This window comes from Streptomyces sp. ISL-100, from assembly GCF_018614615.1.
Classification (GTDB): domain Bacteria; phylum Actinomycetota; class Actinomycetes; order Streptomycetales; family Streptomycetaceae; genus Streptomyces.
This window is the reverse complement of record NZ_JAGGOK010000038.1, coordinates 1-57671: the sequence shown is the minus strand read 5'-3', so window position 1 is coordinate 57671 and position 57671 is coordinate 1. Positions and strand designations below refer to the sequence as shown.

The 57671-nt window shown below is 69.4% G+C and carries 47 protein-coding genes, 1 tRNA gene and 5 pseudogenes (1 of these 53 running past the window's edge); 27 read left to right on the top strand and 26 right to left on the bottom strand.

From position 1 onward, the window contains the following. Positions 1–269, top strand: partial view of a methylated-DNA--[protein]-cysteine S-methyltransferase gene (locus tag J7E89_RS17700; protein ID WP_214974570.1) — the 3' end only. The gene continues 286 nt to the left of window position 1, outside the view; only the last 269 of its 555 coding nucleotides appear in the window; its start codon lies beyond the left edge, outside the window; it ends in the stop codon at positions 267–269. Positions 270–311: 42 nt separating this feature from the next. Beyond that, entirely contained in the window at positions 312–1655 is a 1344-nt protein-coding gene (locus J7E89_RS17695) for an MFS transporter (RefSeq protein WP_214974568.1), read from the top strand. Here the strand turns inward: J7E89_RS17695 and J7E89_RS17690 are convergent. Together J7E89_RS17690 and J7E89_RS17685 are read right to left on the bottom strand one after the other, a co-directional pair. Beyond that, positions 1645–2007 carry a cupin domain-containing protein gene (locus J7E89_RS17690; RefSeq protein WP_214974566.1) on the bottom strand — a complete coding sequence of 121 codons (363 nt, stop codon included), beginning with the start codon at positions 2005–2007 and terminating at the stop codon, positions 1645–1647. The genes J7E89_RS17695 and J7E89_RS17690 overlap by 11 nt on opposite strands. A 91-nt stretch (positions 2008–2098) precedes the next feature. Beyond that, entirely contained in the window at positions 2099–2524 is a 426-nt protein-coding gene (locus J7E89_RS17685) for a VOC family protein (protein ID WP_214974564.1), read from the bottom strand. A gap of 87 nt (positions 2525–2611) precedes the next feature. Between J7E89_RS17685 and J7E89_RS17680 the strand changes: the two genes are divergently transcribed. Both J7E89_RS17680 and J7E89_RS17675 read left to right on the top strand, forming a co-directional pair. Continuing rightward, positions 2612–3529, top strand: coding sequence for a pseudouridine-5'-phosphate glycosidase (locus tag J7E89_RS17680; RefSeq protein WP_214974562.1), 918 nt, complete (start codon positions 2612–2614; stop codon positions 3527–3529). Between the two features lie 65 nt (positions 3530–3594). Then, positions 3595–4488: a carbohydrate kinase family protein gene (locus J7E89_RS17675; protein ID WP_214974677.1), complete on the top strand. Its 894-nt coding sequence runs from the start codon at positions 3595–3597 to the stop codon at positions 4486–4488. A gap of 69 nt (positions 4489–4557) precedes the next feature. Here J7E89_RS17675 and J7E89_RS17670 read toward each other — a convergent pair whose 3' ends face one another. Further along, complete coding sequence (locus J7E89_RS17670; RefSeq protein WP_214974560.1) at positions 4558–5202, bottom strand: uridine kinase; 645 nt, start codon at positions 5200–5202, stop codon at positions 4558–4560. Between the two features lie 121 nt (positions 5203–5323). After that, positions 5324–5536, bottom strand: coding sequence for a hypothetical protein (locus J7E89_RS17665; protein WP_214974558.1), 213 nt, complete (start codon positions 5534–5536; stop codon positions 5324–5326). A 117-nt stretch (positions 5537–5653) separates the two neighbouring features. On the opposite strand from J7E89_RS17665, the pseudogene J7E89_RS17660 reads away from it, so the two are divergent. After that, positions 5654–6334, top strand: a pseudogene (locus tag J7E89_RS17660) (SDR family NAD(P)-dependent oxidoreductase). Between the two features lie 33 nt (positions 6335–6367). Next, positions 6368–6751: pseudogene (locus tag J7E89_RS42400) on the top strand (MerR family transcriptional regulator); the annotation flags it as partial. Here J7E89_RS42400 and J7E89_RS17650 read toward each other — a convergent pair. Then, a complete protein-coding gene (locus tag J7E89_RS17650; RefSeq protein ID WP_251060686.1) occupies positions 6682–7173 on the bottom strand; it encodes a cupin domain-containing protein in 492 nt (163 codons plus the stop codon). The pseudogene J7E89_RS42400 and the gene J7E89_RS17650 sit on opposite strands and share 70 nt — an antisense overlap. Positions 7174–7442: 269 nt before the next feature. On the opposite strand from J7E89_RS17650, the gene J7E89_RS17645 reads away from it, so the two are divergent. Continuing rightward, positions 7443–8123, top strand: a complete 681-nt coding sequence (locus tag J7E89_RS17645; protein WP_308315508.1) for a peptidase — start codon at positions 7443–7445, stop codon at positions 8121–8123. A 324-nt stretch (positions 8124–8447) separates the two neighbouring features. Here the strand turns inward: J7E89_RS17645 and J7E89_RS17640 are convergent, their stop codons facing one another. Beyond that, the gene (locus J7E89_RS17640) at positions 8448–9179 is read right to left on the bottom strand and encodes a hypothetical protein (RefSeq protein WP_214974557.1); all 732 of its coding nucleotides are present in this window, start codon (positions 9177–9179) and stop codon (positions 8448–8450) included. A gap of 69 nt (positions 9180–9248) precedes the next feature. Here J7E89_RS17640 and J7E89_RS17635 point away from each other — a divergent pair, with 69 nt between their 5' ends. From J7E89_RS17635 to J7E89_RS17625, 3 genes and pseudogenes are all read left to right on the top strand, one after another. After that, positions 9249–9707 carry a hypothetical protein gene (locus J7E89_RS17635; protein ID WP_214974555.1) on the top strand — a complete coding sequence of 153 codons (459 nt, stop codon included), beginning with the start codon at positions 9249–9251 and terminating at the stop codon, positions 9705–9707. Positions 9708–9740: 33 nt separating this feature from the next. Then, positions 9741–10400: a DUF2293 domain-containing protein gene (locus tag J7E89_RS17630; protein ID WP_214974553.1), complete on the top strand. Its 660-nt coding sequence runs from the start codon at positions 9741–9743 to the stop codon at positions 10398–10400. A gap of 297 nt (positions 10401–10697) precedes the next feature. After that, a pseudogene (locus tag J7E89_RS17625) lies at positions 10698–12723 on the top strand (TerD family protein). A gap of 26 nt (positions 12724–12749) precedes the next feature. Here J7E89_RS17625 and J7E89_RS17620 read toward each other — a convergent pair. From J7E89_RS17620 to J7E89_RS17610, 3 genes are all read right to left on the bottom strand, one after another. After that, positions 12750–13127, bottom strand: a complete 378-nt coding sequence (locus J7E89_RS17620; protein WP_214974551.1) for a hypothetical protein — start codon at positions 13125–13127, stop codon at positions 12750–12752. Positions 13128–13309: 182 nt separating this feature from the next. Further along, entirely contained in the window at positions 13310–14521 is a 1212-nt protein-coding gene (locus tag J7E89_RS17615) for an SWIM zinc finger family protein (protein WP_214974549.1), read from the bottom strand. Next, positions 14518–17415 carry an SNF2-related protein gene (locus tag J7E89_RS17610; protein WP_214974547.1) on the bottom strand — a complete coding sequence of 966 codons (2898 nt, stop codon included), beginning with the start codon at positions 17413–17415 and terminating at the stop codon, positions 14518–14520. The genes J7E89_RS17615 and J7E89_RS17610 overlap by 4 nt, the downstream gene beginning before the upstream one ends. Positions 17416–17632: 217 nt before the next feature. Here J7E89_RS17610 and J7E89_RS17605 point away from each other — a divergent pair, with 217 nt between their 5' ends. After that, on the top strand, positions 17633–17824 hold the full coding sequence (locus J7E89_RS17605) for a hypothetical protein (RefSeq protein ID WP_214974545.1): 192 nt from the start codon (positions 17633–17635) through the stop codon (positions 17822–17824). Between the two features lie 28 nt (positions 17825–17852). Here the strand turns inward: J7E89_RS17605 and J7E89_RS17600 are convergent, their stop codons facing one another. Beyond that, positions 17853–18311, bottom strand: a complete 459-nt coding sequence (locus tag J7E89_RS17600; RefSeq protein WP_214974543.1) for a DoxX family protein — start codon at positions 18309–18311, stop codon at positions 17853–17855. Positions 18312–18378: 67 nt separating this feature from the next. After that, positions 18379–18591 carry a hypothetical protein gene (locus J7E89_RS17595; RefSeq protein WP_214974542.1) on the bottom strand — a complete coding sequence of 71 codons (213 nt, stop codon included), beginning with the start codon at positions 18589–18591 and terminating at the stop codon, positions 18379–18381. On the opposite strand from J7E89_RS17595, the gene J7E89_RS17590 reads away from it, so the two are divergent. Further along, a complete protein-coding gene (locus J7E89_RS17590; protein WP_214974671.1) occupies positions 18590–18871 on the top strand; it encodes a DUF6343 family protein in 282 nt (93 codons plus the stop codon). The genes J7E89_RS17595 and J7E89_RS17590 overlap by 2 nt on opposite strands. A 34-nt stretch (positions 18872–18905) precedes the next feature. Here J7E89_RS17590 and J7E89_RS17585 read toward each other — a convergent pair whose 3' ends face one another. From J7E89_RS17585 to rpsA, 5 genes and pseudogenes are all read right to left on the bottom strand, one after another. Continuing rightward, complete coding sequence (locus J7E89_RS17585) at positions 18906–19274, bottom strand: tetratricopeptide repeat protein (RefSeq protein ID WP_214974541.1); 369 nt, start codon at positions 19272–19274, stop codon at positions 18906–18908. Positions 19275–19365: 91 nt separating this feature from the next. Beyond that, the gene (gene coaE, locus J7E89_RS17580) at positions 19366–19974 is read right to left on the bottom strand and encodes a dephospho-CoA kinase (RefSeq protein WP_214974540.1); all 609 of its coding nucleotides are present in this window, start codon (positions 19972–19974) and stop codon (positions 19366–19368) included. 33 nt (positions 19975–20007) lie between these two features. Then, positions 20008–20889, bottom strand: a complete 882-nt coding sequence (locus J7E89_RS17575) for a PAC2 family protein (protein ID WP_251060698.1) — start codon at positions 20887–20889, stop codon at positions 20008–20010. Between the two features lie 229 nt (positions 20890–21118). Next, positions 21119–21631: pseudogene (locus J7E89_RS17570) on the bottom strand (FAD-dependent oxidoreductase); the annotation flags it as partial. Between the two features lie 117 nt (positions 21632–21748). Beyond that, on the bottom strand, positions 21749–23266 hold the full coding sequence (rpsA, locus tag J7E89_RS17565; RefSeq protein ID WP_214974538.1) for a 30S ribosomal protein S1: 1518 nt from the start codon (positions 23264–23266) through the stop codon (positions 21749–21751). A 362-nt stretch (positions 23267–23628) separates the two neighbouring features. On the opposite strand from rpsA, the gene J7E89_RS17560 reads away from it, so the two are divergent. Together J7E89_RS17560 and hrpB are read left to right on the top strand one after the other, a co-directional pair. Further along, the gene (locus J7E89_RS17560) at positions 23629–24486 is read left to right on the top strand and encodes a class I SAM-dependent methyltransferase (RefSeq protein WP_251060684.1); all 858 of its coding nucleotides are present in this window, start codon (positions 23629–23631) and stop codon (positions 24484–24486) included. Positions 24487–24490: 4 nt separating this feature from the next. Then, positions 24491–27010, top strand: coding sequence for an ATP-dependent helicase HrpB (gene hrpB, locus J7E89_RS17555; RefSeq protein WP_214974536.1), 2520 nt, complete (start codon positions 24491–24493; stop codon positions 27008–27010). A 50-nt stretch (positions 27011–27060) separates the two neighbouring features. Here the strand turns inward: hrpB and J7E89_RS17550 are convergent, their stop codons facing one another. From J7E89_RS17550 to J7E89_RS17540, 3 genes are all read right to left on the bottom strand, one after another. Continuing rightward, positions 27061–28065: a DUF3068 domain-containing protein gene (locus tag J7E89_RS17550; protein WP_214974534.1), complete on the bottom strand. Its 1005-nt coding sequence runs from the start codon at positions 28063–28065 to the stop codon at positions 27061–27063. 14 nt (positions 28066–28079) lie between these two features. After that, the gene (locus J7E89_RS17545; protein ID WP_214974532.1) at positions 28080–28217 is read right to left on the bottom strand and encodes an SPW_0924 family protein; all 138 of its coding nucleotides are present in this window, start codon (positions 28215–28217) and stop codon (positions 28080–28082) included. A gap of 170 nt (positions 28218–28387) precedes the next feature. After that, complete coding sequence (locus J7E89_RS17540; protein WP_214974530.1) at positions 28388–30175, bottom strand: lytic transglycosylase domain-containing protein; 1788 nt, start codon at positions 30173–30175, stop codon at positions 28388–28390. 188 nt (positions 30176–30363) lie between these two features. On the opposite strand from J7E89_RS17540, the gene J7E89_RS17535 reads away from it, so the two are divergent. Next, positions 30364–31236 (top strand): DUF4184 family protein, encoded by an 873-nt coding sequence (locus J7E89_RS17535; RefSeq protein WP_214974528.1) that lies wholly within the window; start codon positions 30364–30366, stop codon positions 31234–31236. A 102-nt stretch (positions 31237–31338) separates the two neighbouring features. Here J7E89_RS17535 and polA read toward each other — a convergent pair whose 3' ends face one another. Continuing rightward, the gene (gene polA / locus J7E89_RS17530; RefSeq protein ID WP_214974526.1) at positions 31339–34053 is read right to left on the bottom strand and encodes a DNA polymerase I; all 2715 of its coding nucleotides are present in this window, start codon (positions 34051–34053) and stop codon (positions 31339–31341) included. Positions 34054–34177: 124 nt separating this feature from the next. Between polA and J7E89_RS17525 the strand changes: the two genes are divergently transcribed. The 9 genes from J7E89_RS17525 to J7E89_RS17485 all read left to right on the top strand — a co-directional run bounded on the left by J7E89_RS17525 (position 34178) and on the right by J7E89_RS17485 (position 45412). Then, positions 34178–36457: an FdhF/YdeP family oxidoreductase gene (locus tag J7E89_RS17525; RefSeq protein ID WP_214974525.1), complete on the top strand. Its 2280-nt coding sequence runs from the start codon at positions 34178–34180 to the stop codon at positions 36455–36457. Between the two features lie 50 nt (positions 36458–36507). Then, positions 36508–36978, top strand: coding sequence for a PaaI family thioesterase (locus J7E89_RS17520; protein WP_214974524.1), 471 nt, complete (start codon positions 36508–36510; stop codon positions 36976–36978). 673 nt (positions 36979–37651) lie between these two features. Further along, positions 37652–38530, top strand: coding sequence for a trypsin-like serine protease (locus tag J7E89_RS17515; RefSeq protein WP_214974523.1), 879 nt, complete (start codon positions 37652–37654; stop codon positions 38528–38530). 52 nt (positions 38531–38582) lie between these two features. Beyond that, on the top strand, positions 38583–38984 hold the full coding sequence (locus J7E89_RS17510) for a hypothetical protein (RefSeq protein WP_214974522.1): 402 nt from the start codon (positions 38583–38585) through the stop codon (positions 38982–38984). Positions 38985–39566: 582 nt separating this feature from the next. Beyond that, positions 39567–40799, top strand: a complete 1233-nt coding sequence (locus tag J7E89_RS17505) for a branched-chain amino acid ABC transporter substrate-binding protein (RefSeq protein WP_214974520.1) — start codon at positions 39567–39569, stop codon at positions 40797–40799. Positions 40800–40942: 143 nt separating this feature from the next. Next, entirely contained in the window at positions 40943–41875 is a 933-nt protein-coding gene (locus J7E89_RS17500) for a branched-chain amino acid ABC transporter permease (protein WP_214974518.1), read from the top strand. A gap of 5 nt (positions 41876–41880) precedes the next feature. Beyond that, on the top strand, positions 41881–43617 hold the full coding sequence (locus J7E89_RS17495) for a branched-chain amino acid ABC transporter permease (protein ID WP_214974516.1): 1737 nt from the start codon (positions 41881–41883) through the stop codon (positions 43615–43617). 5 nt (positions 43618–43622) lie between these two features. Then, a complete protein-coding gene (locus tag J7E89_RS17490; RefSeq protein WP_214974666.1) occupies positions 43623–44699 on the top strand; it encodes an ABC transporter ATP-binding protein in 1077 nt (358 codons plus the stop codon). Then, entirely contained in the window at positions 44696–45412 is a 717-nt protein-coding gene (locus J7E89_RS17485; RefSeq protein ID WP_214974514.1) for an ABC transporter ATP-binding protein, read from the top strand. The genes J7E89_RS17490 and J7E89_RS17485 overlap by 4 nt, the downstream gene beginning before the upstream one ends. 68 nt (positions 45413–45480) lie before the next feature. Here the strand turns inward: J7E89_RS17485 and J7E89_RS17480 are convergent, their stop codons facing one another. Continuing rightward, on the bottom strand, positions 45481–46137 hold the full coding sequence (locus J7E89_RS17480; RefSeq protein ID WP_138895096.1) for an ANTAR domain-containing response regulator: 657 nt from the start codon (positions 46135–46137) through the stop codon (positions 45481–45483). A gap of 99 nt (positions 46138–46236) precedes the next feature. Between J7E89_RS17480 and J7E89_RS17475 the strand changes: the two genes are divergently transcribed. Together J7E89_RS17475 and J7E89_RS17470 are read left to right on the top strand one after the other, a co-directional pair. Continuing rightward, positions 46237–46309: transfer RNA gene (locus tag J7E89_RS17475), tRNA-Leu, on the top strand. A 109-nt stretch (positions 46310–46418) separates the two neighbouring features. Beyond that, positions 46419–47202 (top strand): annotated as a pseudogene (locus J7E89_RS17470) (transcriptional regulator). Between the two features lie 56 nt (positions 47203–47258). Here J7E89_RS17470 and pyk read toward each other — a convergent pair. Beyond that, positions 47259–48695 carry a pyruvate kinase gene (pyk, locus tag J7E89_RS17465; RefSeq protein ID WP_214974512.1) on the bottom strand — a complete coding sequence of 479 codons (1437 nt, stop codon included), beginning with the start codon at positions 48693–48695 and terminating at the stop codon, positions 47259–47261. Positions 48696–48815: 120 nt separating this feature from the next. After that, a complete protein-coding gene (locus J7E89_RS17460; RefSeq protein ID WP_374196832.1) occupies positions 48816–49541 on the bottom strand; it encodes an SIMPL domain-containing protein in 726 nt (241 codons plus the stop codon). A 141-nt stretch (positions 49542–49682) separates the two neighbouring features. On the opposite strand from J7E89_RS17460, the gene J7E89_RS17455 reads away from it, so the two are divergent. Further along, positions 49683–51500 (top strand): bifunctional UDP-sugar hydrolase/5'-nucleotidase, encoded by a 1818-nt coding sequence (locus tag J7E89_RS17455; RefSeq protein WP_214974509.1) that lies wholly within the window; start codon positions 49683–49685, stop codon positions 51498–51500. 12 nt (positions 51501–51512) lie between these two features. Here J7E89_RS17455 and J7E89_RS17450 read toward each other — a convergent pair whose 3' ends face one another. From J7E89_RS17450 to J7E89_RS17440, 3 genes are all read right to left on the bottom strand, one after another. Beyond that, positions 51513–52928, bottom strand: coding sequence for a lysine N(6)-hydroxylase/L-ornithine N(5)-oxygenase family protein (locus J7E89_RS17450; protein WP_214974508.1), 1416 nt, complete (start codon positions 52926–52928; stop codon positions 51513–51515). Continuing rightward, complete coding sequence (locus tag J7E89_RS17445; protein ID WP_214974663.1) at positions 52925–54322, bottom strand: aminotransferase class V-fold PLP-dependent enzyme; 1398 nt, start codon at positions 54320–54322, stop codon at positions 52925–52927. The genes J7E89_RS17450 and J7E89_RS17445 overlap by 4 nt, the downstream gene beginning before the upstream one ends. 918 nt (positions 54323–55240) lie before the next feature. Beyond that, positions 55241–57652 carry an excinuclease ABC subunit UvrA gene (locus J7E89_RS17440; protein ID WP_214974661.1) on the bottom strand — a complete coding sequence of 804 codons (2412 nt, stop codon included), beginning with the start codon at positions 57650–57652 and terminating at the stop codon, positions 55241–55243. Positions 57653–57671 lie beyond the last annotated feature (19 nt).

The following is a 57671-nucleotide window of genomic DNA, read 5'->3' as shown; positions in this document are numbered from 1 at the left end:
CCGGGTTCAACCGGCAGGTGCTGCGCGAGCTGGCGACCGGCGTTCCGTACGGCGCGGTCGTCGGGTACGGCGATCTGGCGGGGCGGGTCGGGCAACCCGGCGCGGCGCAGGCGGTCGGCGCGGCGATGGGCTCGAATCCGCTGCCCGTGGTGGTGCCCTGCCACCGGGTGGTGGAGAGCGACGGCGGGCTCGGCGGGTTCGGCGGCGGCCTGGAGACCAAGCGGGCACTGCTGGCGCTCGAAGGAGTGCTGCCCCAGCCGTTGTTCTGAACTCGGTTCCGCACACCGGGTAAGGGCTGGCACACTGCGGCGGTGACTACAACACAGGCCGGCAAGGCAACCGCGACAGCGGCGATACCCGGGCCCGACGCGCTGCGCGCCCTCCAGCGGCGTACCTCCGTCGTACTCGTCGTGAGCCAGATCCTGGGCGGGCTCGGCGTGCCCATCGGTATCGCCCTCGCGCCCGTCCTCGCGGTCGAGGTCAGCGGCACCGAGGCCCTGTCGGGACTGGCACCGACCGCGTCCGTCGCGGGCACGGCCCTGCTGTCGATCCCGCTGGCCTCCCTGATGACTTCGCGCGGCCGGCGCCCGGGACTCGTCCTCGCCTACCTGATCGGCGCCCTGGGCGCGGCGCTCGTAGTGCTCGCCGCCGTCATCGACAACTTCCCGCTGCTGTTGCTCGGCATGGCCGGATTCGGCGCCGCGTCCTCCGCCAACCTCCAGGCGCGTTTCGCCGCGGCCGACCTGGCCGAGCCGGACCGGCGCGCCCGGGCGATCTCGACGGTTGTCTGGGCCACGACCATCGGCGCGGTGTTCGGCCCCAACATCGCGGCACCGGCGGGCCGCGCCTTCACCGGCACGTCCATACCCGAGACGGCGGGCCCGTTCCTGTGGGCCGCCGGGATCTTTCTCGTCACGGGTCTGATCGTCGCCGTACTGCTGCGCCCCGATCCGCTCCTGACCGCCCGGGCCATGGCGCCGGCGGAATCGCAGTCCGCGCAGAGCCGCTCGCTGCGCGCCGGAGTCGCGGCGGTGGCCGCGTCGTCGCGGGCCAGGCTCGCTCTCGTAACAGTGGCCGTCAGTCACACCGTCATGGTGTCGATCATGGTGATGACCCCCGTCGACCTGGGCCACCACGGCGCCGATCTGGAACTCGTGGGTCTTGTCATCAGCGGTCACATCGCGGGCATGTACGCGTTCTCACCGGTCATGGGCTGGCTGTCCGACCGGGTCGGCCGTCTCGCGGTCATCGGCCTGGCGGCCGGTCTGCTCTGCCTCGCCGCCCTGCTGGCCGGCACGGCGGGTCCCAGCCACGCCCAGACGGCCGCCGGCCTCTTCGTGCTCGGCCTCGGCTGGTCCGCGGGCCTGGTCTCGGGCTCCGCCCTGCTCACCGACTCGGTGCCGCAGCCCGCCCGCGCCGCGGTCCAGGGACTGTCGGACCTGACCATGAACTCGGCGGCGGGGATCGGCGGCGCGGCGGCCGGCCTGATCGTCTCGCAGGCGGGCTACGGCTGGCTCAATGCCATCGGCGCCTGCCTGCTGCTGCCGATGGCCGCGCTCGCCCTGCTGGCCACCCGCAGCCGCCCTGGCGACTCGCCGGAACCGGCCGAAGCGGAAGACCCTGCGGAACCAGCTGAACCGGCCGCTAAAGGCTGATGTGGTACGCCTTCCGCAGCGTCTCGTGCACGGTCCAGGTCGTACGGTCCCCCTCGCGCAGCACACACGCGTCACCGGGACCGATCTCCAGGGTGTCGCCGCCCTCCACCGCGACCGTGGCGCGCCCACTGACCACCACGAACAGTTCGTTGGCCTCGGTGTCGGTGACCACGCCGGGCGTGATCTGCCAGATCCCGCGCAGCTGCTTGCCGTCGGGAGACTTCCACAGCAGCTTGCCCGTCACCACCGGCTCTCCGGACACGATCTGGTCCGGGTCGAGCGGCTCCGGCTCAAGATCGGCGTCCGGGATGTGCACGGCGAAAGAGGCAGGAACTTGATCAATTGTCGTCATGGCGCGTCACCTTAGCGGGGACCTCCGGTGAGCCTCACCGAGGGGCGTTGTCAGTGGTGACCTTTACCTTGGACCTTGGATCACGTGGAGATCACTCGTCGTAGTGGCGGGCCTCGATGATGTTCCCGTCGGGATCGCGGAAGTAGAAGGACCGAGGAGCGGCGCCGCGGGCCCCGAAGCTGTTGTGCGAATACGGCGAGACGGCCACGCCGCTTACTTCCAGCCGGCCGTGCAGGGCCTCGAAGGCCTGCTTGCCCATGGCGAGGCAGACATGGTTGACCGGGTGACCGGCCGTGCCCTCGGCGCCGGGGATGGCGTTCATGGACCCGGCCATCGTGAGGGGGGCGAGGTCGAGCAGCGATCCGGCGGCGACACGCACGGAGGGGAAGGCCGCTTTGCCCTCCGCGAACTCGGCGGCACGTACGCCGCTCAGACCGACGGTCTTCTCGTAGAACTCCACCGAGGCCAGCGGGTCGCTCACCCACAGGACGACGTGATCGAGATGTGTTTCTGTCATCCGCCCAGGCTGCGGTGCGATCGTCGCCGGGCGCAAGGGCGCGCCGCGCGACGTTTGAGGACCCGGCCGACGCGCCAGGAATGGGGCATGCCTGACACCGCACTGCTGATGTCCGGGGAGGTGCGGGAGGCGCTGGAGCGGCGCCGTCCCGTCGTAGCCCTCGAGTCGACGATCATCGCGCACGGTCTGCCGCGCCCGCGCAATCTGCGGGTCGCGGAGGAGCTGGAGGAGGTGGTACGTACCGTCGGAGCCGTTCCCGCCACCATCGCCGTCCTCGACGGCAGGGCGCATGTCGGCCTGGACAAGGCACAGTTGGAGCGGGTCGCGAACGACGACTCGGTGCGCAAGCTGGGTCATCGCGATCTCGCGCCGGCCCTGGCGGCGGGCGCGAGCGGGGCAACAACCGTGTCGGCGACGGCGTTACTGGCCGCCCGGGCCGGCCTGCGCGTCTTCGCCACCGGTGGGCTCGGCGGCGTACACCGCGAGTGGACCGAGACGCAGGACGAGTCGGCGGACTTGGGGCTGCTGGCGCGGACGCGGATCACGGTGGTGTGCGCGGGGGTCAAGTCGATCCTCGACGTTCCGGCGACGTTGCAGCGGCTGGAGACGCTCGGGGTCGGGGTCCTCGGGTACGGCACGGCGCACTTTCCCGGGTTCTACCTGAGCAGTTCGGGCGAGCCGGTCGACTGGACGGTGCGCACGCCCTCTGAGGTGGCGGCGGTGATGCGCGCCCAGGACGTGCTCGGCGGCCCGGAAGCGGCGCTGCTTGTCGCCAATCCCGTACCCGAGGCCGAGCAGCTCGACCCGGCGCTGCACGACCGGGTGCTGGCCGAGGCCCTGGAGGAGTGCAGGACGCGCGGGATCTCGGGCCAGGGCGTCACGCCGTTCCTGCTGGACTACCTGGCGCGGGGCACGCAAGGCGCTTCACTGGAGGCCAACTTGGCGGCGGTGCGCGGCAACGTACGACTGGCCGCGCGGATCGCGACCGCGTGGGCGCAGGCATGAGCGAGGACCCGCGAAGGGGTGAGGCAGGGGGCGCTGGTGAGGATGAGACCGACGGCTCGGGCGGCATGGGCGGTGCGTTGCTGGTGGTCGGCGATGTGGTCACCGACGTCGTGGCCCGCCATCGCACACCGCTGGCACCGGCGACAGACACCGCGGCGCAGATCAGGACGCTGCCGGGCGGGGCGGGGGCCAACGTGGCCTGCTGGGCGGCGTACTCGGGGCTGGCAGACGTTCGGCTTCTGGCGCGGGTCGGTACGGACGCGGGTGCGTGGCACGAGGAGCGGCTGCGGAGTGCGGGTGTGCGTCCGCAGGTGGTGCTCGACGGGGAGGCGGCAACCGCCACCGTGATCTCCCTCGTCGACGCGGCCGCCGAGCGTACGTTCCTCACCGACAGCGGCGCCGCCCTGCGCCTCTGTCCCGCCGACTGGTCCGCGTCCCTCCTGAACGGCGTCGCCCATCTCCATCTCTCCGGCTACCTCTTCTTCGCCGATACGAGCCGCGAGACGGCCCGCTTGGCGCTGCGAGCGGCCCAGGAGCGGGGGGTGACGGTGAGCGTGGATCCGGCGTCGGCGGGCTTCATCGCCGAGCTGGGCGTGGACCGTTTCCTGGAGGCCGTGGCGGGGGCGGATGTGCTGCTGCCCAACGCGGACGAGGCCCGGCTGCTCACCGGGTTGCCGGAAACTGCGGACGCCGCGGCCAAGTTGAGCCGCCACTTTCCGCTGGTCGCCGCCACCCTGGGCGCCGGGGGAGCGCTGGTCGCCGCGGCCGGCAGCGTGCAGGACCGCGTTCCTGCCGCCCCGGCGAAGGCGGTGGACTCGACGGGCGCGGGCGACGCCTTCGCGGGAGCGTTCCTCGCGGCACGCCTTGCCGGTGCGGATGCCGCGCGGGCTGCGGTGGAGGGGTGCGGCGCCGGGGCGCGGGCCGTCGCGCTGGTGGGCGGGCGACCACCTCTGGGGTGACGGTCGCTGGGGTTACGGTGGTGAAGGCGCGCCCTTGCCCTGCCCGCCCCTTACCGAAACGCCCTGCCGTCACTGCCCCCGGAGCCCCGTCCACGCCGGATGGCGCGGATCATCGGCCCGTACGAGCACATCCGCGGCCTCCCCCGGCCGCGCCTCCCGCTCGTACCGGGCAAAGGCAGGCAGCGTCCACTTCGCCCCGGCGTCCGTTCCGCGCTCCAACGCCCCTGCGGACAGCCGCACATGCACCGTCAGGTCGAACGGAAACCAGTGCCGCAGGAGCATCGGCCCGTGCACCAGCAGCACACCACCCGCAGGAAGCCGTACGTACGGACTGCGCGTCGCCCGGTCGGTGGCCGGGTTCCACAGGTCGGGCAGAACGCGCCCGGAGCCGCCGGGCTCCAGTGGCCCGAAGACCTCGCGCCACAGGGCGCGGATGTCGAACCAGCCGTCGTAGTACGAGTCGGGGTCCTCCTTGCCGAACTCGTACCGCAGCGACGCCGGCCGCAGAAACCCCTCCGTACCGACGGCCACGACCGTACGGCCGCGCAGTCGCAACGCATCGGCGAGGCGCCCGGCGACCTCGCGGGTACGGGCGGCGGGCGCACCGTCGACGGCGGCCTTGAGCCACGGCCCGCCATCGGCCGGAGTCAGGCCGCCGAGATGGTCGGCGAGGGCGTCGGTGAGCCGTTCCCAGGTGATCGCTTCGAACTGCACCCCCACATCATGCGGGGAACATCATGCAGGGGCCACGTCATGCAGGGAGCGCGGGACGAGCACGTCGGGTCCGTCCGACTCGTCGAAGCGGAACGGCACCGGAAGAGCGTTCGGCGAGCGTCTAGACATCGTGCGGCGGCGGAGGCTCGATCCGGTCGGCGAGCGCGACACCGCGCTCGGCGATCAGGTCCTGACAGGCACGCAGCCCGGGCCTTGGCGTGACGCCTGAGGAACGGATGGCGAAGACGGCCTGGACCGACCGCCCCTGGACGACGAGTTCGTCCACTTTGTCGCGTACGGCGGCGGGCAGCGCGTCCCAGAGATCCGAAGTCATGGGACCGACCCTAGCCGCACCCGCTCAACGGTCCGCCTGAACGCCTCGAAGCAGCAGAGCAACCAGCAGTACGCCGCCACCGGCGCCGGTACGGGCATCGGCCTCGCCACGGCCCGGATGTTCGCCTCCGCAGGTGCCCACGTCGTCGCGATGGGCCGCAGGCCGGCGCCGCTCGCCGAGACCGCGGAGGCACACCCGCGGATCCGCCCGCTGGTGGCGGACATCACGGCCGACGGCGCCGCCGAGGAGATCGTGCGTAGGCCGTCGAGGAGTGCGGGCGGCTCGACGTACTCGTCAACAACGCCGGCATCGTGAGCGCCGGACCGCTCGGCGCGCTCTCGCGCGAGAGCGCGCAGGCACAGCTCGCGACGAACCTCGTCGCCCCCGCGCTGCTGGCTCAGCTGCGCTGCCCGCGCTGGAGGCTTCGACGGGCGGCGGCGCGATCGTAAACGTCAGTACATCGGTCGGCCAGCGTGCCTGGCCCGGCAACTCCCTGTACGCCGCGTCGAAGGCCGCACTTGAACTCCTCATCCGCAGCTGGGGGTGGAGCTGGCACCGCGCGGCATCCGCGTCGTAGCGGTGGCGCCGGGAGCGGTCGACACCCCGATCGGCGAACACCAGGGCCTGGCCCCTGCGCGGCAGGCCGCCGTACGGGAATGGCAGGTGGCGCACACGCCGCTCGGGCGGATCGGCCGCCCGGAGGAGGTGGCGTGGGCGATCACGCAACTGGCGTCGCCGGGCGCGTCGTTCGTGACGGGGGTCGTGCTGCCGGTGGATGGTGGCGCGGTGGTGGCGTGATACGACTGGTCGCCGAAGTGTGCTCAATGAGGTCGGCGAGGCCAGCGGGAGGGCCTGATCTCCTCCCGCCGGGCCGCGAACGGCTACCGCGAGTACGACGAGGAGCTGACGGTCGTACGTGTCCGCAACATCCGCCACCTCCTCGAAGCCGGCCTCGCGCTGGAGGACGTCCGCGCCTTCCGGCCGTGCCTGGACGGCGATGTGGCCGCCGCGCCGCCGTCGGACGGCGGCCTGCGGACCGCGCTGGCGGCGGCGCTGCACAGGGCGACCGGCGGCGGCCCGCCACCCCACGACGCAACCGCCGCCAACTTGGCCTCGTACTCCCTTTCCTATTCCTATTCCTATTCCTACTCCCCCGCCGCGCACGCGGGCGCGTCGGCGTCGATGGAGAGCGGGCTGCCGGCGGGCAGCATGTAGGTCACGTACAGGACGACCGGCTCACTCCCGAGGTTGCGCCCTATGTGCCGGTGCTTCGCTCCGGAGGGCTCGATGAAGGACTGGCCCGCGGTCGTCGTCTCGACGGAGCAGTCGTCGAGCGTCCGGGACAGGGTTCCCTTCTGTACGACGGCTATGAGCTGGCCGGGGTGGTGGTGCCAGCCGGTCGATCCGCCCGGGGCGATGGTGATAGTGCGTACGACCACATCAGTGACGCCCTTGGCCTTCACCTTCATGGTCCCGGCGGAGGTTCCGGTCGCGAGCACCGTGCCGGTCACTCCGCTGCCGGGCGTCGCGAGCGCGGCGGACGGCACCATGCCGAGCGCCGCCACGCACCCGCCGAGGACCATTCCCTTGCGCCCCCACCCTTGGTTGCCGTTCCGCACGAAACCCAACAAGCCCATGAACCCTGTGAACCCCGTGAATCCTGTGAACCCCGTGAACCCCATCGGAACCCTCCAACTCCCGGGCGCTGACCGGGGATTCGATCGGAGTCCCCGCCGCCTCAATCGCCGAAATCGCCTCACCGTATCCGAGATCAACTCCGCGCCCCAGGGGTTGCGCACGACGGTTGCCCGGGAGATCGAGAACGGGTTTCAAACCCCCTCCCGTACGCTGATGATCTGGATGCGGCGATCGGCCGTATCGGCCGCTTCCGGAGTGGATACCGCCAGTGACCAGCCCTTCTCCAGCCAGCTGCTCCACGTGCCACGTCCCCATCCACACCCAGTTCGCGTCCCCGGACCTGATCGAACAGATCGTGTACGGCGGCCGGGATCCGGCAACAGATCCGGCGTGGGAGTCCTCGGGCGCGGCGACGGTGGAGGAGTACGCCCAGTGGTGCGGCCACCTGTGCGGCATGACATGCCTGCGCATGGCTCTCGGCCCCGGCGCCCCCTCCCTTTTCGCGCTCCGCGACGGGGCGCTGAAGTACGGGGCGTACACGCAGGACGCACAAAACCCGCAGGGAACGATCCGCGGCCTGATCTACGCCCCGCTGGCGACGTACGCCGAAGAGGCACACGCTCTCCCCACCACGGTCCACCGCCACCTCACCACGTTCGAAATCCTCGAACTCCTGGACGGGGGTCGGACCGTCATGGCATCGGTCCACTACGAGATCCGCAACCCGGACCGCGAGGCTCCGGGCAAAGGCGGCCACTTGGCCCTGATCACGGCCCGTACGCCCGACGGCAAGGGCATCCACTTCCACAACCCGTCCGGCACGACGGCGGCCACGCGGGCAGCGAACCTCCCCCTCACGACCTTCGAACGCTTCTTCGCGGGCCGCGGAATGTCGTTCGGAACGCAGAGGGAAAGGGAAAGGCAAATGGAAGCGGGCCCGGGGGCGTAGCCGGCCCCCGAGCCCTGTTCAATGCCGCCCATGTGGCACGCCGTCCAGTAATGGGACCAGGTCAGTCGTTATGTCGCCGCGTCATGCCTTTAGACCACCGCAGATCGAGCTCCGCGGGCCGGAATTGAACCGGCATCTCGACGTGCATGGGCCTGGGCCCGGTTGGAAACGGCGATCGGCGGCGAATGCTGAGTCTGGAGCAAGAGTCTGAGATTGATCGCGGTCCGTATCCGGTACCGCGGCAGTCACGACAAACTTCAGTTTCAGCTTACGCTCTTCGCGCACCCCGACCGCACGATGGCGCCCGGGGAGTCATTTGGGAGGCTACCCGAACAGGTAGCCGAAGACGGCGTCTCCCACCCGCTGGTCCGTGACCTCTGCGCCGTTCGCTTCTTCCCGCGCGAACTTCACAGCCTGCTGGAGCTTTTCCACCCGCTCAAGCAGCTCGTTCACGCGGCGGGCCGTCAGCGCCCCGGAGAACTTCACGGTTGTCCAGTACCCAACCGGAATGTCCTCGTAGTACACCTCGACCTGGGCCGGGTGCTTGTCGGTCGCCTCCGCCTTCACATGGTTGCGCGGCACCTTCTTCGTACGGAGTGTCCGTACCGCTTCCGTCTTCCAGTCGTCGGTCGACGGGTCCAGTGTCCACGCCTCAGAGGCGTCGAGCACCGGCAGCTTCCGCACAAAGGCATTGATGTCCGCCAACTGCTTCTCCAGGAAGAGGAGGTAGGACACAGGCGCCTCACTCACCAGCACTCGGCCGTCGACGGTCACGTCGGCGCGGGCGGTGCAGTTGGCCCAGTCCTTGGTGGCGGTCACGTCGAAAAGCCGGGTCAGCGTCTTCGCGGTGTCGCGCAGTACGTCCTCGGCCTTGACCTGAACGCGCGTGGACTCGGGCGGAAGCTGCTCACCCTCCTCGTCCTTGGCCTGGTACGTACGCGAGATGCCCGCGAGCAGAGCAGGCTTCTGCAGGGCATGCTGAGCCACGGTCAGGTCCTGCTGCGCCTTGGACTTGACGCCCTTCTCGACTGCGATGATCTGATTGAGTTTCGCCACGTCCATGACGCTAGCAACATCAACTTCCGTACTCGAATGATTATTCAAGCCCTCGGGGGAGTACGCACCATGGGGACAGCCCTCATCGCCGTAATAGGCACCCTGCTCGGCTCGGTCGCCACCCACTTTTTCCAGCGCCAGACGGCAGAACGGGCCGCCGCCCTCACCCGCGCCGAACAACTCCGGCAGGAGCGGATCTCGACGTACAGCGCCTTCGCCGGCGCCCTGGTGGATTACCGCCGCGCCCAGAACGACCGGTGGCACCGCAGGGCTGAGGCGCCGGACAGTGCCGACGCCAGGAACTCGCGCCTGGACTCGTACGCACAGCGCTCGGCCGCCCGGCAGGCGCTGATCCGGGTCCAGCTGGTCTGCGCGGGCAGGCAGGTCGTACAACTTGCCCTGTCCGCCTTCGATTTCGTGCACTGCATGCACGAGGCAACGGACGCGTCCGAGCGCGCCCGCCGCTCCGTGGAGGCGGACAATGCGTTGGCCAGGTTCATCGAGGCAGCGGCGCCGAGCGTGCGCTGACACCTGGCCTCCATGCTTGGGTACGCTCCCTGCATGGACCTGGTGGTGATCGAACCAGAACTACACAAGCGGAGGCACTGCGCGGAGTGCCGACAGGGCCCTCTCCGCTTCCACATCCTCGAGTTCAGCGCCGTAATCTGCCTCGACTGCGCGGACCTGGCCCACCTGGTCTACCTCCCACGAGGCAACACGGCCCTGACACGCCGCGCCCGCGAGGCAAGCTCGCTCTGGGCGGTAGTCATCCGCCACAACAAACGCCGCAAGCGCTACGAGCGCCAGGGCCTCCTGGTCGAGGAAACCGCCCTCGCCCGCGCCGAATCCGCCTGCCTGGCGGACGCGGACTCCCGCGCCCGCCGCCGCGCCCGCGACGCAACCCGCCGCGCGGCCGAGGACGTACGCTTCACCGCTACCCTGACCACCAAAATCCTCCACCTCTTCCCCTCCTGCCCACCCCACCGAGCCCAGGCCATCGCCACTCACACCTCACAACGCGGCAGCGGCCGGGTGGGCCGCAGCGCGGCGGCCCGCGCCCTGGACGAGGCAGCAATAACGGCAGCGGTCCGAGCCGCGATACGCCACGAGGACACGCCGTACGACGGCCTGCTGATGAGCGGCGTACCGCGGTGGAAGGCGCGGGCGAGGGTGGCACCTGCGATAGAGGCGGTCCTCGCCACCTGGCGAGCGGCGCCATAGCCCCGGAGGCACGCCGCGCCGTCAACGCCCCTCGCCGCCGCTCCAGCTTCCCGCTCCTCCAGCCCATGGCTTCGACGGCGCTCCCCGGCAGACGGAGGAGGCTGTTACCACAGACGTGTTGGCCCTGCCCTCTGCTCACGTTGGTCTATCCAGTTCGTGCATGCATGTGCCGTAGGAGCAGGTTCGGCCGATACGCTCGGTTCTCGCTTCCGGGGGTATCCCCGGAAGCGTTCCGGGAGGGCTGTGCAGGCTCCGCCGCCAGCCCTTGCACCGCCTGGGGGGCTTCACGTGCACGAGATGATCAAGGGCGCCAATGTCGGTCTGACGGCTCTCAGCGAGAACACCGGATCCGTCACCGTCAGCCTGGGATGGAGCAGCCCCGACGGCGACGGGGACGCCGACGTTTCCGTACTGCTGCTGGGTGCGGACGGGAAGGTGCGCAGTAACGCCGACTTCTTCTTCTACAACAACCCGGCCGCGGCCAACGGCAGCGTGCAGCTCCTCGGTCAGACGCCGACCAGCAACGGCAATGAGGACCGCATCCAGCTGGACCTCACCGCCTTACCCTCCGACGTCGAGCGTGCCGTGGTCGCAGCCAGCCGTCATCAGCGTGCCGCATTCGGGCAGTTGGAGAACCTCCGGATCACGCTGACCGACGCGGGCGGCGAGCGGCTCCTCGGCTTCTCGATCTCCGGGGCGAGTGTGGAGAGCGCCTTCGTGTTCGGCGAGATGTACCGGCGCAACGACGAGTGGAAGTTCCGGGCGGTCGGGCAAGGTTACGAGACGGGGCTGGCCGGGCTGGCCACCGATTACGGCATCGAGATCGACGATGACGATGGCGATGAACAGGACGCAGAGGCCGCTGGGGCCGCGCAAGAGGAGGCGGAGGATGTCTCCGGCTCGGTACCGGCCTCGGCGGTCGTTCCGGCGCCGAGGCCGGCCGTGCCCGTCGTGGACGTTCCGGTGATCGAGGTTCCGGTGGTCGTCCCGGCTCAGCTGGCTCCTGCTCCCGCTCCTCCCGCGCGCCGGCTGCGTACCGCCAGGAAGAAGGTCACGCTCCCCAAGGTCCCCAGGAAATCGCTGGCGGAGAACGACTCCTGGCGAGCCGCCCGGCTGTTCCCCGCTTCGTCCCTCAAGAACGACAGGGAACGCGAGGTCCGGGCAACCTCGATCCTGCTGTCCGTGATGGCCCACGTACCGGAGTTCGGCCGCAGGCTGACTGCCGGCTTCGGCGCGCCGTCCGGCCACATCGAGACGTTCACGGAAGTCACGCTGCCGAACGGGGACAGCCCGAGACGTCCGGACGGCGTCATCCGTATCGAGCGCGCGGGCAAGCTCTGGACAGCACTGGTGGAGACCAAGACCAACGGCAATCCGCTCAAGGCGCAGCAGGTCCAAGACTACATGGACATCGCTGCCCGACGCGGGTACGAAGCCGTGATCACGCTCTCCAACGATGTGGCGCTCGAAGGCAGCCCCCTCGTCGATGTCAAAATCGACGGCCGCCGGAAACACAAAGTCGCCCTGTGGCATCTCTCCTGGGCCGAAGTCACCCACCAGGCCCAGATGTTGATCCGCCACGAAGGGGTACGGAACGAGATCCGCGCGTGGATGCTTCAGGAGCTCCTCCAGTACCTCCAGCACGAGAATTCCGGTTGCCACGGTTTCCAGAACATGGGACCTGCCTGGGTACCGGTACGCAACGGCATTGACCAGGAGACCCTCTGCCCGGGCGACCAGCGCGCCGTGCTCGTGGTCGAGAGCTGGGAACGACTCATCCGGCAGGTGTGCCTGAGGCTCGGCGGTGAACTGGGCGAGAAAGTCATGCCGGTCCAGCGCGCCAAGCGGGGAACCGACCCGCAGTCCCGGCGCACCGCCCTCGCGGAACGTTTCTGTGAGGACGGGCGGCTGCACGCCGAAATCCGCATCGACGGGGCGGCCGGAGTTCTGGCTGTCACCGCCGACCTCCGGTTGGGCAAGCTGCGTACTTCCATCGACGTCGTGGGTCAAGCGTCTGCTGAAACAGCTCGTGGAAGCACCGGCCGACCTGCACGTTCAGACGCTTCTGGACGGTCAGGGAGCGGGCCCGCGCGGCACGCTGGAGAAGCTCCGGCCCGAACCTGGAGATCTCGTCCCGAGGAATGCCGGACAGATTTCCGGTTTCCGGTTGTCTCTCTCCAAGAGCGTGGGCAGCACGCGCGGCAACGCCGAGTCCGGATTCATCCGCAGCGTCGACGACGCGGTGGACCGCTTCTACTCAAGTGTGATCGTGCACTTGGAGCCGCGGACCGATCGCCGGTCGCCGCAGGTCGCACTGGCCTGAGCCGCCGGGCAGCGCGGATGCCGCAATTACCCGTGCCAGATGCAGGCATGGCGGTGGCGGGTCGGCGGGTGGTCGAGGTCCTCCGCGGTGGTGGAGGAAGCTCGGAGTTGTTTGCGGGCTCGGGTGGTGAACCGGTGGAGGGCGGCGCGGGCTTGGGTCTCGTGTTCGGAGCGACCGGTGATCGGGGTGCCCGAGGCGCGGGGGAAGGTGTAGGCCGTAAGGGTGTGCGTCAGGCGGTCCGGGGTGGGACGGCGGCCTGCCCGGTGGGCGGCACGGAGTTCCGCGTTGGAGTAGCGGAGGTCCGTGACCGCATGGGCCGTCCACGAAGTGCAGGGGGCGGATCCGGTGGACCACCAGCTCGTGTCGCGGTGCTTCAGTGGAGTGTGGTGGGCGGTACGGGACATGGGAGCCTCTGGCGACGGGCCGCCGGTCGTTCCGGCGTGGCCGTGCTAGAAGTCGGCAGCGGTAAAGCGGCCGTATCGCTTGGTTCGCATGTGCGCAGCCTGGCTCGCTCCACCTGTTGTTGTCGAGCGCTTTCTCCGTTCGCGGCTGCGCTCGCGATACCCAGTGGGCTGCCGTCCCGGCGTCAGGCGTCCAGTAGTGACGTCAGTGCGCCCACCGGGTCTTCGTCCGGGGGGCCCGTCGGCCACCAGTCGTCTGTGCCCGGGTCCGATTCGTAGGGGTACCAGCGGTCGTCGTGGCCCAGGCGGAGTTGGATGCCTCGTGCCGCGTCGGTGAGGCGGTTGCGGTGGGGGCGCAGGCGGGGGAGGTCGGCGGCCTGTAGGGCCGGGCGGGCCCGGTCGAAGGGGCCGGCCGGGGGGTCCCAGGGGGTTTCGAGCACGGAGAGGCCGGTCAGGCCGCCCTGTTGCCAGGCGGCCACCGCGCGGGCCAGGTCGGTCGGGCTGCGGTCGTTCGCCGAAGCCAGGGCGGCGTACAGCTTCCGGGTGGCCGCCGTCAGGCCGGAGCCGGGTTGAGCTGCCGCCAGGCGTACCGCGTCCTGCCAGGGGGTGAGCGTCGCGATGGGGTCCGTGCCGGTGGTGAGGAGCGTGTGGGCTCGGGCCGCCGCGTCCGTTACGAGGAGGTCCAGGGACAGGGGGTCGGGCGCGCCGCGTGTGCCCGGGTACGCGCCCGAGGCGTGGCCGGGGTGCGGGGGTGCGGGCAGCGGGCCCGGGAGCGGTGGGAGCGTACGCGGCGTCAGGGCGGTGGTGGCCGGTACGCCGGGGAAGGGCGGCGGTGCGGGCTTCTCGCGGGCGGAGTGGGCGGCGTTTCGGCGGGCGAGGTCGTCGAGGACGTCGCGCTCGGCCCTGCCGCGCATCAGGAGCAGGACAAACGGGTCGGCGTCCAGGAGACGGGCGGTCTCGTAGCAGAGGGCCGCCGCGTGCTTGCAGGGGTGGCCGCGGTCCGGGCACGAGCAGGACGGGACCAGGTCGCCGGGCGCCGGCAGCAGGTCCACGCCCACCTCGGCCGCCGAGTCCACCAGGGAGTGCGGCATGTCCTTGTCGAGCAGGGCCGCCATGTGGGACGGGTCGGCCGCCGCCACGGCCAGGAAACGGTCCCAGTCCTCGTCGGAGAGCGTGCGCAGGCGGATCTCCGTACGGTACGGGCGGGGACGGCTGCCTCGTACGTACGTGATGATCCGGCCCGGCGTCACACTGATCGCACCGACGTTGCCCTCGCCGGCGTACGTATGGCCACGGGCCAGGCGGGCCGGGTCGAGTGAAAGTGCTTCCAGGGCCTCGACCCACGCGTTGCCCCACCAGCTGCTGCCACGGCTCCCACCGCTGCTGCTCGCGCTCATGCCGGCCTCCGCAGTGAGACCAGGTCGGCGAGTTCCCGGTCGGTGAGCTCTGTCAGGGCTGCTTCTCCGCCGCCGAGAATCGCGTCCGCCAACGCCCGCTTGGAGGCGATCAGTTCGGCGATACGGTCCTCCACCGTGCCTTCCGCGATCAGGCGGTGCACCTGCACCGGCTGGGTCTGGCCGATGCGGTACGCGCGGTCGGTCGCCTGGTCCTCGACCGCCGGGTTCCACCAGCGGTCGTAGTGGATGACGTGGGCGGCCCGGGTGAGGTTCAGGCCGGTGCCGGCCGCCTTGAGGGAGAGCAGGAAGACGGGGACCTCGGCAGACTGGAACCGGTCGACCATCTCCTCGCGCTGGGCGATGGGCGTTCCGCCGTGCAGGAGTTGGGAGGGGACCGCGCGGGCCGTCAGGTGGTCGGCGAGCAGACGTGCCATGGTCACGTACTGGGTGAAGATCAGGACCGAACCGCCCTCCGACAGGATCGTGTCGAGGAGCTCGTCGAGGAGTTCGAGCTTGCCGGAACGGCCGGTGAGGCGCCGTGTGTCCTCCTTCAGATACTGCGCGGGATGATTGCAGATCTGCTTGAGGGAAGAGAGCAGCTTCATGACGAGGCCTCGGCGCGCGATGCCCTCCGACGCCTCGATGGCCGCCATCGATTCACGTACGGAAGCTTCGTAGAGGGAGGCCTGTTCGCGGGTGAGCGAGACGGGGTGGTCGGTCTCCGTCTTGGGCGGCAGCTCCGGCACGATGCCCGGGTCGGACTTCTTACGTCGGAGGAGGAAGGGGCGGGCCAGGCGAGCCAGGCGCTCGGAGGCCTCTTCGTCCTCGCCGCTCTCGACCAGGCGGGCGTGGCGGGCGCGGAAGGACTTGAGCGGGCCGAGCAGGCCCGGCGTCGTCCAGTCGAGGAGGGCCCACAGCTCGGAGAGGTTGTTTTCGACGGGTGTGCCCGTCAGCGCGATGCGCGCGGGGGCCGGGATGGTGCGCAGCGCCTTCGCCGTGGAGGAGTACGGGTTCTTGACGTGCTGCGCCTCGTCTGCGACGACCATCCCCCAGGTGTGGGCGGCCAGTTCGGGGGCGCTGGTGCGCATGGTGCCGTACGTCGTGAGGAGGAACCCGCCGTCGGGTTCGCTGGCGTCGTCCAGAGTGCGGGCCGCGCCGTGGAAGCGGCGGACGGGGACGCCGGGTGCGAAGCGTGTGATCTCGCGCTGCCAGTTGCCGAGGAGGGACGCCGGGCAGACGACGAGCGTGGGGGCGCTGCGGGCACGGCGCAGGTGGAGGGCGATGACCGTGATCGTCTTACCGAGCCCCATGTCGTCGGCGAGGCAGCCGCCGAGGCCGAGGGAGGTCATCTGGTCCAGCCAGGCGAGCCCGCGCAACTGGTAGTCGCGCAGGGTGGCATCGAGGCCGGGCGGCTGGGCGATGAGCGCGCCCGTGCCGGTGCCGGTGCCGGCCGTGAGGCGGTCCCGGAGTGCGGCCAAGGCACCCACCGGGACTGCTTCGACCTGCTCGCCGTCGACTTCCGCGCTGCCCGTGAGAGCCGCCGCCAGCGCGTCCACCGGCTGCAGCAGGCCCAGTTCACGCTTGCGTGCCTTGCGTACGAGCGCCGGGTCGACCACCACCCACTGGTCCCGGAGCCGGACGATCGGGCGGTGCGCCTCGGCGAGTGCGTCCATGTCCGCCTCGCTGAGCGGCTCACCGCCGACCGCAAGCTGCCAGCTGAAGGCGAAGAGCTCCTGGGCGTCGAAGAAGGGCGTGCCGTCGGTCGCCGACCCTGGCGCGGCGCGTACGACCGCTGTCGCCGTGAGCGTACGGGCCAGCTCCCTGGGCCAGTGGACCATGACGCCCGCCGCGCCGAGCCTGGCCGCCGCCGGGCCGAGCAGCTCGTACAACTCGTCCTCCGACAGCGGCAGTACGTCGGGAACCGGGCGCTCGAGGAGACGGCCGAGCGGCGGCCACACGCGCGCCGCGCGGCGCAGCGCCAGCACCGCGTCGATGCGGGCGCGCGGGCCGAAGCCTTCGCTGCCGCCGCCGGACCACAGGGCGCCGGCGTCGATGACGTGCGTGGGGTCGGCCAGGCTGTGCACCTGGACGAGGGCTGTGCCGGCTCGGCGCTCCGCTCGATGCTCGGCTCGGTCCTCTGCCCGGTCCTCTGCCCGGTCCTCCGCTCGGCCGTCCCCGCTCGCAGGTGTCTCCTCGTCCCCCGTCTCGTTCGCCGCGCTGTCGAAGAGTTCGAACTGGGACAGGTCGAGGCGCAGCGATACGCGCACCCCCGCGTCCATCCCGGCCGCGATCTCCGCGGCCCACTCCCGCAGGCCCGGAAGGTGCTGTGCGGCGCGTGCCGCGAAGGGCGCGCCCACCGCGTACGCCGCTGAGGGCGTCCGGGGCAGGTTGTCCACGACCGCGTCCAGGAACGCCTTCACCAGCGCCTCCGGGGCGGGCACCTCGAGGGGCGTACGACCGGGGAGCGGCACGGCGTGCGCCTCGGGGGGCATGGCCGCGGCGATGGCCCGTACCTGCGCGATGTCGTCGGCGTCGAGCGGCCCGGCCCGCCAGGCGTCGTGGTCCCCGGCGGTCAGCCCGGGCAGCAGCCGGCCCCGCGCGGCGAGGTGCAGGGCATGCAGCGCCGCCGCACCCCAGCAGCGGGTGGCGGGGTGGGCGGCGGGATCGTGGCGTGCCCGGGCCAGCAGTGGCAGGGCCTCCGAGAGGGAGAGGAGGACGGCGGGCACGGTGTGGCTGCGTACGGAGGTGCCACTGGCGCCGTGACGGAGTACGACCGTGATCTCCCCGGAGGCGTCGGGGAGTACCCCTCCCTCTGGGTCCCAGAGGGCGATCCTGCCTTCGCGTGGCAGCTCTGCGGGAAGGAAGACCGCGGCGCGACGTCCCGTAGTCGTCATGGCTTCACCCCCGTCCCCGCTGGTCGCGTGTTGGTCACGCACGTGCGCTCGTGGCGCTTGTGGCGCTCGTGTTCCTGTCCACGTGCGAGTCTACGGGCGGGGTCTGACACTGGTGCTGGACGGCTCCGCCGCGGGTGCGGGCGGAGGCGTACGCATGAACATCGCGGCATGAGGCACCCGGCCCGGGCACGTTCTTGCGAGGAAGAGGAGCAGCCCCATGGGCGAACACCGGGACAAGCCCGCCGAGCCCGCCACCGCCGCCGAGGAACTCGCCGAAGAAGTCAAGCAGGCGGGTCCCCACACCGCGAAACGCGACCCCGCGCGCGGAGAGGACGACGGCGAGGCCGGCGACGCGACATCACCCAATGTGGGAGCCCAGGAGTCCGCTCACCGCGACGACGAGAGCTAGACGAGGGCTGGACAGGGCTAGGACAGGGCTAGGACGACGGACGGCCCTGACGGCGTGCCGTCCGTCGCAGGACAGGCACAAGGTGCTGGCGGCGGTTCCAGGCGATCACCATGAGCGGCACCAGCACGATCAGCGGCGTCGCGGCGTTCTGACCGTCGAAGACCATGAGCTGGGTGACGAACGCTCCGACCATCAGCGCGCCGAGAGCGAGCGCCGCCACACCGGACAGAACCGGGATCAGCAGCGCGATCGCGCCCGCCAGCTCCAGGCCACCGACGAGGTACATGAACCAGTCGCCGAAGCCGATCTTGTCAAAGCCCTCCGCCGCCGACGAGTGGCCGATCAGCTTGGGCGATGCACTGGGTACGGCGAAGAGCACGGCCAGCAGGATCTGCAGGACGCGCACCGTGATCCGTACCGCCCGAGAGGTCTCGGTGACGGGTGTGACGGGTGTGACGGTGGCGGTGGTGGTCGTTGCCTCGGACATCGTGGTCTCCCTGGGAAGCGGTGCGCCTTGTGTTCTCGCGGATGTAGACCGCGCCGCGCCACAGAACTCATCGCCGGTTCATCACCAACTCCGAGCGTGAGCCCACCATTTCCGCCGTGCCAGGGGCTGCCCGCCCGCAGAGCCGGGGCTGCGCGACCGGACCGAAGCGCGGCTCGTCGAGCGCCTCAAGCTCCTTCAGCCACGGGCCAACGCGCTGGGCGGCTACGACTGCCCGAGCCGGGTACATGTCCCACTGGAAGAGGCGATTCGTCATGATCATGCGTACTGGGAGTGAACCGAAAACCGCACGCAGTGCCCTCCGGCTCCGGCTCTGGCTGAGCCTGTGGGGCCTGCTCTGGGCCGTCGGCGGAACGCTCGCGTTGGCGGCCATCGGCCGCACCGGCTGGGCCATCGCCTGTGGCTGCCTGGCCGTCGTCGTCACCGCCGACCTGGTGATGGTCGTACGCCACATCCGTCAGGGCCCGCACTACCAGCCCGGCCGCGACGTCCCGCCGTACGATCCACCCCACGAGCCGCCGTACGGTCGGCCGCGCCCCTGAAGGCGCCCAACCACACTCGTGGTCACGCTCGCGGTCACTCCTCCGCGTCGAACTTCGCCGCCGCCAGGTACTCCGGCTTCGGATCGAGCGCCGCGGCAAGCCTGAAGTGCCGTTTCGCCTGGTCCGCGCACAGGGCACGCTCGTACGTACGCGCAAGGGCGAAATGGGCGAAGGCGTTGTCGGGCTCGCGTTCCAGCACGAGCTGGAATTCGAGCTCCGCCGAGCGCAATTGGGCGGACGCGAAGAAGGCGCGGGCCCGCAGGAGCCGGGCTGCCGTGTTCTCCGGATGGGCCGCGATGACCGAGTCCAGGAGTTTTACGGCTCCGCGCGGATCGCGCGCGGCCAGCAGGTGCTCCGCCGCGCGGTAGTCGATGATGTGGGTCTCCGGGCTGCTTTCGGGCACGCTGACATCCTTCCGCTCGCCTCATTCTTTCCAACGGCCCCGGCCGCATGCCGTATTCCGCCAAGAAGCCGGGGCGCCCCAAGGCTGCCGTTCAGGACGCCGTCGACGCGGCCCTCTCGGTCAGTTCCGCCCAGACTTTGCGTACCTGCGGCTCAAGCGCGGCCAGCGGTCCGTCGTTGTCGATCACCAGGTCCGCGATCGCCAGTCGCTGCTCCCGGCTCGCCTGGGCGGCCATCCTGGCGCGCGCCTCGTCCTCTGTCATGCCGCGCAGCCGCACGAGCCGGTCCAGCTGGGTCTGCGGGGACGCGTCCACGACGACCACCAGGTCGTACAGGGGCGCGAGACCGTTCTCGGTCAGCAGCGGTACGTCGTGAATGACGACGGCGTCCGCTCCGGCCCCGCGCTCCAGCTCGGCCGACCGGGCGCCCACCAGCGGGTGGACGATCGCGTTCAGCGTCGCCAGACGTGCGGCGTCCGCGAAGACGATCGCGCCGAGTTTCGGACGGTCCAGGGTGCCGTCCGCGGCGAGGACGTCCTCCCCGAAGGCCTCGACGACGGCCGCGAGCCCCGGCGTTCCGGGCTCGACGACCTCCCTCGCGATCTTGTCGGCGTCGATCAGGACGGCGCCGTACGACACAAACAGCCGCGACACTTCGCTCTTGCCGGCACCGATTCCGCCGGTCAGGCCCACCTTCAGCATGCGCGGAAGCCTAGACGAGCAGCCTGGGGGAGCCTAGACGTCGCCCTCTCGCTCCGCGAGAAAGCGTTCGAATTCGAGGCCGATCTCGTCTGCCGACGGCAGATCGACGGGCTCGGCGACGAGATTCCCCCGAGTCGCCGCACCGGCCACCGCGTCGTACTGGTGCTCCAGGCCCTGTACGAGCGAGACGAGCTCCTCGTCGCCCTCACCGACCTGCCGGTCGATCTCGTCCTGGGTACGCCTGGCCTCCGTGCGCAGCGAATGCGCGACGGCCGGCAGCACCAGTCCGGTCGCCGCCGTGATCGCCTCCAGGACGGTCAGCGCTGCGTCGGGGTACGAGGAACGCGCGACGTAATGCGGCACGTGCGCCGCGACACCGAGCACGTCGTGCCCCGATTCCTCCAGCCGGAACTCGATCAGGGACTCCGCACTGCCCGGTACCTGCGCCTCCTCGAACGGGCTGCGGTGACCCGGCATGAGGTCGGTGCGGTTGCCGTGCGGGGTGATGCCGACCGGGCGGGTGTGCGGGACACCCATCGGGATGCCGTGGAAGTTCACCGAGAGGCGCACACCGAGCCGCTCGACGATCTGCCGTACGGCAAGAGCGAACCGCTCCCACTCCACATCCGGCTCGGGGCCCGACAGCAGCAGGAAGGGCGCTCCGGTCGCGTCCTGGACGAGCCGTACGTCGATCTCGGGCGCCTCGTATTCGGCCCACTTGTCGCGCCGGAACGTCAGGAGCGGACGGCGGGCGCGGTAGTCCACCAGCCTGTCGTGGTCGAAGCGGGCAACGACCTGGTTCGGCAGCGTGTCCAGCAGCTTCGAGACGATCTGCTCGCCGGTCTCACCCGCGTCGATGTAGCCGTCGAAGTGGTAGAGCATGACCAGTCCGGCCGATTCCTGCGCGAGCGCCATGTCGACGACGGCGAGGCCCTTCGGCTCCCACTCATACAAATCCTGCGGATCCAGCACGATTACCGCTCCTCCTCGTGTTCCTACGGAAGAACGTGCCGTGCGGCGCGGGCATTCCCGGCCCGCGTTCCTTCTCCGGCAGCGCTTCCGGCCGTTCCCGGGAAGCGTTGTTGAGCGAGCACGCGCGCGTGCAGTCCCGTGACCACCTTGCGCGCGGACGTGAACGAGCCGTGTTGGTTGCTTTGGCGAGCAGTTCGCTGACGTACCCGTACATATCCGCTTTGGCGGTGCGGTAGCGCACGGGAGCATTCATCCCCGTCTTCTCGTTGTGGATGTACGCGTTGGCGTTGGTGTTGGTGAACACCTCGAGAGGGACGCCCAGTTCACGGCAGTAGTCCATGGTGAGCATCCACTGCGGGATGCGCCAGGGACCGGCGTTCATGTACTGGCCGTCGGTGAAGCGCGCGGTCTTCCGGTTCCCGTGCAGGCCGGTGGTCGAGTCCCCGCCGCGTACGGTGAAGTCGCGTCCGCCGGTACGGTCGCGGGCCTCCAGGACCGTGCAGTCGTAGCCCGCCTTCCCCAGTTCGTACGCCGCGGCCAGGCCGGCGATGCCGCCGCCCACGATGACGACCTTGGCCGCGCCCCTGCCGCTCAGCGTCAAGTCGCCGGTCCGGGGCCCCCGGAAGGCCGGAGCGGCGGCCTGGGCGGTGGGTGCGAGCCCGAGGGCGCCCATGGGCGCGAACATCGCATTCATGTATCACACACGTTGCTCTCCGCTCACGCCTGTGGGCATGAGTAAGGCCCGCCCCCCAATGGGGAGCGGGCCTTACATTCAGCCAGTTACCAGCTGGAGGTCAGAGCGTCAGCTCTGGCCGCCCGCCAGCTTCTCGCGGAGCGCGGCCAGGGCCTCGTCCGACGCCAGGGCGCCGGAGTTGTCCGCCGACTCCGAGGAGTACGAACCGCCGCCACCAGCGCCGCCGGAGGCAGCCGGGGCGCCGGCGGCCGGGGCAGCAGCGCCCTCGGCAGCGGCGGCCTCGTCGGCCTCGCGGGACTTGATGACCTGGGCCTGGTGCTGCTCAAAGCGCTGCTGCGCCTCGGCGTACTGGCCCTCCCACGCCTCGCGCTGGGTCTCGAAGCCCTCGAGCCAGTCGTTGGTCTCGGGGTCGAAGCCCTCGGGGTAGATGTAGTTCCCCTGGTCGTCGTACGACGCGGCCATGCCGTACAGCGTCGGGTCGAACTCGACCGAGGCCGGGTCGGCACCAAATGCCTCGTTGGCCTGCTTCAGCGAGAGGCTGATGCGACGACGCTCGAGGTCGATGTCGATGACCTTGACGAAGATCTCGTCGTTGACCTGGACGACCTGCTCCGGGATCTCCACGTGGCGCTCGGCCAGCTCGGAGATGTGGACCAGACCCTCGATGCCCTCGTCGACGCGCACGAACGCACCGAACGGAACGAGCTTCGTGACCTTACCGGGAACAACCTGCCCGATCTGGTGCGTACGGGCGAACTGCTGCCACGGGTCTTCCTGCGTCGCCTTGAGCGACAGCGAGACGCGCTCGCGGTCCATGTCGACGTCGAGAACCTCGACGGTGACTTCCTGGCCGACCTCGACAACCTCGGAGGGGTGGTCGATGTGCTTCCAGGAGAGCTCGGAGACGTGCACGAGACCGTCGACGCCACCGAGGTCCACGAACGCACCGAAGTTGACGATCGAGGAAACGACGCCGGAGCGGACCTGGCCCTTCTGCAGGGTCGTGAGGAAGGTCTGACGGACCTCGCTCTGGGTCTGCTCGAGCCAGGCACGGCGGGACAGGACCACGTTGTTGCGGTTCTTGTCCAGCTCGATGATCTTGGCCTCGAGCTCCTTGCCCACGTAGGGCTGGAGGTCGCGGACACGGCGCATCTCGACGAGGGAAGCCGGCAGGAAGCCACGGAGGCCGATGTCGAGGATGAGACCACCCTTGACCACCTCGATGACGGTGCCGGTGACGATGCCGTCCTCTTCCTTGATCTTCTCGATCGTGCCCCAGGCGCGCTCGTACTGTGCGCGCTTCTTGGACAGGATGAGGCGACCTTCCTTGTCCTCCTTCTGGAGAACAAGGGCTTCGATCTCGTCGCCGACCTTGACGACCTCATTGGGGTCGACGTCGTGCTTGATCGAAAGCTCGCGGGAGGGGATAACGCCTTCGGTCTTGTAACCGATGTCGAGCAGGACCTCGTCCCGGTCGACCTTCACGATGACGCCGTCGACGATGTCGCCGTCGTTGAAGTACTTGATCGTCTCGTCGATCGCGGCGAGGAAAGCTTCCTCGTTACCGATGTCGTTGACCGCTACCTGCGGGGTGGTGGAAGCGGTGGTCTCGGTGCTGCTCGTCATGTGGGTAAGGGCTCCGGTACGGACAGTAAGTCGTAGGTACTGCTACGCCGGGAGCCCGTATCGGCACCTGCTGAAGCCGGGCAGCCTAGGAGGCGCGATTCCGGACAACGGAAAACGCCTCGACAACCGAGGGGACATACAACCGGTGCAAGCGCAGCCTGCTCTGTCTGAGGTGCGCAGGCTCGCAGCGCAACTTGTAGCATACGGGGGCAGCCGGGCAGGGTCAATGCGCGAAGGCGCACACCCAGGGCGGAACGCCCCATACCCGGCACAACTAAGGTTTGGCGAGGCCACAACGGCCGCACCGCACTCTGCAGCTACAGGTTCGAGCGGAGCCTACGCAGACGAGACAGACGGGCGCAATGAGCCAGAGCAAAGACGCCACAGAGGCTATCGAGACCCTCGACACCTGCGTCCAGGACGACGCGGACGAGGGGCAGGCGACCCGGCGTGAGGCCGGAGAAGCCGAGAGCAGCCGGGCGAGCCGGGGCTGGTGGGACCGGAACGCGGACGAGTACCAGAGCGAGCACGGAGCGTTCCTCGGTGACGACCGTTTCGTGTGGGGCCCGGAAGGGCTGGACGAGGCGGAGGCGGGTCTCCTGGGGCCTGCGGCGTCCCTGAAGGGACTCGACGTTCTGGAGATCGGCGCCGGCGCCGCGCAGTGCTCGCGCTGGCTCGCCGCGCAGGGTGCCCGCCCCGTGGCCATGGACCTCTCCCACCGGCAGCTCCAGCACGCACTGCGGATCGGAGGGGAGGTCCCCCTGGTGCAGGCGGACGCGGGAACGCTCCCCTTCAGGGACGCGTCCTTCGACCTGGCGTGCTCGGCGTACGGCGCGGTGCCGTTCGTCGCCGACCCGGTGGAGGTTTTCCGGGAGGTACGGCGTGTCCTGCGGCCCGGCGGGCGGTGGGTCTTCTCCGTCACGCATCCCATCCGCTGGGCGTTCCCCGACGAGCCCGGTCCTGAGGGGCTGTCTGTTGCGGCCTCCTACTTCGACCGCACGCCGTACGTCGAGCAGGACGACCAGGGACGCGCCGTCTACGTGGAGCACCACAGAACGATCGGCGACCGTGTACGGGACGTGGTGGCGGGCGGCTTCCGTCTGGTCGACCTCGTGGAGCCGGAATGGCCCTCCTGGAACACGCAGGAGTGGGGCGGCTGGTCCCCGTTGCGCGGAAATCTGATCCCGGGAACGGCGATTTTCGTGTGCGTACGAGACTAGGGGCGTGATCCGCACCGACGCCCTTGGGCAGCTTCCCGTACGCAGCGCCGTGCCCGCACTGGAGCGCGCCCTGGACGCGCACGGGACCGCGGTGCTGTGCGCGCCGCCGGGGACGGGTAAGACGACCCTGGTGCCACTGGTGCTGGCCGGGCTGCTCGACGAAGGGCGGCCCGTGCGGAAGGTCGTTGTCGCGGAGCCGCGGCGGATCGCGGCACGGGCCGCTGCCCGGCGCATGGCGTGGCTGCTGGGCGAGAGCGTCGGGGAGCGTGTGGGCTTCACCGTGCGCGGGGAGCGCGTGGTGGGGCGCGACACGGTGGTGGAGGTCGTCACCACTGGCGTACTGCTGCAGCGCCTCCAGCGTGACCAGGAGCTCGCCGGCGTTGATGTCGTCATCCTCGACGAGTGTCACGAGCGGCACCTGGACGCGGACACCGTCGCCGCGTTCCTCCTCGACGTACGGTCCACTCTGCGGCCGGAGCTGCGGCTCCTCGCCGCCTCGGCGACGACGGACGCGCAGGGCTGGGCGCGGCTGCTGGGCGACGCGCCGGTGGTCGAAGCACAGGGCGTGTCGCACCCCGTGGAGACGGTCTGGGCGCCGCCCGCCCGTCCGGTGCGGCCGCCGCACGGTATGCGGGTCGATCCGGCGCTGCTGACGCATGTCGCCGCCGTGGTGCGCAGGGCGCTCGCCGAGCGGGAGGGCGACGTGCTGTGCTTCCTGCCGGGCGTCGGAGAGATCGCACGGGTGGCCGGACGACTGTCCGGGTTGGGCGCCGAGGTGCTCCAGGTGCACGGACGGGCGCCGGCCGCGGTGCAGGACGCGGTACTGGCTGGTTCCGCCGGTACGCGCAGGGTGGTGCTGGCGACCTCGGTGGCCGAGTCGAGCCTGACCGTGCCGGGTGTACGGGTCGTCGTGGACGCCGGGCTCGCGCGTGAGCCGCGCACCGACCATGCGCGGGGGCTGAGCGCGCTGACGACCGTACGGGCCTCACAGGCCGCTTCCCGGCAGCGTGCGGGGCGCGCGGGGCGGGAGGCTCCCGGTGCCGTCTACCGGTGCTGGGACCAGGCCGACGACGTACGGCTGCCGCGCTTCCCGTCCCCCGAGATCAAGGTCGCGGACCTGACGGCGTTCGCCCTCCAGGCGGCTTGCTGGGGCGACCCCGACGCGAGCGGTCTCGCCCTGCTGGATCCGCCACCGGGTGGTGCGATGGCGGCGGCCCGTACGGTGCTGGCCGCGATCGGGGCGGTGGACGATTCCGGCCGTGCGACCGAAAGGGGTGTACGGATGGCCCGCCTCGGCCTGCACCCCCGGCTCGCGCGGGCGCTCATCGACGGCGCACGGGAGGTCGGCACGCGCCGGGCAGCGGAAGTGGTCGCCCTGCTGAGCGAGGAACCCCCGAGGGAGTACGGGGACGACCTGGCCGCGGCCTGGCGCGCGGCCCGCCGCGGCAACGACGCGTACGGGGCCCGCTGGCGCCAGGAGGCGAAGCGGCTGGCTTCGGCGGCGGGCGGTTCCGGCAATTCGGGCCGGGAAGCCCCCAGCGGCACGGGTGACGATGCAGGTGCCGGCCTCGTGGCGGCCTTCGCGTTTCCCGAGCGCGTCGCCAGGGCCCGTGGCGAAGGGGCCTTCCTCATGGCCTCCGGGACAGGGGCGGAACTCACCGACGGATCCCGGCTGCGCAGCGCGCCGTGGCTGGCGGTCGCCGTCGCCGACCGTCCCGTCCATGCCGCCTCCGCGCGCGTGCGCCTGGCCGCCGTCATCGACGAGGACACCGCCCAGCTGGCCGCCGAGCACCTGCTCGCCTCCGGCGAAGAGGTGCACTGGGAGGACGGGGACGTCGTCGCGCGGCACGTGCGGCGCCTCGGAGCGGTCGAGCTGACCGTACGGACGCTCAAGAAGCCGGATACGGAACGCGTACGGGAAGCGCTGCGGGACGGGCTGCGACGGGAGGGCCTCGGGCTGCTGCGCTGGACGCGTGACGCGCAGGCGCTGCGGGAGCGCCTGGCCTTCCTGCACAGGGTGCTGGGTGCGCCCTGGCCGGACGTGTCCGACGCGGCGCTCACGGAACGTACCGACGAATGGCTGGAGCCTGAACTGTCACGGGCACGGCGAAGGTCCGACCTGGGCCGGATCGAGGCGGGCCAGGCGCTGAACCGGCTCCTGCCGTGGGCGACCGGCGACGCGGCGCGGCTGGACGAGCTGGCGCCGGAGCGGATCGAGGTGCCGAGCGGGTCGCGGGTCCGGGTGGAGTACGGCGGGGAGCAGCCCGTACTGGCGGTGAAGCTTCAGGAGATGTTCGGGCTGGCCGAGACGCCGCGCGTGGCCGGGATTCCGGTGCTGGTGCACCTGCTGTCGCCGGCGGGGCGCCCAGCGGCCGTCACCGCCGATCTGGCGTCCTTCTGGCAGGGCGGTTACCGCGCGGTGCGGGCGGAGCTGCGCGGCCGCTACCCGAAGCACCCGTGGCCGGAGGACCCGGCGGCGGCTGTGCCGACGAGGTACACGAAGGCACGTCTCGGGCGAAGCTGAGTCGGGCTGGGCCGAGGCGGGCGGGGCTGAGTCGGGCAGCCCTGGAGTGGTCAGGCGCCGACCGGCTCCGGGCTGTCCGGACTAAGGGGCTCCCTTTCGGCCGGGTCCGCCGGCCTTCGGCTCCGCGCCTCCAGGTACAGGGCGAGGGCGAACAGTGCCCCGGCGAGGAAAATGAAGCCCCAGGGGAGGTACGACGTAAGCATCAGTACGGCGACTCGGTTGGTCTTGACGAGCTCGACGGTGGAGTCGACGTAGTCCTCGCGCATCTTCACGTGACCGGCGAAAGCGGTGACCTTGTCGCGGCCGCCCAGCAGACTGCCGCCGCGCAGCTCCTCCCGGTGGATCTCCTCGCCGTTCACGGGAGCGCCCGTAACGGGGTCCACCCAGAACATCCGCTTGGTCGTGTACCAGCGTGTCGTGCCGGTCTGTTCCTCCAGCTTCGTCGCGTCGATCCCCGGCATGGGCATCTTCTTCGGGTACTTGACCTTCGTCCAGGGGATGGTCTGCTCGAAGTAGTAAACGTCCATTCCACGGAACGTCCGCTCGCCCTTGTAGTGGATCGGGGCGGAGGTGCGCGTCTGCGCGTCGAAGTACTCGTAGTCGCGCTTCTCGGTGAGGAAGGGCCACTTGAATTCGATGCCCTCGCGCCTGACCCGGTCGCCGTCGACCATCTCGCCTGTGGCGTGCACGGGGGCCTGGCTGTGGGCGTCGAAGATGTAGCGCTCGGGAATGGCCGAAACCATCTTGCCGTCGGGACCCTGGACGTACGAGAGGGAGTCCCAGACGACCACGTCGCGGCCCGCGCTCCGCTCAATCTTCCCGGACTCCTCGACGTTGCCCTTGAGGGTCTGGACGATGGTGACCTTCTCGACCTTCTTCGCCTTCATGGAGCTGTACTCGAGAAGCGTCGCGGGCCTCGCCTCCAGCACCATCTCCTGGTACTGGCCCGCCGGGATCTTGGCGAGGCGCGGGAAGGCGTACCAGCGCAGCAGTGGTGACAGGGCGGTGAAGAAGACCGCGAAGGCGAGCAGGACGAGGCTGGCTTTACGGCGCACGGCTTGCGGCCCCTCTACTTCTTCGGCCCGGGAACGGTCGTCAGCAGCGGCTTGGGCGAGGTCTCCCCCGGCGGGGCGCCGACGGAGGTGATGGTGAGGACGAGCGCGAGGGCGGCGGCCAGCCCGATGGCGGCGGCGACGAGAGCACGCATGCTCGGCCTCCCGGATCTGATACATCGTCAGGGCGATTGGGAGGTGGCACCGTAGCAACGGAGCCCCGAGATGAGAACACGTCGCACAACGTCGCACCGACATGCCGCTGCCCCGTCCGGAACCGGCGTCCGGGACGGGGCAGCGGCAGCGGCGCTGAGAGCGGCCGCGTTTACGCGGTGGGTGTCGCGGAGGGCGACGTCGACGGATCGGTCGTCGGTGCGGTGGTGGGCGCGGTGACGGTCAGTTCTACAGTGAGGACCACGCCGTCGGCTGTCGTGAGACGCAGTTTGTACGTTCCCGCGTTGCCGTCGGTGTAGATCTCCGGAAGCTTCAGCAGACCGTTGGCGTCGGTCTTGAGAGCGGTCAGGGTACGGACCGCCTTGCCGTCGGCGTCCTTGAAGTACGGGCCCTTGTCGTTCTCCACAGGCTTGTCGGCGTCACCCGTGACCATCGTCGCGCTCACTCCGACGCCTGCCGCGACCTTGCCCTTGTACGTCGCCTTGACCTCGACGGAGTCGGCGAAGGAGCCGCCGGTCTCGGCCGTGAGCTCCTTGTCCGAGGTACGGGCCAGCGCATCGGACTGCGGCACGGGCGCCGGCTTGGCCTTGACGTTCGCGGCGAAGTCCGCGGCGGGGGCAGTGGTGCCGAGCGCCTTGGCGCGGACGATGAACCTGCCGGTCTGGCCACCCGCGCTGAGCGTGGGAGCGGTGGCGATGCCGTCGGTACCGGTGCTCACGACGATGCGGGTCTCGGCGCCCGCGAAGCGCGCCGCCGTGTCGCCGATGATCTGGAACTGGACCCTGGAGCCCGCGACAACCTTGCCCGCGGAGGTCTTGGCCCGTACGCGCAGCCGGTCGGTGAACCTCTCGCCCTCGGTGGCGGTCACGCTCGCGCTGCCGAGACGCTCCAGGGTGGTGACGGGCGCCTGGGCCGGGGGCGTGGTGGGTGGCGGCGTTGTGGGTGGCGGCGTGGTGGGTGGCGGCGTTGTCGCCGGAGGCTGGGTCGGGGGCGGGGTCGGGGTGCCGCTGCCGTCGCCGTTGCCGCCCGGCTTGCCGGGGTCCGGGGTGCCGGGGGCCCCGGGGCTCCCCTTGCCATTCCCGTTTCCATCCCCGGTGCCGCTTCTGTGGCTGTCGGGTTCGCCGCTGCCCGGCAGGACGCCGGAGCCGTCCGGCACCTCGTGGCTGTCGCGCCGGTAGTAGTCGAACCAGGACATGACCGTACGCAGGTACTCCCGCGAGCGGTTGTAACCGAGAATCGCCTGGTCGAGATCGCCTTGGACCGAAAGGTCGCGATTGTGGGCGCAGAGGTAGCGGCCGGCGGCGAGGGCCGCGTCGTAGATGTTGTTCGGGTCCTTCCGGCCGTCGCTGTTGCCGTCCTGCCCCCAGGTCGCCCAGGTGGACGGGATGAACTGCATCGGGCCGACGGCGCGGTCGTGCGTCGAATCGCCGTCGTACGCACCGTTGTCAGTGTCGGAGATGTTGGCGAAGCCGACGCCGTTGAGCTGCGGGCCGAGGATCGGCGTCAGCGTCGTGCCGTTGGCGTCGACACGGCCGCCGCGCGCCTGGCCGGACTCGACCTTGCCGATGGCTGCGAGCAGCTGCCAGGGGAGGCGGCAGCCGGGCGCGGTGTCGCTGACGGTCCCTTCCGCCCGCTTGTACGCGGCGAGGACCGTGGCGGGTATGCCCGACTCAGCCGGGCCGGTCACGGCGGGAAGGTCGATCGAAGTGCCCGGTTTGTTGGGTTTGTTCGGAGTGTTCAAGGGCGGAAGGTCGGTGAAGTATGGCGAGTTGCCCGTCACCGGGGTGCCGGGCGGCTCGGTCGCGTTCGCGGCTCTCTCGTCGGCGGGCGCCGAAGTGCTGCCCGGCGCCTGCGAGGCGGAGAGTGCTGCCACTACGAGCGCTGCCACCGTGGTGGCTGTCGCCCCCTTGCGCAGCCTGCGACCGAATTGCGCTGCCATACGTCTGGCCCCTCCCGTCGACGGCTGTCCGCGCTCCCCAGCGCAAGGACTCAGGCGACACTACGACAACTCCCGGTGCCGGGACACCGGCCGCTGTCCTCTTATTGCCGGTTGTTCACAGAAATTCAGCTCGGAACCAAGGGCGGCATACTCAACGTCATTGATCAGAAGCGGTCCAAGGGGGACTTTTGCCGTTCACACTCAGCCATGCGGCGGCGGTGCTGCCGGGCATTCGACGGGACGGTACGGCGCGCGGACCGCTGCTCGCATCGGCGCTTGTCGCCGGGTCGTTCGCGCCCGACATGACCTATTTCGCGGCCACCGCCGCACCGGCCGCGATGGCCTTCGGGGACGTCACGCACTCCGTGGCGGGCCTCGTCACCGTCGACGTACTGATCACGGCGGCGCTCGTCGGCCTGTGGCTGCTGCTGCGGGAGCCCCTGTTGGCGCTGGTGCCGCGCCGACGGCAGGCCCGCTTCCACGGCTTCGTACGCGGCCACGACTGGAGCGGGATTCAACGGCCCTTGCTGGCTTGGCGGTTCTTCCTGTCGGCTGTCATCGGCGCGTCCACACACGTCGTCTGGGACAGTTTCACGCATCTCGACCGCTGGGGCATGAAGGTCCTGCCGGTGCTCGGCGAGATCGTCGCCGGCTTCCCGATGTACCTGTACGCGCAGTACGGCGGTTCGGCGGTCGCCCTCGGAGTGATCGTGTGGTTCGCGGTCTCGGCGCTGCGGCGCGGGACGGACGGGCCCGCGCCCGCCTCCGTACCGCTGCTGGAGGCGCGCGGGAAGTGGGCGGCCGGGGGGCTGCTCGCGCTGTGCGTGCTGACCGGCGCCGTACACCGGTGCGTGCGCTGGTACGCCGCTCAGACCGTGCAGCTGAAGCCGCTCGACTTCATCCCGACCGCATGCTTCGGCGCCGGCGCCGGGCTTGCTGTGGGGCTTGTGCTGTATGCCGTGGGGGTGCGGCTGTGGCTGCGCGGGCGTACGCCGTCTGCTCCCCCAGTTCCCACTGTTCCCGCTGTTCCCGCGGAAAGCTCCCGTCAGAGGTCTCGCTGATCTCACTCTCACGTGTGAACCGGCGGACTCCTCCCGCCGCACCCCGCTCACCCGTTCCGTCTGGTGCGCCGAGACGGGTGAGCGGGCGCGTCGGACCTCGAATCAGTGCGCGGCGGACTCCCAGTCCGGGCCCACGCCCACCGACACATCGAGCGGGGCGCGCAACGAGACGGCGCCTGCCATCTCGCGGCGGACGATCTCCTCCACCTGCTCGCGCTCCCCCGGGGCCAGCTCCAGGACGATTTCGTCGTGGACCTGGAGCAACATCCGGGTCTTCAGGGCCGCCTCCGTCAGCGCCCGGTCGACGTTCAGCATGGCGACCTTCACGATGTCGGCGGCCGTGCCCTGGATCGGAGCGTTCAGCGCCATCCGCTCGGCCGCCTCACGGCGCTGGCGGTTGTCGCTGTTCAGATCCGGCAGGTAGCGGCGGCGGCCGAGCATCGTCGCCGTGTATCCGGTGGCGCGCGCCTCGTCGACGGCACGCCGCAGGTAGTCGCGCACCCCGCCGAAACGCTCGAAGTACGTGTCCATCAGGACCCGCGCCTCGCCCGCCTCGATGTTCAGCTGCTGCGCCAGGCCGAAAGCGGACAGGCCGTAGGCAAGGCCGTACGACATGGCCTTGATCTTGCGCCGCATCTCCGCGTCGACCGCGGACCGCTCCACGCTGAACACCTGGGAGGCGACGGTGGTGTGCAGGTCCTCACCGGAGGTGAACGCCTCGATCAGGCCCTCGTCCTCCGACAGGTGCGCCATCACGCGCAGCTCGATCTGGCTGTAGTCCGCGGTCATCAGCGACTCGAAACCCTCGCCGACGACGAAACCGCGGCGGATGGCACGGCCCTCGTCCGTACGCACCGGCACGTTCTGCAGGTTCGGGTCGGTGGAGGAGAGGCGGCCGGTCGCCGCGACCGTCTGGCTGAACGTGGTGTGGATCCGGCCGTCGCCGGCGATCGTCTTGATCAGACCCTCGACCGTGGACCGCAGCCGGGCCTGCTCACGGTGACGCAGCATGATCACCGGCAGCTCGTGCTCGGTCTGGGCGGCCAGCCAGGCCAGTGCGTCCGCGTCCGTGGTGTAACCGGTCTTGGTCTTCTTCGTCTTGGGAAGATTCAGCTCACCGAAGAAGACCTCCTGGAGCTGCTTGGGCGAGCCGAGATTGAACTCGTGCCCCACCGACGCGTGTGCCTCCTTCACCGCCTGCTGCACCGCGCCGGCGAACTGCTGCTCCATCGCCTCCAGATGGGCGCGGTCGGCCGAGATGCCGTACCGCTCCAGCCGGGCCAGCAGCACGGACGTGGGCAGTTCCACATCGTGCAGCAGCTCGGTCGCGCCCACCTCCTTCAGCCTCACGCCGAACGCCTCGCCCAGATCGAGGACCGCGCGGGCCTGCGCCATGAGGGCATCGGCCTCGGCCTGCTCGTCCTCTTCGGAGCCGAAGGACAGCTGACCGTCGGCGGCGGCAGGAGCCAGCTCACGGTGGAGGTACTCGACGGACAGGGCGTCCAGTGCGAAGGAGCGGCGGCCGGGCTTGACCAGATAGGCGGCGAGGGCGGTGTCCATCGTGATGCCCTCGATGTGCCAGCCGTGCTCGGGGAAGACCCGCAGCGCGTCCTTGGCGTTGTGCATGACCTTCGGCCGGCCCGGGTCGGCGAGCCAGCCGGCGAAGGCCCGTTCGTCGGACTCGTCCAGCTCGGTCGTGTCGAACCAGGCCGCCTTGCCGTCGGCGGCCGCCAGCGCGACCTCGCTGACATTGCCGACGCCCAGGGCCCAGGTGGCAACGGTGGACACGCCGAGCGGCTGCCCGCCGTGCTGCTCCAGCCAGAACGCCAGCTCACCGGCGCCCAGCACCGTGCCGTCCAGCTGCACACCGGCCTCCGGGGCCGGGGCCTCTTCCTCCTCCGCGCCCGGGTCGACGGCGAGCAGCCGCTCCCGCAGGCTCGGGTTGCGGATCTCCAGAACCTCCAGGAACCCCTTCAGCGCGGTCCTGTCGTACGGCGCGCGCTCCAGGTCCGCCACCGCCTTGGGCAGCTCCACGTCACGCACCAGCTCGGTGAGGTGACGGTTGAGCTTGACCGACTCCAGGTGGTCGCGCAGGGCCTGCCCGACCTTGCCCTTGACCTCGTCGGCGCGCTCGACCAGCTCCGCGAACGAACCGAACTGGTTGATCCACTTCGTGGCGGTCTTCTCACCGACGCCGGGGATGCCCGGCAGGTTGTCCGACGGGTCGCCGCGCAGGGCAGCGAAGTCCGGGTACTGCGACGGGGTCAGTCCGTACTTCTCCTCGACCTTCTCCGGGGTGAACCGGGTCAGCTCGGAGACGCCCTTGGTCGGGTACAGCACGGTCACGTGGTCGGAGACCAGCTGGAAGGAGTCCCGGTCGCCCGTGACGATCAGCACGTCGAAGCCGGCGGCCTCAGCCTGGGTGGCGAGGGTGGCGATGATGTCGTCGGCCTCGAAGCCGTCCACCGCGAAGCGCTCCGCGTTCATGGTGTCGAGCAGCTCACCGATCAGCTCGACCTGCCCCTTGAACTCGTCGGGAGCCTTCGACCGGTTCGCCTTGTACTCGGGGAAGTCCGCCGAGCGCCACGTCTTGCGCGACACGTCGAAGGCCACCGCGAAATGCGTGGGCGTCTCGTCGCGCAGCGTGTTCGCCAGCATCGACGCGAAGCCGTAGATGGCATTCGTCGGCTGGCCGCTCGCGGTGGTGAAATTCTCCGCGGGCAGCGCGAAGAACGCTCGGTACGCCAGGGAGTGCCCGTCCATGAGGAGCAGGCGGGGACGGTTTTCTGCGGTCTTCTTCGATGCTGTCTCTGACACGCCTCCGATCCTAGGCCGCACCACTGACAATCCCGCCCGCACGGTCGCAGTGGTCGCACTGTCAGTGCCGCGTGACAGGATCGGAGATGTACGTAACGGAACCGCACGCTCAAAGGGGAGCGCCATGGCTGCCAAGCCGCCCGCAGGTGACCCGGTCCAGGACGCGCCGCAGGTCGCGGCGCCCCAGCACGCCGCGGCAGGGCTCCCCGCCATCGGGCACACGCTGAAGATGGCCCAGCAGCAGATGGGCGTGCGCCGCACCGCGCAGACCCTCCTCAAGGTCAACCAGAAGGACGGCTTCGACTGCCCCGGCTGTGCCTGGCCAGAGGAGGACAAACGGCACACGGCGGAGTTCTGCGAGAACGGCGCGAAGGCCGTCGCCGAGGAGGCGACACTGCGCCGAGTCACCCCCGACTTCTTCGCGGCGCACCCTGTCGCCGACCTGGCGACGCGCAGCGGGTACTGGCTGGGCCAGCAGGGCCGCATCACCCAGCCCATGTATCTCGCAGAAGGTGCCGACCGGTACGACGCCGTGACCTGGGAGCGGGCCTTCGAGATCATGGCCGAGGAGCTGAAGGCGCTCGACTCCCCCGACGAAGCCGTCTTCTACACCTCGGGCCGCACCAGTAACGAAGCGGCGTTCCTGCTCCAGCTCTTCGCCCGCGAATTCGGCACCAACAACCTGCCGGACTGCTCCAACATGTGCCACGAGTCGTCGGGCTCGGCCCTGACGCAGACCATCGGTATCGGCAAGGGCAGCGTCTCCCTCGAAGACCTGCACCAGGCCGACCTGATCATCGTCGCCGGGCAGAACCCTGGCACCAACCACCCGCGGATGCTCACCGCCCTGGAGAAGGCCAAGGCCGCCGGCGCGAAGATCATCTCGGTGAACCCGCTGCCCGAAGCCGGACTGGAGCGCTTCAAGAACCCGCAGACCCCCCAGGGCATGATCAAGGGCGCCGCCCTCACCGACCTCTTCCTCCAGATTCGCCTCGGCGGCGACCAGGCCCTCTTCCGCCTGCTCAACAAGCTCATCCTCGAAGCTGACGGCGCCGTCGACGAAGAGTTCGTACGCGACCACACCCACGGATACGAAGAGTTCGCAGCCGCCGCCCGCGACGCCGACTGGGACGAGACCCTCGCCGCGACCGGCCTGGAGCGTACGAAGATCGAGCAGGCCCTCGCCATGGTCCTCGCATCGAAGCGCACCATCGTGTGCTGGGCCATGGGCCTGACCCAGCACAAGCACGCCGTGCCGACGATCCGCGAAGTCGTCAACTTCCTCCTGCTGCGCGGCAACATCGGCCGCCCCGGCGCCGGAGTGTGCCCCGTGCGCGGCCACTCCAACGTGCAGGGCGACCGCACCATGGGCATCTTCGAGCGCCCCGCCCCCGCGTTCCTCGACGCCCTCGACAAGGAATTCGGGATCACCTCACCGCGCCACCACGGATTCGACGTCGTACGGTCCATCCAGGCGCTGCGCGACGGCGAAGCCAAGGTCTTCTTCGCCATGGGCGGCAACTTCGTCGGCGCCACCCCCGACACCGACGTCACCGAAGCCGCGATGCGCAAGGCCCGCCTGACCGTCCACGTGTCGACAAAGCCCAACCGCTCGCACGCCGTCACCGGCGCCCGCGCGCTGATCCTGCCCACCCTCGGACGCACCGACAAGGACGTACAGGCGGGTGGCAAGCAGTTCGTCACCGTCGAGGACTCCATGGGCATGGTGCACGCCTCGCGCGGCAACCTCACCCCCGCGAGCCCGCACCTGCTGTCCGAGCCGGCCATCGTCGCCCGGCTGGCGCGGGCCGTCCTCGGCCCCGCATCAACCACGCCCTGGGAAGACTTCGAGAAGGACTACGGCACGATCCGCGACCGCATCTCCCGCGTCGTTCCCGGCTTCGAGGACTTCAACGCACGCGTCGCCCGCCCCGGCGGCTTCACCCTGCCGCACGCCCCGCGCGACGAGCGCCGCTTCAACACCCCCACCGGCAAGGCCAACTTCACCGCGGCGCCCGTCGAGTACCCCAAGCTCCCCGAAGGCCGGCTGCTGCTCCAGACGCTGCGCTCGCACGACCAGTACAACACCACGATCTACGGTCTCGACGACCGCTACCGGGGCATCAAGGGCGGCCGCCGCGTGGTCCTCGTCAACCCGGACGACGCCCGCGAGCTTGGCCTCGCCGACGGGGCGTACACCGATCTGGTCAGCGAGTGGAAGGACGGCGTCGAGCGGCGCGCTCCCGGCTTCCGCGTGGTGCACTACCCGACCGCGCGCGGCTGCGCGGCCGCCTACTACCCCGAGACCAATGTGCTGGTGCCGCTCGACGCCACCGCGGACACCAGCAACACCCCCGCGAGCAAGTCCGTCGTCGTACGCCTGGAACAATCACCCACCGCCTAAGCGTTCGCTTAAGGACGATGGATGCCGTACGACGATCGGAGCAGGGCCCCATGGGTGAGCAGACCGCAGGTGTGAAGTTCCCGCAAGAGGTCATCGACGAGTACGCCCAGCTGGGCGTCGACCTGCCCGCCCTCTTCTCCGCCGGAGACCTTGGCACCCGCATGGGCGTACAGATCGTCGAGGCCTCCGCGGAGCGCGTCGTCGGCACCATGCCCGTCGAAGGCAACACCCAGCCGTACGGCCTGCTGCACGGCGGGGCCTCCGCCGTGCTCGCCGAGACCCTCGGCTCCATCGGCTCCATGCTGCACGGCGGCGCTTCAAAGCTCGCCGTCGGCGTGGACCTCAACTGCACGCACCACCGGGGCGCCCGCAGCGGCCTGGTGACCGGTGTGGCCACGCCCGTCCACCGCGGACGCTCCACCGCGACGTACGAAATCGTCATCACCGACGAGCACGACAAGCGGGTCTGCACGGCCCGCCTTACGTGCCTGCTGCGCGAGGCAGACGGCGTGAAGGGCTGACCAAGGAACGAGCCGCAGCACCACTGCCGACCCCGGCCGGACCGTCATCCGCGTCCCGGCCGGGTACCGCAGCGTGTAGTCGCAGTCCGTCGAAAGCGGCTGCATGCCCCACTCCGGCCGGCACCCACGGGCCCTCCACGACCCGGCCCTGGCGCGCCTCGGATGTCCCGTTTACGCGCGTCCAGCCAGCCCCGCGAGACGATCTTGAAGACGGTCGGCTCCGTACGGTGCCTCGTCCGGTATACGCACCCCGTGTCCGCTGAGCCCTGGACGCCTCGCCGTAATACACCCGCTACGAGGTGTCCGTTGCCGCACCGGCGGCCCCGGCTTCGGCGACAGCCCGCCGCCCGCGTTCAGCCGCAGCTTCACCTCACGCGTACCAGGCACCGGTCACTCCGACTGCCGCCGCCGGCTGAAGTCGACCTTCGCACCGAGCGTCTCGTTACTCCCGCCGGACGTCGGACAACCGGTCGCGCCGCCCGTCCCCCACACCGTCGATCTGCGCCACCGCGCAGCCGCGCGGTGAGCGCGCACACATTCCACCGCGACCGACCCCATTGACATCAGACCCCAACACCCTTGCCCCCCATGCCTCTTGCCCACCGCCGCCACAACCGGTTCACTGACCCCACCCCCACAGGAGCGCCCATCCCGTCACACCCAAGGGGTTCTCTTGACCGCAGTACGCGTACGTCTGACCGCAGTCACCGCCGGAGCATGCGCACTCGTGCTGGCGGCGGCTCTGCCGTCCTCCGCGATCAACTCGTACAACGCCACGCCCGCCCCCGAGCGCACCGAAGTCGGAGCCCTCGTCGCGACGTGGGACAACGACGCGAACCCCGCCACACCTGACCGCGTCGACTGGGTCTGCTCCGGCACCATGATCGACGCGGATACGTTCCTTACCGCCGCGCACTGCACCACCGACTGGCCCGACAACGTGAAGTTCTACGTCTCCCTCGACCAGGACGTGCAGGCCGGCCTCGACAAGGCCGCGGCCCAGCACCCCGGCAACCCGGCAGCCGTCGCCGAAGCCGTCGCCGTCCAGGGCGCCGCCCACAACCACCCCGCCTACCCGGGCCCCGCTTCCGACACCCACGACATCTCCGTCGTCGAACTTCCCGCGGCCAAGGTCAAGGCCCGTTGGAGCTTCACCCCCGCCACGCTCCCCAAAGCCGGAGCTCTGAACACCCTCGGCCCCCAGGGGCTCAACGACACCTCCTTCACCGTCGCCGGGTACGGCACCCAGGAAGCCCAGCGCGGACCCGGCGGCCACACACACCCCGGCGGCGGCGTCCGCATGCAGGCCCCCGTCACGTACAACGCACTCAACGACGCCTGGCTGCGGCTCTCCATGACCGCCCCCCAGGGCAACGGCGGTGCCTGCTACGGAGATTCGGGCGGCCCCAACTTCGCCACCCTCGCCGGCAAGCGCACCCTCGTCGCCACCACCATCACCGGCGACACCCCCTGCTACGCCACCAACGTCACGTACCGCCTGGACGCCCCCGGAGCGCGCGCCTTCCTCTCCCCGTTCGCAAAGCTGCCGTAAGGCCGCCGCACTGCCTGTTGTGTCACAGATCGTGACGACCTAGCGTTTCCTCATGAGCACGAGACCGCACGCTCCTGCCAGGTACGCCGCGTGCGCGCTCCTGGCCGCACTCGCTGTCGCGGGCTGCTCGGATTCTCCGTCGGCCGCTCAGCCCGCGACGACGGCCTCTGCTCCACAGAAGTCGTCACCCGAAGAGACATGCACAGAACTCGTCTCCTACTGGGCCAAAGAGACACTCAAGGGCAGTAAATGGTCAGGTCTCGACTGGGAACAGAAGGGGCTGTCCAACGAGCAGTACGCCATACACGAGGAGATCGTCGCGGCGGGCCGCGCCGAGGCGAGGCGCCAGGGACGCGAAGCGGGCCTCAAGCTGATCGACCGCGTCGCCAAGCAGAAATGCGCCGCCAAGAACGGCGCCACCGGCAGCTCGGAGAATTGGCGTGCGCCTGAATGATGACCTGAATGCGCGGCGGCAAAGCTTCGGTCGAGTACGCCACCGAGATCGTCTACGCCAACACCCGGTGTACATAAAACCGTTGCACCCTCAACGGCCCCGTCACGGCCCGCAGCGTCACGCTGCAGGTCAGGTTGCACAGGGAGGGCGCACACAGTGGAGCCACCCCTCCTGTGAGGTAACACTGCGTAACAGGAATGCAATACAGAATCGCAGCTTCGCGCTCAACATCGATTACCCAGATGATCCAGCCATTGCCCTTTAGGCCATCTGTCCGGCATCACCATCAAGATCAGCTCTAGCGACACAGCGGAACTGCGCGTTCTCAGCATGTGAGCTTTTCCGCCCATGCTGATATCGACCGTTCTGTCCACACTGCTCCGCCCAGCGTTGGCCTTGGCATAACAAGAGAGTCACATCCTGACTTCACACCTCCACGACCCCTTCACCTGCGCCTAGAGTCACGGCCAGTCACCGCGCCGCCGGGCGCGTCTGCTGCACGGCCCCTGTACCAACCCAGTACGGCCCGGCGATCGTCACGGCACCTCAGCAGAGGAGGCCGCGCCAGGGAAAGGACTTTTCGTGCGACACCGTTCTTTGCTCATACTCACTTCAGTACTCACGACCGGAGCACTGACTCTCACCGCTTGTGGGTCGCGCGACGACAGCAAGGGCGGCGACGACAGCGGTAAGAAGACCACCGTCGTCATCGGTGTAGATGCACCGCTGACCGGCTCCCTCTCCGCGCTCGGCCAGGGCATCAAGAACTCCGTTGACCTCGCGGCCAAGACCGCGAACAAGAACAACGAAGTCCCCGGCATCGAGTTCAAGATCGAAGCCCTCGACGACCAGGCCGTTCCCGCCTCCGGCAAGGCCAACGCCGCCAAGCTCGTCGGCAACAAGGACGTCATCGGAGCCGTCGGCCCGCTGAACTCCGGCGTCGCCCAGTCCATGCAGGGCGACTTCGAGAAAGCCGGCGTCGTCCAGGTCTCCCCGGCCAACACCAACCCGGCGCTGAGCCAGGGCGACAACTGGGGCAAGGGCGAGTTCAAGCGCCCGTTCAAGACCTACTTCCGGACCGCCGCCACGGACGTCGTCCAAGGCAAGTTCGCCGCGCAGTACCTGTACAACGACGCGAAGAAGCGCAAGGTCTACGTCGTCGACGACAAGCAGACCTACGGCGCCGGCCTCGCCGCAATCTTCTCCGCCGAGTTCAAGCGGCTCGGCGGCAAGATCGCCGGGACCGACCACGTCACGGTGAAGGAGACCGACTTCTCCAGCACCGCCGACAAGGTCAAGTCGTCGAAGGCGGACTCCGTCTACTTCGGTGGCCAGTACCCCGAGGGCGGCCTGCTCTCCGACCAGATCAAGAAGACCGGCGCCAAGATCCCCACCATGGGCGGCGACGGCATCTACGACCCGGCCTTCATCAGCGCCTCCGGCGTTGCGAACGACGGTGACTTCGCGACCTCCATCGGTTACCCGGTCGAGAAGCTCCCGACGGCCAAGAAGTTCATCGCCGACTACGAGGCCGCCGGATACAAGGACCCGTACGCGGCCTACGGCGGCTACTCCTACGACGCCGGCTGGGCCATCATCCAGGCCGTCAAGGCCGTCGTCGCAGCCAACGACGGCAAGCTGCCCGACGACGCCCGCGCCAAGGTCGTCGAGGCCATGGCCAAGGTGTCCTTCGACGGTGTAACCGGCAAGGTCGCCTTCGACGAGTTCGGTGACACCACGAACAAGCAGCTCACCGTCTACAAGGTCGAAGGCAAGGTCTGGAAGGACGTCAAGTCCGCCACCTTCGAGGACTGATTCACCGCATGACCAGCACCACCAGCACGACCAGCACCACCAGCACCACCAGCACCACCCGCTCCGCCTGATTCAAACCGCGCGAGGGCGCAACAGCGCCCTCGCGCGGAGTCATATCCGACAAGCTCATCGGAGGCCCTGCGGTGCACGAACTGCCGCAACAGCTGGCCAACGGCCTTGCCCTCGGCGCCCTCTATGGCCTCATAGCCATCGGGTACACCATGGTGTACGGCATCGTCCAGCTCATCAACTTCGCCCACGGCGAGATCTTCATGATCGGGGGCTTCGGCGCCCTCACCGCCTACATCGCGCTCCCCAGCGGAACGTCACTTCTCGTGGCCATTCCCCTCATGATCGTCGGCGGTGCCATCGCATCCGTCGCCGTCGCCACCGCCGCGGAACGCTTCGCCTACCGACCGCTGCGCAACGCGCCACGGCTGGCCCCGCTCATCACCGCAATCGGCCTCTCGATTGTTCTCCAGCAGCTTGTCTGGGGCCTCTACCCCGACGCGAAGAAGCCGCGCAGCTTCCCCGAGTTCCAGGGCGAGTCGTTCAAGATCTTCGATAACCTGTACCTCCAGCGCGCCGACGCCTTCGTCCTTGTCCTCGCCCCCGCGTGCATGCTCGCCCTCGGCCTCTTCGTAGCCAAGAGCCGCAGCGGCCGCGCCATGCAGGCCACCGCGCAGGACCCCGACACCGCGAAGCTGATGGGCATCAACACCGACCGCATCATCGTCATGGCCTTCGCCATCGGTGCCGCGTTCGCAGCCGTCGCAGCCGTCGCGTACGGCCTCGACAAGGGCCAGATCAACTTCGAGATGGGCTTCATCCTCGGACTCAAGGCCTTCACCGCCGCAGTCCTCGGCGGCATCGGCAACATCTACGGAGCCATGGTCGGCGGAGTCGTCCTCGGCCTCGCGGAATCCCTCTCGATCGCCTACATCGAAGAGATTCCCGGGATGCAGCAGCTCGGCGGCGGCGCTTGGGCCAACGTCTGGGCATTCGTACTTCTCATCGTCGTGCTCCTCGTCAGGCCACAGGGCCTGCTCGGCGAGCGCGTCGCGGATCGGGCGTGAGAGCCATGACAACCGACACCACGCAGACCGCCAAGACGGCAACCGCCGACGACAGCGCCCGGGCCGGCCTCTTCCGCTGGCTCACCGCCGCCGGTGGCCTCGCCACCGTCGCCAGCACCTTCCTGTCCTGGACCTACACGGACGAGTTCCCCGGCGACCTCACCGTGTACGGGTACCCCGGCGGCCTCCAGGTCCTCACCCTCGTCGCGGGCCTCCTCACCACCCTGTACGCCCTCGCCGCACTCGGCATCAAGGGCCTGGGCTGGCTGGCCCCCACCGGCACCACCAAGGCCCTGCGCCTGCTCGCCCTCGGCGCCCTCGGCACCACATGGTTCACGGTCATCGCCATCGCCGTCGAACTCGGCGGCGTAGTCAACCTCGAACCCGGCGGCTTCGTCGCAGCCGTAGCCTCCGTCATCCCCGTCGCCGCGGCATTCCAGCTCCCCGACGACACCCGCAAGGCCCAGCGCCCCAAGGAACTCCCCTCCTGGGCCGAGATCCTGATCATCGTCGCCGCCTTCGGCATCGGCCTGTTCGTCGTCACCTACGGCATCGACACCGAGTACGCCGAACTCTTCACCGGCTACATGATCACCGCGGGCTTCGCCGTCGCCGCGCTCTTCAAGGCCGGCCTCATGGCACGCCTCTCGGGGCTCACGGCCAAGTACCGCTCCATCGCGGTAGCAGCCGCGTTCGTCGCCGCAGCGGCCTTCCCGTTCACCCAGAACACCGACCAGTTCACCCTCATCGCGGTCAACATCCTCATCTTCGCGACCGTCGCACTCGGGCTGAACATCGTCGTCGGCCTCGCCGGACTCCTCGACCTCGGATACGTCGCCTTCCTCGGCGTCGGCGCGTACACGGCGGCCCTCGTCTCGGGCACCACCGCATCCGCCTTCGACGTCCAGTTCCCCTTCTGGGCATCCGTCCTCACCGGCGGCGCCGTCTCCCTGATCTTCGGCGTCGTCATCGGAGCCCCCACGCTGCGGCTCCGCGGCGACTACCTCGCCATCGTCACCCTCGGCTTCGGCGAGATCTTCCGCATCACCGTCGGCAACCTCGACGGCGTATCCGGACCGCAGGTCACCAACGGCCCCAACGGCGTACCGAACGTCCCCGACCTCGTCTTCTTCGGATACGACTTCGGCGAATCCCACACCATCGCCGGCTTCGAACTCGGGTCGTACGCCAACTACTACCTGCTGATGCTGCTCGCGATGATCCTCGTGATCCTCGTCTTCAGCCGCGCAGGCAGCTCCCGCATCGGCCGCGCCTGGGTCGCCATCCGCGAGGACGAGACCGCCGCCACCGCCATGGGCATCAACGGCTTCCGGGTCAAGCTCATCGCCTTCGCCCTGGGCGCCACCCTCGCCGGCCTGGCCGGCACGGTCCAGGCACACGTCCAGAGCACCGTGGTCCCCGAGATGTACGTCTTCGCGGGCCCCGTGCCGCCCAACTCCGCCTTCCTCCTCGCCGCCGTCATCCTCGGCGGCATGGGAACCATCAGCGGACCCCTCATCGGCGCCACGCTCCTCTACATGATCCCGGCCAAGCTGCAGTTCCTCCAGGACTACCAGCTCCTCGGCTTCGGCATCGCGCTGATCCTGCTCATGCGGTTCCGCCCCGAAGGCCTCATCGCCAACCGGCGCGCCCAGCTCGAGTACCACGAGACCGACCAACTCGACGTACCGGACAAGGGCCTGACCGACTCCGGCGTCGGCATCACGAAGGCGGGGGCGTGAACGACATGACGACCACCACCGAAAACACCACCGCGACCCCCGAGACCACCACGGTCCTGGACGCCAGCGGCGTCACCATGCGCTTCGGCGGCCTCACCGCCGTACGCTCGGTCGACCTCAAGGTCAACGCCGGAGAGATCGTCGGCCTCATCGGCCCCAACGGCGCCGGTAAGACCACCTTCTTCAACTGCCTCACCGGGCTGTACGTGCCCACCGAAGGCAAGGTCTCCTACAAGGGCACCGTCCTGCCGCCCAAGCCCCACCTCGTCACCCAGGCAGGCATCGCCCGTACCTTCCAGAACATCCGGCTCTTCGCCAACATGACCGTTCTGGAGAACGTCCTCGTCGGACGCCACACCAGGACCAAGGAAGGCCTCTGGTCCGCCCTCCTGCGCGGTCCCGGCTTCAAGAAGGCCGAAGCCGCCTCCCACAAGAGGGCCATGGAGCTGCTCGAGTTCATCGGCCTGGAACACAAGGCCGACCACCTCGCCCGCAACCTCCCCTACGGCGAGCAGCGCAAGCTCGAAATCGCACGCGCCCTCGCCAGCGACCCCGGCCTGCTGCTCCTCGACGAGCCCACCGCCGGCATGAACCCGCAGGAAACCCGGGTCACCGAAGAGCTCATCTTCGCCATCCGGGACCAGGGCATCGCCGTACTCGTCATCGAGCACGACATGCGCTTCATCTTCAACCTCTGCGACCGCGTCGCCTGCCTCGTCCAGGGCGAAAAGCTCGTCGAAGGCACACCCGCCGTCGTCCAGGGCGACGAGCGTGTCGTCGCCGCCTACCTCGGTACGCCCTTCGAAGGCGCACCGGGCGCGGAAGAGGCCGCCGAGGTCGAAGCCGCCGAAGCGGTGGCGGAAGCGGGCGGGGCCAGCAAGGCCAAGACGGCCGAGACAACCGAAGCGGCCGAAGCCACTGAGGCGACCGAGGAAGCTGAAGCTACCGAGGAAGCCGAGCCGACTGAGGCAGCTGAGGCCACCGAGCAAGCCGAGGCGGCCGAGGGCACCGAGGGCACCGAGGGCACCGAGGGCACCACCAGCAAGACCAGCAAGACCAGCCCGGAAGGGGAAACCCAGTGACCGCTCTCCTCGAGGTCGAGGACCTCAGGGTCGCCTACGGCAAGATCGAAGCCGTCAAGGGCATCTCCTTCAGCGTCGAAGCCGGCCAGGTCGTCACCCTCATCGGCACCAACGGTGCGGGCAAGACCACCACCCTGCGGACGCTGTCCGGACTGCTCAAGCCCTCCGGCGGCCGCATCCTCTTCGACGGCAAACCGCTGAGCGGAGTGCCCGCCCACAAGATCGTGTCCCTCGGGCTCGCCCACTCCCCCGAGGGCCGGCACATCTTCCCCCGCCTCACCATCACCGAGAACCTCCAGCTCGGAGCGTTCCTGCGGACCGACAAGGCAGGCATCGAGAAGGACATCCAGCGCGCCTACGACCTCTTCCCCATCCTGGGAGAGCGCCGGAAGCAGGCCGCAGGAACCCTCTCGGGCGGCGAGCAGCAGATGCTGGCCATGGGACGCGCGCTCATGTCCCAGCCCAAGCTCCTGATGCTCGACGAACCGTCGATGGGCCTCTCCCCGATCATGATGCAGAAGATCATGGAGACCATCGTCGAACTCAAGGCGCAGGGCACCACCATCCTGCTCGTCGAGCAGAACGCCCAAGCCGCCCTGTCCCTGGCGGACCAGGCCCATGTGATGGAAGTCGGCACCATCAAGCTCTCCGGCCCCGGCCGCGAGCTGCTCCACGACGAGTCCGTCCGCAAGACGTACCTCGGCGAGGACTGAGCCGTACACAGAGAAGGAGGAGGCCCGCACCCCGAGTCGGGGTGCGGGCCTCCTCCTTCTCTGTCCGACTACTCGCCCTTCGCGGCCTTCTTCTCTTCGGCGTCCTCGATGACCGCCTCCGCGACCTGCTGCATGGACAGGCGACGGTCCATCGACGTCTTCTGGATCCAGCGGAACGCGGCCGGCTCGGTCAGCCCGTACTGCGTCTGCAGCACCGACTTCGCCCGGTCCACCAGCTTCCGCGTCTCCAGCCGCTGGGTGAGGTCCGCGACCTCGTTCTCCAGCGCCTTCAGCTCCGTGAACCGCGACACCGCCATCTCGATGGCCGGTACGACGTCACTCTTGCTGAACGGCTTCACGAGGTACGCCATCGCACCGGCGTCCCGCGCCCGCTCCACGAGATCGCGCTGCGAGAACGCGGTCAGCATGAGCACGGGGGCGATGGACTCCTCGGTGATCTTCTCAGCGGCGGAGATTCCGTCGAGCACGGGCATCTTCACGTCGAGGATGACGAGGTCGGGCCGGTGCTCACGGGCGAGCTCGATGGCCTGCTGCCCGTCACCGGCCTCGCCTACGACCGCGTAGCCCTCTTCTTCGAGCATCTCTTTGAGGTCGAGGCGGATGAGGGCTTCGTCCTCGGCGATGACGACACGGGTCGTCAGCGGCGGGACGTGCGACTTGTTGTCGTCGTCGGCGACGGGCTGGGGCGACTCGGGGGTTGTCACGGGGCTCCTCATTTCAAGGCAGGTGCTGCCACACGAGCCTACCTAGCTCCTGTATGTTTGAGTCACAGCGGGTCTCCGCTATCCTTTCTTTCAAAGGACGCCCCGGTAGTCCAGCGGTAGAGACGATGGATTCAAAACCCATACAGCGTCGGTTCGAATCCGACTCGGGGCACTTTACCTTCGATTCGAAGGTGTGGCATGGTTGGCGATCTTCACTCTTCCCGGTGAACGCCCCTTCGGATTCCTCCTGAGATGCTCCGCACCGAGCCAGGCTCGCTGTCATGTACGACCTTGATACGCGCAAGCACGCCCTGGCACTCGTCGCACAAGGCCGCAGCCTCAACTCCGTCAGCAAACAGACAGGCATCTCCCGCGCTGCGATCCGCGACTGGCTTGTACGGGTCGAACCGCTGCCTCGAGTGCAGGGACAACTTGAGTGCTCCCGCTGCGCACCCGCGCCCGCCCCGCCTGCTGAAGCCGACAACTACGCATACCTACTCGGTCTCTAACCTCGGTGACGGCTGTATCAGCGGGCACCCACGGGGCACGGGCTACTACCTCCGCATCGCCTGTGCCGACGCATGGCCCGGCCTGATCGACGAGTGCCGTAAGGCCATCGCAACCTTGCATCCCGTCGGCGGGGTGTACCTCGTCCAGAAGCAGGGGTGCGTCAGCGTGACGAGCTACAGCAAGCACTGGCCGTGCTGGTTCCCTCAGCACGGCAGCGGCAGGAAGCATCACCGGTCGATCGCTCTCGAACCTTGGCAACAGTCGGTCCTGGACTCGAACCCGTGGGCGTTCATACGTGGGCTCATCCACTCCGACGGATGCCGGATCACCAACTGGACTGAGAAGGTCGTCGGCGGCGAGCGGAAGCGTTACGAGTACCCGCGCTACTTCTTCAGCAACAAGTCGGACGACATCCGCAAGTTGTTCAGCGACACCCTGACCAACGTTGGAGTGGAGTGGACGATGCTCGCTCGGGGCAGCGACCCGTTCAACATCTCGATCGCACGCAAAGCGTCCGTCGCGTTGATGGACGCGCACGTCGGGCCGAAGCACTGACGCCGTACAGGTAGGGCCCCCTGGGGTGTGGGGGCCCGTTGCCCTTGCCGGCAGGGTTACTTGGCGGCGGGGTCGTCTTCGCCGATGTGGTGGACGCGGACGAGGTTGGTGGAGCCTGCGATGCCGGGTGGGGAGCCGGCGGTGATGATCACGACGTCACCCTTCTTGCAGCGGCCGATGCGCAGGAGGTGTTCGTCGACCTGGGCGACCATGGCGTCGGTGGAGTCGACGTGGGGGCCGAGCAAGGTTTCGACGCCCCAGGTGAGGTTGAGCTGGGAGCGGGTCGCCGGGTCGGGGGTGAAGGCGAGCAGTGGGATGGGTGAGCGGTAGCGGGAGAGGCGTTTGACGGTGTCGCCGGACTGGGTGAAGGCGACGAGGAATTTGGCGCCGAGGAAGTCGCCGATGTCTGCGGCGGCTCGGGCGACGGCTCCGCCCTGGGTGCGGGGCTTGTTGCGTTCGGTCAGCGGCGGCAGGCCCTTGGCGAGGATGTCTTCCTCTGCCGCTTCGACGATGCGGCCCATGGTTTTGACCGTCTCGATGGGGTATTTGCCGACGCTGGTTTCGCCGGAAAGCATGACGGCGTCGGTGCCGTCGATGACGGCGTTGGCGACGTCGGAGGCTTCGGCGCGCGTGGGGCGGGAGTTTTCGATCATCGAGTCGAGCATTTGGGTGGCGACGATGACCGGTTTGGCGTTGCGCTTGGCGAGTTTAATGGCGCGCTTCTGAACGATCGGGACTTGTTCGAGGGGCATTTCGACGCCGAGGTCGCCGCGGGCGACCATGATGCCGTCGAAGGCGGCGACGATGTCGTCGATGTTTTCGACGGCCTGCGGCTTTTCGATCTTTGCGATTACGGGGAGGTGGCGGCCTTCTTCCTTCATGATGCGGTGGACGTCTGCGATGTCGTGTCCGCTGCGTACGAAGGAGAGGGCGATGATGTCGGCTCCGGTGCGCAGGGCCCAGCGGAGGTCTTCGATGTCTTTTTCGGAGAGTGCGGGTACGGAGACGGCGACGCCGGGGAGGTTGAGGCCTTTGTGGTCGGAGACCATGCCTCCTTCGATGACGAGGGTTTGGACGCGGGGTCCGTCGATGCCGGTGACTTCAAGGGTGACTTTGCCGTCGTCGACGAGGATGCGTTCGCCTGTGGTGACGTCGGTGGCGAGGCCTTCGTAGGTGGTGCCGCAGGTGTGGCGGTCGCCTTCGACGGGTTCGACGGTGATGGTGAAGTCGTCGCCTCGTTCAAGGAGTACGGGTCCTTCGCGGAAGCGTCCGAGGCGGATCTTCGGGCCTTGAAGGTCGGCGAGTACGCCGACGCTGCGGCCGGTCTCGTCGGAGGCTTTGCGTACGCGCTGGTAGCGCTCCTCGTGTTCGGCGTAGGTGCCGTGGCTGAGGTTGAAGCGGGCGATGTCCATTCCGGCTTCGACCAGTGCCTTGATCTGGTCGTATGTGTCGGTGGCGGGGCCTAGGGTACAAACGATTTTTGCTCGGCGCATACGTCGAGCCTAGGCCTTACCAGCCAGTAGACAATTGGCTCCGCATGACTGTCCAACAACCTTTGCATGAAGGGATATTGACAAGTGTTGAATTGTGCGCGGGGGCGCTCTGATGAGCAGTCAGAGTTGGGGTGGGGTCATGATGAAGCGGGCGTTCACGAGGGCGTGGATTGTTTGGCGTTGGGGTTCGAGGTCGAGGGCGGGGGCGTCTTCCGCCATTTCGGCTGTCGCGGCGCGGGTGCGGCCGGCGAAGCCGCCTGCGAAGCCGACGCGTACGGGGTGGGCGTCTTCCGCTCCGGGGTCGGCCAGTTCGACGAGGGCCGCGAGGTCGGCGCCGAGGGCCTGGGCGTATTCGCGGGCGCGTTTGACGGCTTCCCGTACGGCTTGGCGGCGGACTTCGCCGTAGGCGGGTGAATCGGGGCGCATGGACCACCAGGGGCCGTCGACCTGGGTGAGTTCGAGGTCGGCGAGGCGGGTGGTGAGTTCGCCCAGTGCGGTGAAGTCGGTGAGTACGGCGGTGATGTGGACGCGTCCGTGGTAGGCGCGAATGCGGTCGCTCCGGCCGTGGCGCGTGAGTTCGGGGCTGATGGAGAAGGCGCCGGTTTCCAGCTTTTCGACGGCGTCGCCGTAGGTTTTGACGAGGTCGAGGGCAAGCGCGTTGCGCCGGGTGAGGTCTTCGAGTGCGGTGCGGCGGTCCGTTCCGCGGGCGCTGACGGTGATGCCGATGTGGGCGATTTCGGGGTCGAATTCGAGGCTTGCTTCGCCTTGGACGGCGAGGCGGGGTGCTTGGGGGGTGCCGTACGGGGCTGAGTGGTTCGCTGCGGGATTCCTGGGTTCGTCGGTCACGCTTCCCACTGTCGCACTCGGGTGTGACAGCGGGGTGGTCATCAGATCGAAACCCGCTGGGGGTGTTGCTGATGTGGCTCGTTGGGCCAGAATCTACGCGCGTCACGTTGTGCGACAGAAGCACAGAACGAGGAGACAACAATGCCGCTGAACCGTAGGACGTTCCTGGGCCGCTCGGCCGCCGCCGGAGCCGGTGTGGCCGGTGTGGCCATAGCGGGCGGGGCTGTCGCCGCGCCCGCAGAAGCACATGGCCACGGCCCCGGCCCCGGGCGTCCGCCGAAGCGGTACTCCTTCACCGTCATGGGCACCACCGACCTGCACGGCAATGTCTTCAACTGGGACTACTTCACGGACAAGGAGTTCGACGACAAGGCGCACAACGATGTGGGCCTGGCGAAGATCTCCACCCTGGTGAACCAGATCCGCGAGGAGAAGGGCCGCCGTAACACGCTGCTCATCGACGCGGGCGACACCATCCAGGGAACGCAGCTGTCGTACTACTACGCCAAGGTCGACCCGATCACCGCCAAGCACGGCCCTGTGCACCCCATGGCACAGTCGATGAACGCCATCGGATACGACGCGGCCGCTCTCGGGAACCACGAGTTCAACTACGGCATACCGGTGCTGCGCAAGTTCGAGGAGCAGTGCGACTTTCCGCTCCTCGGTGCGAACGCTCTGGACGCGAAGACGCTGCGTCCGGCGTTCCCTCCGTACTTCATGAAGAGGCTGCGTACGCCGCACGGCCGTGATGTGCGGGTGGCGGTGCTCGGTCTGACGAACCCGGGTATCGCGATCTGGGACAAGCAGAACGTGCAGGGGAAGATGACGTTCCCGGGTCTGGAGGAGCAGGCGGCGAAGTGGGTGCCGAAGCTGCGTTCCATGGGTGCGGATGTTGTCATCGTTTCGGCGCACTCCGGATCGAGCGGCACGTCGTCGTACGGTGATCAGCTTCCGTACGTCGAGAACGCGGCGGGTCTGGTGGCCGAGCAGGTTCCCGGGATCGACGCGATCCTCGTCGGGCACGCGCACACGGAGATCGCCGAGTACTTCGTGGAGAACAAGGAGACGGGCAAGAAGGTCGTCCTGTCGGAGCCGCTCAAGTGGGGTCAGCGGCTGACGCTGTTCGACTTCGACCTGGTGTGGTCGAAGGGCCGCTGGGTGGTGGAGAAGGTGGGGGCGAAGGTCCTCAACTCCAATACGGTCGCCGAGGACCCGGAGATCACGAAGCTGCTCGGTGACGAGCACGAGAAGGTCGTGGCGTACGTCAATCAGGTCATCGGTACGTCGACGGCCGCGATGACGACGGCGCAGGCGCCGTGGAAGGACGAGCCGCTGATCGACCTGATCAATCACGTACAGGTGGAGACGGTGAAGGCGGCGCTGGCGGGCGGGGCGTATGCGGCGTTGCCGGTGCTGTCGCAGGCGTCGTGTTTCTCGCGGACGGCGGCGGTGCCGGCGGGCAAGGTGACGATCAAGGATGCGGCGGGTCTGTATCCGTTCGAGAACACGCTTGAGGCGCGGCTGCTGACTGGTGCGCAGCTGAAGGAGTACTTGGAGTTCTCGGCGCGGTATTACGTGCAGACGGCGGCAGGGGCTCCGGTGGACACGTCGAAGCTGACGAATGCGGGGAACACTCCGGATTACAACTACGACGTGGTGTCGGGTCTGACGTACGAGATCGACATCGCGAAGCCGGCCGGTTCGCGGATCGTGAACCTCGCTTTCGAGGGCAGGCCGGTCGACGCGGCGGCGGAGTTTGTGCTGGCGGTGAACAACTATCGGGCGAGTGGTGGTGGGGCGTTTCCGCACATCGCGGGGGCGAAGCAGTTGTGGGCGAATTCGGAGGAGATCCGGAACACGATCATTACGTGGGTGAAGGCGAAGGGCACGCTGGATCCGGCGGAGTTCGCGGCGGTGGGCTGGAAGCTGACGCGGGACGGTGTGCCGGTGTTCTAGGCGGGGTGCGCGTCAGTGGCCCTGGGCCAGCGGGGTCAGGGCCGGTTGCTGTGCGGGGACTCTGGGGGCCTCGCGGCGTTCCAGGCCGAAGCTGGTGAACGCCGTGCGGCGCGGCAGTGGGTAGGGGTCCAGTCCTGTGAGCGAGTTGAGGATCGTCGCGCTGCGCCACGCGGCGAGGCCGAGGTCGGGCGCACCCACGCCGTGGGTGTGCCGCTCGGCGTTCTGTACGTACACGGATCCGGTCACGGCGGGGTCGAGAACGATACGGAACTGGTCGTCGATCCGGGGCCGGTCGGCCGCGTCGCGGCGGATGTAGGGGTCGAGTCCGGCGAGGAGTCGTCCCAGGGGGCGTTCGCGGTAGCCGGTGGCGAGGATGACGGCGTCGGTGGTGAGGCGGGAGCGGGTGCCTTGCTGGATGTGTTCGAGGTGGAGTTCGACCTTGGTGGTGCCGACGCGGCCGGCGGTGCGTACGGAGACTCCGGGGGTGAGGACCGCGTCGGGCCAGCCGCCGTGGAGGGTGCGCTGGTACAGCTCGTCGTGGATGGCGGCGATGGTGTCGGCGTCGATGCCTTTGTGCAGCTGCCACTGGCGCGGGCCGAGGTCGTCGCGTACGGACTCGGGGAGGGCGTGGAAGTACCGGCTGTAGTCGGGGGTGAAGTGCTCCAGGCCGAGCTTGGAGTACTCCATGGGGGCGAAGGCCTCGGTCCTGGCGAGCCAGGTGATCTTTTCGCGGCCGGCGGGGCGGGCTCGGAGGAGGTCGAGGAAGACTTCCGCGCCGGACTGTCCCGATCCGATGACGGTGATGTGTTCGGCTGCCAGGAGCCGTTCGCGGTGGTCGAGGTATGCGGAGGAGTGGATGACGGGGACGGTGGGGACTTCGGCGAGTGGTTTGAGGGGTTCGGGGATGTACGGCGCGGTGCCGACGCCCAGGGCGACGTTGCGGGTGTAGGCGCGGCCGAGGGCTTCGGCTTCGCCGTCGGTGTCGAGCTGGGTGAAGTCGACTTCGAAGGCGTCGCGTTCGGCGTTCCAGCGGACGGCGTCGACCTGGTGGCCGAAGTGGAGTCCGGGGAGGTTGTCGCTGACCCAGCGGCAGTAGGCGTCGTATTCGGCGCGCTGGATGTGGAAGCGCTCGGCGAAGTAGAAGGGGAAGAGCCGTTCGCGGGTGCGCAGGTAGTTGAGGAAGGACCAGGGGCTCGCGGGGTCGGCGAGGGTGACGAGGTCGGCGAGGAAGGGGACTTGGAGGGTGGCGCCTTCGATGAGGAGGCCGGGGTGCCAGTGGAAGGCGGGGCGTTGTTCGTAGAAGGCGGTGGCGAGGCCGCCGTGTACGCCGTCGGCGAGCGCGGCGAGGGAGAGGTTGAAGGGGCCGATGCCGATGCCGACCAGGTCGTGGGGCTGTTCGGGTTCTTGGTGCTGGGGGGCGGCGGTCATCGGTGGGTGCTGCCTTCCGGAAGTGACAGGGGTGAGAGGAGTGCGAGGAGTGTTGCTAGGTCATGGGGGGTGGTGTGGGGGTTGAGGATGGTGGCTTTGAGCCAGAGCCGGCCGTCGGCGGGGGCGCGGCCGAGGACGGCGCGGCCTTCGGTGAGGAGGGTGCGGCGGATGGTGGCGATTTCGGTGTCGTCGGCGCCGGTGGGGCGGAAGAGGACGGTGCTGAGGGTGGGCCGGTCGTGGAGTTCGAGGCCGGGGGTTTTTTCGACGAGGTCGGCGAGGTGCTGGGCGGCGGCGCAGGTGCGGTCGACGAGGTCGGCGAGTCCTTGCCGGCCGAGGGCGCGGAGCGTGACGGCGATCTTGAGGATGTCGGGGCGTCGGGTCGTACGCAGGGAGCGGCCGAGGAGGTCGGGGAGGCCGGCTTCGGTGTCGTCGTCGGCGTTGAGGTAGTCGGCCTGGTGGCCGAGGGGGGCCAGGGCGGCGGTGTCGGGGACGGCGAGGAGTCCTGCGGCGACGGGCTGCCAGCCGAGTTTGTGCAGGTCGAGGGTGACGCTGTGGGCGCGGTCGAGGCCGGCGAGGCGGTTTTTGTGTACGTCGCTGAAGAGGAGGGGGCCGCCGTACGCGGCGTCGACGTGCAGTTCGGCGTTGTGGCGTGCGCAGAGGTCGGCGATTTCGGGGAGTGGGTCGATGCGGCCGGTGTCGGTGGTGCCGGCGGTGGCGGCGACGAGGAGGGGCGGGTGGTGGTGCAGGTCGGTGAGGGCTTCGTCGAGTGCGGCGAGGTCGATGACGCCGGCAGGGGCGGGGACGGTCACCGGTTCGGGGAGGCCGAGGAACCAGGCGGCGCGGGGCAGGGAGTGGTGGGCGTTGGCGCCGTGGACGAGTTGTACGGGGCCGTGGCGTTCGCGGGCCAACAGGAGCGCGAGCTGGTTGGATTCGGTGCCGCCGGTGGTGACGAGGGCGTCGGGTGCGGGCGCGTTGGGGTAGACCTCGGCGGCGATCGTACGGGCGACTTCGGCTTCCAGGGCTGAGGCGGCGGGGGCCTGGTCCCAGGAGTCCATGGACGGGTTGAGCGCGGACGCGGCGAGGTCGGCGGCGACGGCGAGTGCGAGCGGCGGGGTGTGGAGGTGCGCGACGCACAGGGGGTCGGCCGGGTCCGCAGCGCCTTCGGTGAGGGCGCGGACGAGGGTACGGAGTGCTTCTTCGGCTCCGGTGCCGGTGGCGGGCAGGACGGGCCGGCTCGCGTCCAGAAGTCGTTCGGTGACGGCACCGGGTCCGCCGGCGGGGAGGGGTCCGCCTCGGGCGGCGGCGCCGGTGTGGAGGGCGTCCAGGACGGTGTCGATCAGCGGCCGCAGAGCGGCGGCCCCACCTGCACCGCCGGCGAGGGGCGGGAGGGGGATGCCGGGGGGCGGCGTACTCATGCGGGGTCCTTCGGGTGCGCTTCGGCTGGCACACCAGCGTGTACAGGCATGAGCCGGTGCGTCCGGAGTGCTCAACGATCTCAACCCGAAAGTGGTACTGCCGTGCGTGTTGGGGAGAGTCGGGTTCGGCGGAGCTGATATGGGGGCTGGCCGGGGGCGCGATGGCCGCGCCCGCGCCCGTGGCGGTGGCACTGGCGGTGGCCGGGGCCGTGGGGTGGCTGCGGCCGTGGACCATGGCTGCCGTCCGAGGTGGTGACGGCGGTAGCCTCGACCGGGGCAGGGCAGGACAACCCAGGCCCGCTCGCCGCCGCCCGGGGGTGGTGTCCGCGGTAGCTGCGACAGCGGACACCACCGGGGCGGTGGCCGGGGCCGGGACCGTGGGATGGCTGTTACCGGGGACCATGGCGGCCGTCCGAGGTGGCGACGGCGGTAGCCGCGAGGCGACCGAGGCGGTGGCCGCGGCCGGGACCGCGACGCGTGGGGTGGCTGAGACCGGGGACCATGACTGCCGTCCGAGGTGGCGACGGCGGTAGCCGCGAGGCGGCCACGACCGTGGCCGTGGCCAGGGCACGTGCGGTTGCTGCGACCGGGGACCATGGCTGCCGCCAGAGAGGTGGCCGGGGCCGCGGCCGCAGACACGGCCGGGAGGCGTGGGGTCGCTGCGACCGGGGATCATGACTGCCGTTTTCCGCCCGTGGTGGCGGCGCTGGTTGCGGCAGCCGCCGCGACCGGGGCGGTGGCAGGGCCGGGGCCCTGGCCGCCGTTACTCGTTGCGTATTCGAACAGCTGGGGAGCGCAACGGAGTTGGACGCAGCATCCCGTGACATCCATCCACGTGATCTGTCTGCCGTGCCCTGGCGGTTCTTCGGTGTCTCCTGGTATCCGCCAGTGGCTCGGTCAGGCGCCGACGTAGGCCGCGAGGTGCTCGCCGGTGAGGGTGGAGCGGGCGGCGACGAGGTCGGCGGGTGTGCCCTCGAAGACGATCCGGCCGCCGTCGTGGCCGGCGCCGGGGCCGAGGTCGATGATCCAGTCGGCGTGCGCCATGACCGCCTGGTGGTGCTCGATGACGATGACCGACTTGCCGGAGTCGACGAGCCGGTCGAGCAGGCCGAGCAGCTGCTCGACGTCGGCGAGGTGAAGGCCGGTGGTCGGCTCGTCGAGGACGTACACGCCGCCCTTCTCGGCCATGTGGGTGGCCAGCTTGAGCCGCTGTCGCTCGCCGCCGGACAGCGTGGTGAGCGGCTGGCCGAGGGTGAGGTAGCCGAGCCCGACGTCGGCGAGGCGGCCGAGGATGCGGTGCGCGGCCGGCGTGCGCGCCTCGCCGGCGGCGAAGAACTCCTCGGCCTCGGTCACCGACATCGCGAGCACCTCGCTGATGTCGCGGCCGCCGAGGTGGTGGTCGAGGACCGATGCTTCAAACCGCTTCCCCTCGCACTCCTCGCAGGTGGTGGCGACGCCGGCCATCATCGCCAGGTCGGTGTAGATGACGCCGATGCCGTTGCAGGTGGGACAGGCGCCCTCGGAGTTGGCGCTGAACAGGGCCGGCTTCACGCCGTTGGCCTTCGCGAACGCCTTACGGATCGGGTCGAGCAGTCCGGTGTACGTCGCCGGGTTGCTCCGTCGCGAGCCCTTGATCGCTCCCTGGTCGACCGAGACGACACCCGACTCGGCGGCTCCTGAACCGTGCACCAGCGATCCGTGGATCAGTGAGCTCTTGCCGGAGCCGGCGACGCCGGTGACCACGCAGAGCACCCCGAGCGGGATGTCGACGTCGACGTCCTGGAGGTTGTGGCGGGTGGCGCCGCGGATCTCCAGCGTGCCGGTGGGTTTGCGCACCGGCTCCTTGAGGGTGGCGCGGTCGTCGAGATGGCGGCCGGTGACGGTGCCGCCGGCCCGCAGCCCTTCGACGGTGCCCTCGAAGCAGACGGTGCCGCCCGCCGTACCGGCGCCGGGGCCGAGGTCCACGACGTGGTCGGCGATCGCGATCGTCTGCGGCTTGTGCTCCACGACGAGCACCGTGTTGCCTTTGTCCCGCAGTCGCAGCAGCAGGTCGTTCATCCGCTGGATGTCGTGGGGGTGCAGGCCGACGGTGGGCTCGTCGAAGACGTAGGTCGTGTCGGTGAGCGAGGAGCCGAGGTGGCGGATCATCTTGACGCGCTGGGCCTCGCCGCCCGACAGCGTGCCCGACGGCCGGTCGAGGGAGAGGTAGCCGAGACCGATCTCCACGAACGAGTCGAGGGTCCCCAGCAGCGCGGCGAGCAGCGGTGCGACCGACGGCTCGTCGAGGCCACGGACCCATTCGGCCAGGTCACTGATCTGCATCAGGCACGCGTCGGCGATGCTGATCCCCTTGATCTTCGACGACCGGGCCGCCTCGCTGAGCCGGGTGCCGTCGCATTCGGGGCAGGTGGTGAAGGTGACCGCCCGGTCCACGAACGCCCGGATGTGCGGCTGCATCGCCTCCCGGTCCTTGGAGAGGAACGACTTCTGGATCTTGGGGATCAGCCCCTCGTAGGTGAGGTTGACGCCCTCGACCTTCACCTTGGTCGGCTCCCGGTAGAGGAAGTTCTGCATCTCCTTCTTGGTGAACTCGCGGATCGGCTTGTCCGGGTCGAGCAAGCCCGACTCGGCGTAGACCCGCACGGTCCAGAAGCTGTCCGACTTCCAGCCGGGGATGGTGAACGCGCCCTCGGCGATCGACTTGGAGTCGTCGTAGAGCTGTGTGAGGTCGATGTCGGAGACCGCGCCCCGGCCTTCGCAGCGCGTACACATGCCGCCTGTGCGGGTGAAGGTCGCCTTCTGGGTCTTGGTCTTGCCGGCGCCGCGTTCGACCGTGATCGCACCGCTCGCCCGGACTGATGCGACGTTGAAGGAGAACGCGTTGGGCGAGCCGATGTGCGGCTGCCCGAGCCGGCTGAAGAGGATGCGCAGCATCGCGTTGGCGTCGGTGGCGGTGCCGACTGTGGAGCGGGGGTCGGCACCCAGCCGCTGCTGGTCGACGATGATCGCGGTCGTCAGCCCATCGAGTACGTCGACCTCGGGCCGGGCCAGCGTCGGCATGAAGCCCTGCACGAAGGCGCTGTAGGTCTCGTTGATCAGCCGCTGCGACTCCGCGGCGATCGTGCCGAACACCAGAGAGCTCTTGCCCGAGCCGGATACGCCGGTGAACACGGTCAGTCGGCGCTTCGGGATCTCGACGCTGACGTCCTTGAGGTTGTTCACGCGCGCGCCGTGCACGCGGATCAGATCGTGGCTGTCGGCAACCTGCGGCGCGGGGGACTGCGTGTCCGTCCTCGTGACCGTGCTCAGTCGGGTAGGACCGGCCGGT

Excerpts from the sequence above, each read along its gene's own strand:
- J7E89_RS17590 (WP_214974671.1), top strand. The coding sequence starts at position 18,590 with ATGCGTACTGGGAGTGAACCGAAAACCGCACGCAGTGCCCTCCGGCTC.
- rpsA (WP_214974538.1), bottom strand. The coding sequence starts at position 23,266 with ATGACGAGCAGCACCGAGACCACCGCTTCCACCACCCCGCAGGTAGCG.
- J7E89_RS17680 (WP_214974562.1), top strand. The coding sequence starts at position 2,612 with ATGCCTGACACCGCACTGCTGATGTCCGGGGAGGTGCGGGAGGCGCTG.
- J7E89_RS17450 (WP_214974508.1), bottom strand. The coding sequence starts at position 52,928 with ATGACCGCCGCCCCCCAGCACCAAGAACCCGAACAGCCCCACGACCTG.
- J7E89_RS17490 (WP_214974666.1), top strand. The coding sequence starts at position 43,623 with ATGACGACCACCACCGAAAACACCACCGCGACCCCCGAGACCACCACG.
- J7E89_RS17605 (WP_214974545.1), top strand. The coding sequence starts at position 17,633 with ATGGGCGAACACCGGGACAAGCCCGCCGAGCCCGCCACCGCCGCCGAG.
- J7E89_RS17575 (WP_251060698.1), bottom strand. The coding sequence starts at position 20,889 with ATGGCGCTCGCGCAGGAATCGGCCGGACTGGTCATGCTCTACCACTTC.
- J7E89_RS17635 (WP_214974555.1), top strand. The coding sequence starts at position 9,249 with ATGGGGACAGCCCTCATCGCCGTAATAGGCACCCTGCTCGGCTCGGTC.
- J7E89_RS17615 (WP_214974549.1), bottom strand. The coding sequence starts at position 14,521 with ATGAGCGCGAGCAGCAGCGGTGGGAGCCGTGGCAGCAGCTGGTGGGGC.
- J7E89_RS17595 (WP_214974542.1), bottom strand. The coding sequence starts at position 18,591 with ATGATCATGACGAATCGCCTCTTCCAGTGGGACATGTACCCGGCTCGG.
- J7E89_RS17620 (WP_214974551.1), bottom strand. The coding sequence starts at position 13,127 with ATGTCCCGTACCGCCCACCACACTCCACTGAAGCACCGCGACACGAGC.
- J7E89_RS17685 (WP_214974564.1), bottom strand. The coding sequence starts at position 2,524 with ATGACAGAAACACATCTCGATCACGTCGTCCTGTGGGTGAGCGACCCG.
- J7E89_RS17600 (WP_214974543.1), bottom strand. The coding sequence starts at position 18,311 with ATGTCCGAGGCAACGACCACCACCGCCACCGTCACACCCGTCACACCC.
- J7E89_RS17610 (WP_214974547.1), bottom strand. The coding sequence starts at position 17,415 with ATGACGACTACGGGACGTCGCGCCGCGGTCTTCCTTCCCGCAGAGCTG.
- J7E89_RS17540 (WP_214974530.1), bottom strand. The coding sequence starts at position 30,175 with ATGGCAGCGCAATTCGGTCGCAGGCTGCGCAAGGGGGCGACAGCCACC.
- J7E89_RS17525 (WP_214974525.1), top strand. The coding sequence starts at position 34,178 with ATGGCTGCCAAGCCGCCCGCAGGTGACCCGGTCCAGGACGCGCCGCAG.
- pyk (WP_214974512.1), bottom strand. The coding sequence starts at position 48,695 with ATGCGCCGAGCAAAAATCGTTTGTACCCTAGGCCCCGCCACCGACACA.
- J7E89_RS17495 (WP_214974516.1), top strand. The coding sequence starts at position 41,881 with ATGACAACCGACACCACGCAGACCGCCAAGACGGCAACCGCCGACGAC.
- J7E89_RS17455 (WP_214974509.1), top strand. The coding sequence starts at position 49,683 with ATGCCGCTGAACCGTAGGACGTTCCTGGGCCGCTCGGCCGCCGCCGGA.
- J7E89_RS17630 (WP_214974553.1), top strand. The coding sequence starts at position 9,741 with ATGGACCTGGTGGTGATCGAACCAGAACTACACAAGCGGAGGCACTGC.
- J7E89_RS17510 (WP_214974522.1), top strand. The coding sequence starts at position 38,583 with ATGAGCACGAGACCGCACGCTCCTGCCAGGTACGCCGCGTGCGCGCTC.
- coaE (WP_214974540.1), bottom strand. The coding sequence starts at position 19,974 with ATGCTGAAGGTGGGCCTGACCGGCGGAATCGGTGCCGGCAAGAGCGAA.
- J7E89_RS17690 (WP_214974566.1), bottom strand. The coding sequence starts at position 2,007 with ATGACGACAATTGATCAAGTTCCTGCCTCTTTCGCCGTGCACATCCCG.
- J7E89_RS17545 (WP_214974532.1), bottom strand. The coding sequence starts at position 28,217 with ATGCGTGCTCTCGTCGCCGCCGCCATCGGGCTGGCCGCCGCCCTCGCG.
- J7E89_RS17520 (WP_214974524.1), top strand. The coding sequence starts at position 36,508 with ATGGGTGAGCAGACCGCAGGTGTGAAGTTCCCGCAAGAGGTCATCGAC.
- J7E89_RS17650 (WP_251060686.1), bottom strand. The coding sequence starts at position 7,173 with ATGGGCTTGTTGGGTTTCGTGCGGAACGGCAACCAAGGGTGGGGGCGC.
- J7E89_RS17675 (WP_214974677.1), top strand. The coding sequence starts at position 3,595 with ATGGGCGGTGCGTTGCTGGTGGTCGGCGATGTGGTCACCGACGTCGTG.
- J7E89_RS17560 (WP_251060684.1), top strand. The coding sequence starts at position 23,629 with ATGAGCCAGAGCAAAGACGCCACAGAGGCTATCGAGACCCTCGACACC.
- J7E89_RS17665 (WP_214974558.1), bottom strand. The coding sequence starts at position 5,536 with ATGACTTCGGATCTCTGGGACGCGCTGCCCGCCGCCGTACGCGACAAA.